Raw genomic sequence first — 57,137 nt, 5'->3', positions numbered from 1 at the left:
AAGCAGGAATGCCTTCCCCTGTGCAGCGGCGGCCAGGCGGCTGCGCAGCACGTCAACCTCGCCAGCGAAGACGAGCGGCGGAAGGGTGGAAAGCTCCTTGACGGAGGCCGAATACACGCTGCTGTCCTGCCAGGAGGGCTGCTGCGAGATTGGCAACTCGCGCCAGTGGTCGAGCATGGGGTCGGCCTGCTGGCTGCTCTGCCCGGCTGAGGGAACGGTGGAATCGGTGGGTGCGAGGATATCAGTCACCAGTTAAGCGTAATGGTTCAGGCAACCCGAGGTAGCCAGGGCCGTCACGCAGCCAGGCGGCGTTGTCATATTGTGCCGCCCGTTACTCGGCCCGCCGTATGCGGTGAGGACTGCGGAGGGACGGGCTCCCCCGGGCGGCAGAGTAGTGCGGGCCGGGCTACAGCGGGGGCACCAACTGCAGGTTAACGGAAGGCACCGGAGCGCTACCGGCTGCGGGTCAGCCAGGACGGTAGCTTGATGCTGGCGAGTCTGCCGCGAACCGAGTGCTTGTCAGTCCCGGAAGCCTCAGCCGTGGCCATCCCGGTTCCAGCCTTGTCGGTTCCAGGCTTGTCGGTCGAGCCCTTCACAGTTCCAGCCTTCTCAGAATCCTTCTTCTCCGTGGCCTTCTTCTCTGACACCTTCGCTGCGGCAAGCTTTTCTTTGACGCTGCTCGCGTACACGTCCACGTACTCCTGGCCGGAGAGCCTCATGAGTTCGTACATGATTTCATCGGTCACTGACCGCTGGACAAAACGGTCCTCCGCCAGCCCCTTATAGCGGGAGAAGTCCAGGGGTTCGCCAACAATGATGCCGATCCGACGGATATTGGGGATGCGCCTACCGATGGGCTGCACTTTGTCGGTGCCGATCATCGCCACCGGAATCACTGGGACACCCGTGGCCAGGACCAGCTTGGCAACGCCCGTCTTTCCGCGGTACAGCCGCCCATCCGGGCTGCGGGTTCCCTCGGGGTAGATGCCCAGGATGCCGCCGCCATTGAGCACCGCTTCCCCGGCGCTCAATGATGAGGACGAGGCAGCACCTCCCGAACGGTCCATCGGGAGCTGGTTGGAGAGGCGAAAGAACAGCGCGGTGAGTTTGCCTTTCATCCCCTTCCCCGTGAAGTACTCGGATTTAGCCAGAAAGATCACCGGACGGGGCACAGCGATGGGAAGAAAAATGGAATCGGAGAAGGAGAGGTGGTTGCTGACCAGTACGGCCGGGCCGTCCGCCGGGACATTGTCCATTCCCTTCACCCACGGGCGGAAAATCAGACCCAGAATCGGACCCACAATGATCCGTTTCATGAACCAATAAAACACGCTGACAGCCTTCCTAGACCCGGACGGGACCACACGGGAATCCCCCACTGATGATCGCGCTTTTCCTTGAGAGACTACTCTAAGGGGCGCATCCGCTGGTAAGGCATCGACAGCAGGTGGCACGATGGGGCTATGACATCCAGTGCCGGCCCAGTCGCCTTCTCCAACGACGGTTTCGGGGAGAACTCCCGCATCGGAGTGGTGATGAGCCACGGCTTTACCGGATCCCCGGTCAGCCTGCTGGAATGGGCGCAGTATCTGGCCGACCAGGGGTACGCCGTGAGGCTACCGCTGCTTGCCGGGCACGGAACTACCTGGCAGGAGCTTGCCCGTACGCCCTGGCAGCGCTGGTACGCCAGCTATGAGGCCAGCTACCGGGAACTGGAACAGTCGACCGACGTGATCGTCGCCGCAGGACTCTCCATGGGCGGGGCCCTCGCCCTACGGCTGGCCGCACTGCAGCCAGTGGCCGGCGTCGTCGTCGTCAATCCCGGCCTGACCATCGCCGACCCGCGGGCGCGCTACGCGGGGCTGCTGAAGTATGTGATGCGGTCGGTGCCCGCGATCGCCAACAACATCAAGAAGGAAGGGCTGGACGAGGGTGCCTACGCGCGGACCCCCGTCGCCGCCGTCGGGCAGCTCTCGAGACTTTTCCGGGAGACGGTGGCACAGCTGCCCACCATCACCGCCCCGACCCTGGTTTTTCGTTCATCAGTCGACCCGGTGGTGCCGGAGAGCAGCATAGAGGTATTGCAACAGCGGATTGGGAGTGCTGAACTGGAGATTGTCCGTTTGGAGAACAGCTATCATGTTGCGACCATGGACCATGACGCGCAGTCGATTTTTGAACGCTCAGCGCAATTCATCCAGCACGTGACGGCAGGTAGCACCGCATGACACCCCGAGGTCAGGAACCCAACGAGTCCACCGACGATGCCGTCTGGCAGGATCTGGTGGCGCGGCTGGAGCAGACTCCCAGTGCGCCGGACAGAGCGGGCGGAGAAGCCCCCGAACCGGCGCGCGAACGGAACGCGGGAGTAGGGATGTCCGATCAGGAGCGGGTGCGCGCGCTATTCGAGAATCAGCCCCGCCGCTCCCCCGGGGGTCCACGGGACTACACCCCGCAGGAGCCCGACGACGACGAAGACGAGGGGTATCACCCGCCGGAGCCGCCAGCTCTGGGCAGCGGAGAACCGCTTTTGGTGCTCGCCTGGTTCGGTGCCGTCGGTGGACCAATCGCCCTGCTGCTGCTTGCCATGTTCTGGCGAGCAGCTCCGCTCATGATGATGTTGGGAGTCTTGGCCATCTTCCTGGTCTCGGTGGCGTTCCTCATTTTCCGGCTGCCCAAGACCCGGGATTTTGACGATAACGGCGCAGAGGTCTAGCTGCATTGCCCTGAGAAGCTATTGCTCCGGTAGCCCTTTGGCTTCGGTCACCCGGGAACGTGCAGCGTCTCGGCCTGCGGAGCAGATGAATGGTGATCGCGCCGGCCTCCTCGCTGCGCGGCAGCGCCGGCCAGCACCACCAGGGCAATCCCGATAATCTGCAGGGCTCCCAGCTGCTGCTGAAGAATGATCAGGCCCAGCAGCACCCCGAACGCCGGCTCCAGCGCCATCAGGGTTCCGAAAGCTGCCGGGGTCATCCGGCGCAGTGCGAGCATTTCCAGGGCGAAGGGCAGCACCGGCAGCAGGATCGCCAGTCCCAACGCCGCGACGAGGATACCCGGAGTAATCTCCCCGACAGCCTGGGGAATGCCAATGGTCGCCGCAGCGAGTGCCGCGATCGGTACGGTGAGTGACAGGGAGCCGATCCCTGTGAACCGGTCACCGATGCGCTGTGTCAGTAGAATGTAGACCGCCCACCCCACGGCGGCCATTGCCGCGAACCCCACCCCGGTGGGGTCGAACTCTCCCCGCCAGGGCTGGGTCAGCAGGACCACACCGAGCAGAGCGAGCGCTGGCCACACCAGCGCGCTTCGTCGGTGGCTGCGGATCGCTGCGACGGTCAGCGGTCCAAGGAACTCGATCGCCACCGCGGTTCCCAGATCGATGTGCTCCAGTGCGGCAAGGAACCCGACGGTCATGACCCCGGTTGCCAGTCCGAGGCCAAGGATGGTCGGAACGTCCTGCCGGCGGATCGTGCGGATCGGCGGACGGACCAGGAGGATCAGGATGATCGCGCCCATGCTCAGCCGCAGCCAGGCTGTTCCAGCGGGTCCGACGGTTCCAATCATGTCGACAGATAGGGCGGAGCCAAGCTGGACCGAAAGCATCGCGGTGACCGCCAGGCCCCATGGCGGGACGAGTTGTGTCCTGGTCATGGCCGCTCCCGAGGGGCCTCGATGAGCCGTCTGGCTACCTGCACCTCGGTGCCGAGCCGCTCCAGCTGGGTGCACAGTTCAGCGGCGGCTTGGCCGAGCGCATCCTCCGACACAGGCGCCAGTGCGTCAAGAATGAACAGCGCACGTGTGGTGTGGTCATGGAGTTGCGTTCGCCGTCCCTGGCGCCAGTTCCAGCGCCGGCAGGTGACTCCCGCGTCGTCGCACCACACCACCTCTCCTGCCTCCGGGTGCTCCACCGTCGCTTCTCCCCCGGTTGCGGTATCGAATGGTTCGGTTCCGCTGGCGCGGATCAGTCGTGGCGCGCCAACGTAGCCCGCCAGGTCCTCACCGCCCAGGGGGATCTGGTGCAGGACCGAGATCGCGTTGTACACATCCGTGAGACGGTTCACCCGGGGCAACCCGGTTGCCGTCCGACGCATCAGGGCCTCCAGGCTGTTTCTGGTGCGCTGGGGTTTGGCGCCGAAGGCAAGGTAGGCATCGCGCCACGCCGCCACGTGCGGCAACTCCTCCACTGGTCCCGCGGCCAAAAGCTGGCCCGCGAACGTTTCAGCTGACTGCAGGAGTGCTTCGCTGACGTTGTCACTGGGACCGGGCTCCAGGCCATCGACGGCAATAAGTACGGCCCGGTAGTCCGGGCGCAGGGCGAACACCTCGGCATTCACCTGGCTGGAGTCCAGCAGTTGCTGGAGCGCGCGTTGGCTATTCATTGCTTGCCTCCACTCGAATGTCCCAGCCCGACGCCGGGCTCGAAAACAGCCATAGTGAACCGTGTGGGTTCGGCGCCGTCGTTCCGATAGGAGTGGTCAACATCGCCGGGGAAGGACAGAGCGTCTCCCGGTCCGAGCACGATTGGCCGGTCGTCGACCACTACCGTCAGCGACCCTTCCTGCACCTGAAGTAATTCCTTGGTCCCCTCAGAGTGGGGCTCGCTCGGATGGTGGTCTCCGGGCACCATGACCCAGTCCCAGAGTTCCACGACGTCCGGTGATTCGGTGCCCGCTACGAGACTGCCGCGGCCGCCGGCTTCCGAAGTCCAGAGGGCGGCTCCTTCGCCACTCCTGGTGACGGTGACGGGTTTCGGCGTAGGCGACTCGACCAGCGCCGGAAGACCAACCCCCAGGGCGTCGCTGATCCGTAAAAGCGTGCCGACACTTGGGTTCACGGCGCCCTGTTCTACATTGATCACCATTCGTCGGCTAACTCCTGCGGCCTCGGCCAGCTGCCCGAGCGTTAGAGAGCGGGACTGTCGCTCCTGTTTGACCCGTCCACCGATTGCCGCTGCCAGCGCGGTAGTAGTTGCATCCACGAGTGCAGCATACTGCACTATTAGTGCAGTATGCGTTTCGGTGGCCCCTCTATGAAGATGCGCATTCCGAATGATTCCTGTCAGCGTGTCAGCAGCCAACTCCGGAGGGGTTCTCAAGGCAGGTCTCAGCGACGCTGTGCCGCTCACTGCGCCAGATACTCATCAGGTGTGGTTCCGATGAGACCCGGGCGAGACCTGCGATCGGGAGCCACGGGCCACCATCAACTGAGTAGTCTCCAGCGAATAGCGTGTCCAGCTGCACGAAGTAGTCGCCGGTTTCCGTATACCTATGACTCGTGGGGGTCTCGGTATCAAACCCATCGCCCGGCACCGCACTTCCGGGGTTGGCGGTGGTCAGGCTTGTCCCGTCGCCGTAGGACCATTCGTAGGAGACTGGCCACGCACGCAGGTCGATCTGGGCGTTTTGAAACTCGAAAGTGAAGTCCTGGTCATCGGCGACGGCGTAGAGGTTGCTGTGCGCGTTCCTCAACCCGAACTGGTCAGGCTGTGAGAAGACACCCGCGGCCACCATCGGCTGACTCTCGAACTCAGTCAGCGTGATAATGATCGGCGCTTCCTCAAGGGTTTCTGCAGTCGGTGGCACCGGTGGTTGCCCCGGGTAGAGGCACCCACTCCGTCCCGTAGCAGTCTCTGTGGGTGGGCTGGTGTTCCGGTTCACCTCAATCCACTGCACCAACATTCCGTCGGCCCGTGCATCACACTGGGCGTTCAATTGCACACAGTATCCGGGATCCATGAAGTCTTGGGATCCAGCGGTGCAGACCCGCTCGTAGGTGTAATCAATCCCGTCATCAGTGGGAAGGTAGGCGTTAGTAGCTCCAGAGGACTCCCGCTCCGCCGAACCGCCGGAACCACCTTTGGCAGTCATAGAGTAATTGGTGACCTGAACTGTATTACCAGCAGCATGTGCGGACGGTGGTGGTGGATCCTTGGCGGCGGCTGGGTCAATGACAAATGAAGCAGCGGCCACTAGGCCCATGGCAATTAGAAACCGTCCGGCGTTGTTCCGAGAATTCATGTCAGGTTCCTTCCGGCTTACCATAATCCAGAATTTTCCATGCCCCATCTGAATAGTCGGCAAACATCACATCAATCACCGGAGTTGGAGACGGATCGGTTCGGATCTCCGATCCATCCGATTCGAAATAGGTGATGTCGTCCTGGCGGTTCTCGACGAAGGATTGAAAGGACCCCGAGGTGTTCTTTTCAAATTCGCTAGCGAAGTTGAGCACTTCAAACTCTCCGCCCCCTAGCCATCGTCCTTGGTCGTAAATTCCTTGGACTACTTGTTTGATATTCGAGCAACTTGCACACGCCGAATCAGTGATCGAATCGAACTCATCCCAGTCGTTGGTGATGTATCCGTAGCTGAAAAGCTCGAACCAGTACTCGGTGAACGCCTCCAAGCCCTCCACCGAGTTCTCGTCGGCAAGTGCGGGTTTTTCTGGGACCGGGATGTTGGCAGCTGGACCGTCTGACGAGGCGGCGGTCGGCTCGGGCGTGGTGGGTTCCGGCGGTGTAGTCATCGGCGGAGGTGAAGTGCTGGTGGTCTGCTCCGGAGCCGAGGCCGAGGTCACCGTCGCGCTGGGGCCGGGCGGCGATGCATCGCCCTCGCAGCCCGTCATGAGATACCCGAGAACGACGGCCATGACAACGGCCGAGCCTCGCTGCAGCCCGGTTCCGCGACTCACCGGAATCTCCCGAAACGCGGGCGAACACAACCGCAGGGCTGAATTACGCTGAAGGACTGGATCAAACTGCAGGGCCGAATCAAGCTACAGGGCTGGATCGAACCGCCGGGCTGGAGCATGCTACGAGGCTGTGACACTGTGACTCCCGGGGATTTGGGGCCGAGTCGAAGCAATCGAAAGACAACAGAATAGCGGAATCCAAGAATTTGCAAACGGTTATCCACAAACCAAAAATGGTCAGATCCTGGAAGTACGCGTACCCCTCAGTCGCGGACTCAGCCGGGACAGATCCGCCGCCCCTACCAGCCCCGCATAGGGTCCCAACGCTGCGGCTTCCACCCGGGCGGCGGGACGGAACCCACGGCCCGTCAGGTTCCGCGCGAAAGCCCGGCGGGCCGGTTCCAGCAGCAGGTCGCCCGCTGCCCCCAGTCCGCCGCCCACCACAAACGTCCCGGGGTCCAGCGCCGCTGCCAGGTTGGCAAGTCCAAGCCCAAGCCACTGCCCGACGTCGTCGAGGAGTTCACGGCAGGCAGGATCCCCTTCAAGCGCCAGCTTGGTCACCACAGCCCCGGTAATCAGCTGGGGATCGCCGTCGACCTCGCGCAATAGGGCCTGTGCCACCGGGGAATTCGCCGTCGCCAGCTCGCGGGCTTCGCGCCCGAGGGCGTTGCCTGACGCGTACTGTTCCCAGCACCCACGGTTTCCGCACTCGCACCTATGCCCCTGCGGCACGATGATCTGGTGCCCAAACTCTCCGGCCACGCCAAAGCGCCCACGTTCCAACGCGCCGTCCATGATCATCGCCCCGCCAATGCCTGTGCCGAGGGTGACGCAGACGAGTCGGCTCTCCCCCTGCCCGGCGCCGAAGCGCCACTCAGCCCACGCGGCGGCGTCGGCGTCGTTGACTACAGTGATCCGGCGGCGAAGGATCTGCTCGAGATTCTGGCGCAATGGTTCGTTCCGCCAGGCTAAGTGGGGGCTGAACAACACGGTCCCGTTGGTCAGATCCATCCAGCCGGCCGCACCGATCCCGACAGACCGGATGCGGTATCCCGCTGAGAGCTCGGCCACCAGTTCGGCAATGACAGCCTCCACATGCCGTGGGTCATGACCAGGGGTGTCCCGACGTGCCTGGGCCAGGATATTTCCGCGGATGTCGACCACACCGGCGGCGACCTTGGTCCCGCCAATATCGATGCCAATCGCCAGTCCCCTCCGGAGGAAGTTCCGCGAGTCAACTGGACCAACTGCCACCCCTGGGCGACGTCTACCCTGCCTGCCACCCGGTCCGGGAACGCGCGGCTGGCCCCGCGTCCGGGGCGGTGCTGCGGCATCCGTCTGCCTGATCATGGGTGGTCCTCTTCCTGCGTCTGCTGTTGGCGTTGCGTGACCGTTACCGATTCGTACATTACTGGAGAGTATTTACGCCCGTGGAACCTATAGGCTAATGAAATCCCGCAGGTTTTGGAGATATCAAAGGAGATAGTCGTGCGCGAATACAGCGTCCCCGTTCTGGTGGACACCCCCCGTGACAGCAATATCACGGAGTTGGTGGTCACCCAGGCTTCGAAGCCTTCCAATCCCGCGCTGTTCTCGAAGAAGGACAGCGCCGGAGAATGGCAGGACATCCGGGCGACTGAATTCCTCGCTGACGTCCAGCTGCTGGCCAAGGGGCTGATGGCCAGCGGTGTGCAGGCCGGCGACCGCGTCGCCATCATGGCGCGCACCCGTTACGAATGGTCACTGGTTGACTTCTCGATCTGGTTCGCTGGGGCCATCTCGGTTCCGGTCTACGAGACCTCTTCTCCCTCCCAGGTGGGCTGGATCCTCGAGGATTCGGGTGCTGTCGCGGCGTTCGTCGAATCGGCGCGGCACGAGAACGTGGTCCGCCAGGCTTCGGCCGCAGCCAACATCCCAGGCGCCCAGCACGTGTGGCAGCTCGACGGCAACGGGCTCGATGCCCTGCGCAGCGCCGGCACCGGTATCGACGACGACGCCCTCGACGCCCGACGCCGGACGGCCGGCCTCGACGACGTCGCCACGATCATCTACACGTCCGGCACCACCGGCAAACCCAAGGGCTGTGAACTGACCCACGGAAACTTCGTCGAGCTCTCGGTCAACGCGGGTGCAGCGCTTCCCGAGGTTGCGCACGAAGGCGCGCAGACCATCATGTTCCTCCCCCTGGCCCACGTGTTCGCCAGGTTCATCTCGGTCCTCTGCGTCGCGGTCGGAGCCACGGTGGCACACACCCCCGACGTGAAGAATCTGCTCCCGGACCTGCAAAGCTACAAGCCCTCCTTCATCCTCGCGGTCCCCCGGGTCTTCGAGAAGGTCTACAACAATTCGATGCTCAAGGCCGAGGACGGCGGCAAGGGCAAGATCTTCCACGCCGGCGCCAAGGTGGCCATCGAATGGTCCAAGGCAGATCAGGCCGGCAAGGTCCCGCTGATGCTGAAGGTGAAACACGCCGTTTTTGACCGGATCCTGTTCAGCAAGATCCGCGAGGCAATGGGCGGGCGCGTGGAGCACGCCGTCTCCGGCGGCGCGCCGCTCGGCGACCGGCTGGGCCACTTCTTCCACGGCATCGGCCTGATGGTTCTCGAGGGTTACGGACTTACTGAGACCACCGCCCCGATCACCGTGAGCACCCCAAAGAAGATCAAGATTGGCACCGTGGGCGCCCCGCTTCCCGGCAACGCCGTGAAAATTGCCGACGACGGCGAGATCCTCGCCAAGGGTGTCTGCGTGATGCGCGGCTACTACAAGCGTGATGACCTGTCCGAGGAAGCGTTCGCCGACGGCTGGTTCCGCACCGGCGACATCGGCGAACTCGATGACGAAGGATTCCTGAAGATCACCGGCCGCAAGAAGGAAATCATTGTCACGGCCGGCGGCAAGAACGTGATCCCGGCGCAGCTGGAAGACACCATCCGCTCCAACGCCCTGGTGTCTCAGTGCGTGGTCGTCGGGGATCACCGGGCATTCATTTCCGCCCTGATCACCCTCGACGAGGAGGCCCTCCCGGGCTGGCTGGACCGCCACCAGCTGCCCAAGGGCACCACCGTCGCCCAGGCTGCCGAGCACCCGCTCGTCACGGCTGAGGTGCAGCAGCTGGTGGATCAGGCCAACGCGAACGTGTCGCAGGCGGAGTCAATCAAGGCCTTCCGCATCGTGGCCACCGACTTCACCGAAACCAGCGGCCACCTGACACCGTCGCTGAAGATCAAGCGGGCCCAGGTCCTGAAGGACTACTCCTCGGTGGTCGAAGGGATCTACTCGACGCCACGCTCGTAGCGGATTTACCCGGCCTTCAGGGACAGGAGCGCGTTCTCGACGACCTCCGTGAGGGCCGGGTGAACCCAGTACTGGCCGCTGGCCATGGTCTGGGCGTCCAGGCCGAAGGACATCGCCTGGATCAGTGGCTGGATAATCATTGACGCTTCGTGCCCCATAATGTGGGCACCCAGCAGGTGACCGGTGCGTTGGTCGGCGATGAGCTTCACGAAACCGGTGGTGTCCTCCATGGCCCAGCCGTAGGCGGTTGAGCCGTACTGTTGCACGGCAACGGTGACCTCGAACCCTTCGGCCTCCGCCTTCGCCAGCGCCTCAGCTTCCGTCAGCCCGACGACGGCAATCTGCGGGTGGGTGAAAACGGCCGCGGGAACGAACCGGTGGTCGCTACTGCGCAGATCATCGGGGTGGGCAACGTTGTGCGCGACAATCCGCGCCTCATGGTTGGCGACGTGTTTGAGCTGGAACCTGTTGCTGACGTCCCCCAGCGCCCACACCCCATCCACGGGCACGCCATCCCGGAGCACCCGCTGGTGTGAGTCGACCACGAGGCGGCCATCGGCTTCCAGGTCAAGCCCGATGTCGGCCGCCCCCAGGCGGCCGGTGTTGGGTTCCCTGCCCGCGGCAACCAGGACGACGTCGACGTCGAGCACGCGGTCGTCGTCGCCGCCCGCGAGCACCGCGCGGACCGAGCCGTCGTCGTTGGCGGTGAGCGAGGCGACCGTATGGTTGAGCACCACGTCCCACTGGCGGGATGCTTCGGCGGTGAACGCCTCGGACACACTGTCATCGAGTGACCGCAGCAGGCTCCCGGAGCGGTTGACCACCGTGACAGCCGACCCGAACGCCCCAAAGATGTGCGCGAACTCCGCGGCAACGTAGCCTCCGCCGAGGATCAGGATCCGCGCCGGCAGCTCCTCCAGCCGCATGATGGTGTCGGATGTGTGGACCTGCGGCAGGGTGATCCCCGGGATGTCAGGCAGGACCGCGCGCGAACCGGTGGCGATGACCACCTGGTCGGCGTGGATCTCTTCGCCCGCGTCAGTGACGAACGACTTGTCGCCGGTGAACCGGACGTAATTTTCGTAGAGGGTGACATTCTCCAGCTCCTCCGCCCGGTAGTTTCGCCCGGCCTGGGAGATGGCGTCGATGCGGGTGAAGATCCGGTCGCGGATGGCCCGCCAGTGCACGTCGCGTAGTTCCAGGTCGACGCCCAGGCGGGAGGCCTCGCGCGCGTCGGTGGCCTGTTCGGCCGGGTAGACGAACATTTTCGTGGGGATGCACCCTACGTTGAGGCAGGTTCCGCCGAAGGTTCCCCCGTCGATGATGGCCACCTTGCGGTCGTCCCAGTCCGGGGTGATCAGGCTGTTCCCGGATCCGGATCCGACAATGACCAGGTCGTAGTGGGTCATCGACGGCCGCCGTTAGCGGAGCGTTCTTGCAGGGACATGGTTCCTCACAGGGTCAGCGGGGCGCAGCGAAGGGGCGCCTGGTCTCCAGCAAAACACTAGCGCACCCTCCCCCGCTATGAGGCAACGGCTAGGCCGGCTCCACCACGATCAGCAGGTCGCCACCCTGGACTTGTGAGACCTTTTCGACGGCGATGCGTTTGACGGTGCCGGCGACTGGTGTGGTGATGCCGGCTTCCATTTTCATGGCCTCGATGGAGGCGATCGTGGCGCCTTGTTCGATGGTGTCTCCCTCGGCGACCGTGATGGTGACGGCCCCGGCGAAGGGTGCCGCGATTTGGCCGGGGTTGGACTTGTCGGCTTTCTCGGCTGCCTTGACGTCGCTGTGGATGCTGCGGTCCCTGACGACGACGGGGCGCATCTGACCATTGAGCGTGCACATGACGGTGCGCATGCCCTTCTCGTCTGCCTCGGACACGGCGCTGAGGGTGGCGATGAGCCGGACGCCCTTCTCGAGGGCGATGACGTGCTCGCTGCCCTGTTGCAGGCCGTAGAGGTAGTCCCGGGTGTCCAGGACGGAGACGTCGCCGTAGGTTTCGCGGGTGGCCAGGAAATCCTTGGTGGGCCCGGCGAACAGCAACCGGTTCAAGGTGGCGCGCCGCAGCGTCGATTCACCGATCAGCGCTGCCTGATCTTCGCTGCTGAGTTCGGTGTCGCGGACCTTGACCTCGCGGCCCTGCAGCGCTTTGGTGCGGAAGGGTTCGGGCCAGCCGCCGGGAGGATCGCCGAGTTCACCGCTGAGGAAGCCGATCACGGAGTCGGGGATGTCGTAGTTCTGCGGGTTCTCCTCGAAGTCCGCGGGGTCCACGTTGGTGCCCACGAGCTGCAGCGCAAGGTCCCCGACCACTTTCGACGACGGCGTGACCTTCACCAGGCGTCCGAGCATCCGGTCCGCTTCGGTGTACATGTCCTCGATGGCCTCGAACCGTTCCCCGAGGCCCAACGCGATGGCTTGCTGCCGCAGGTTCGAGAGCTGACCTCCCGGAATTTCGTGACGGTAGACCCGGCCGGTGGGACCGGGGAGCCCGGACTCGAAGGGCGCGTAGACCCGGCGGACCGCTTCCCAATAGGGTTCCAGCGAACAGACGTCCGCCAACGAGATACCGGTGTCGCGTTCGGTGTTGGCCAGGGCCGCGACCAGGGCCGACGCCGAGGGCTGGCTGGTGGTCCCGGCCAGGGAGGCGCTGGCGACGTCGACGGCGTCGACGCCCGCGTCGACCGCGGCCAGCAGGGTAGCGAGCTGTCCGCCGGCCGTGTCGTGGGTGTGCAGGTGGACCGGCAGGTCAAAGCGTTCCCGCAGGGCAGTGACCAGCTGCGCGGCCGCGGCGGGGCGCAGCAGTCCGGCCATGTCCTTGATCGCCAGGATGTGGGCGCCGGCGTCGACCATCCGCTGCGCCAACTCCAGGTAATACTCCAGCGTGTAGAGCTTCTCCTCAGGGTCGAGCATGTTCGAGGTGTAGCACAGGGCCACTTCCGCGACCGCGGTTCCGGTGGCGCGGACCGCGCGGATGGCCGGTTCCATCTGTGAGACGTCGTTCAGGGCATCGAAGATCCTGAAAATGTCGATCCCGGTCTCCGCCGCTTCCTTCACGAAGGCCTCGGTAACTTCCTCGGGGTACGGGGTGTAACCGACCGTGTTGCGTCCCCGGAGGAGCATCTGCAGGCAGATGTTGGGCAGTTCCTTCCGCAGAGCCGCCAGACGCTCCCACGGTTCCTCGCCGAGGAACCGCAGCGCAACGTCGTAGGTGGCCCCACCCCACGCTTCCACCGAGAGCAATTGCGGCATCCGCCGGGACACGGCATCGCCGGCAGCCACCAGATCCCGGGTACGCACCCGGGTGGCGAGCAGCGATTGGTGCGCGTCGCGGAACGTGGTGTCCGTGACAGCCACGGCGGTCTGCGCGCGAAGCTCCGCGGCGAACTTCTCAGGTCCGAGCTCCTGTAGCCGCTGCCGCGATCCGGGGCCCGGGGCGGCATCGTCCTCGCCAGCGACGGGGAGCTTCTCGGCCGGGTCGATCTCGACGAGCCGTTCGCCGTGGGGCTTGTTCACAGTCACGTCGGCAAGCCAGGTGAGCAGTTTCGTGCCTCGGTCCGCGGACACCCTGGCCGTCAGCAGCTCGGGGCGTTCATCGATGAAGTTCGTGGCGACGTCCCCGGCGATAAAGTCCGGATCATCAAGGACGGCCTGCAGGAACGAAATGTTCGTCGACACCCCGCGCACCCGGAACTCGGCCAGGGCACGCCGGGCGCGGGTCACCGCGGACTTGTGGTCCCGGCCACGACAGGTCAACTTCACCAACATGGAATCAAAATGGGGGCTGATCTCGGCGCCCGCATACACGGTACCGCCGTCGAGCCGCACCCCCGCACCGCCAGCAGACCGGTACGCGGTGATCTGCCCGACGTCGGGCCGGAAACCATTCGCGGGATCCTCGGTGGTAATACGGCTCTGCAGGGCGGCGCCGCGCACCTGGACACTGTCCTGGCTCAGACCCAGATCGGCCAGGGACTCACCGGCGGCGATGCGCAGCTGCGCCTGCACCAGGTCAACATCGGTGATCTCCTCGGTGACCGTGTGCTCCACCTGGATACGCGGATTCATCTCAATGAACACGTGCTGGCCAGCCCGCTCCCCCACCGTGTCCACAAGAAACTCGACCGTACCCGCGTTCACGTAACCCAACGCCTTCGCGAACGCGACAGCATCCCGGTGCAAAGCCTGCCGGATACCCTCGTCAAGGTTAGGGGCCGGGGCAATCTCAATAACCTTCTGGTGGCGGCGCTGGATAGAACAATCACGCTCAAACAAGTGCATCACGTTGCCCTGGGCATCAGCCAGGATCTGCACCTCGATGTGACGGGGCCGCAACACCGCCTGCTCCAGGAACATGGTCGGATCACCGAACGCCGAATCGGCCTCCCGCATCGCCGCTTCGAGCGCTTCCCGAAGCCCCTCCCGCTTGTCCACCCGGCGCATCCCGCGCCCACCACCGCCAGCGACCGCCTTGGCGAAGATCGGGAACCCGATCTCGTCCGCGGCCGCAATGAGCTCATCCAGATCGGCGCTCGGCTGGGAAGACTTCAGCACCGGGATACCGGCCTTACGGGCAGCCTCCAAAGCATGGACCTTGTTACCGGCAAGTTCCAGCACATCCGCCGGCGGCCCAACAAAGGTAATACCCGCCTCCTCAGCCGCCCGGGCCAGCCCAGGGTTCTCGGACAGGAACCCGTACCCCGGATAAATCGCGTCGCAACCAGATTCCTTGGCAACCCGAACGATTTCCTCCACGTCCAGGTAAGCACGCACCGGGTGGCCCTCCTCCCCAATGAGGTAAGCCTCGTCAGCCTTCTGACGATGGATCGAGCCACGATCCTCGTAAGGAAAAACTGCAACTGTCTTCGCGCCGACTTCAAAGCCAGCACGGAAGGCACGGATGGCGATCTCGCCACGATTTGCTACCAGAATCTTCGAAAACATCGCTCTCCTGCGGACGTGCATCTCACCAGTGGATACCTGCGACCGTGTGCTACATCACGGCACTGCTCACCCTACCGCGCTGTGGGGTTCCACCCTTAACCCTTCGCAACATCGTGTTCTGGAGGCGGCGCTTGCTGGCTTCATAGCGGCACCTGGTCAACCTATGATGGGAGTGTAGATCGACGAGATGTTAGGTGTTGGGTTAATAAGTGCAAGTAGTGAGCATCAGCAGCCTCAAGGGCGGTGTCGGTAAGACCTCGGTCACCCTGGGACTGGCATCAGCAGCGCTGGCAGCCGGCATTCCGACCCTGGTGGTGGATCTGGACCCCCATGCTGACGCCACCACCGGCCTTGGCGTGAAGCCAGCCGACCGGATCGACATCGGGCGGTTGCTGGGGAACGCCCGCCGCGGCGACCTTCCGGGCAATGTGGCGCCGAGCGGCTGGGTAGCCTCCGCACGGCAACACAACCGGTCGACGTCGGGCGCGAAGACTGTCCTGGACGTAGCAGTGGGCTCCGCCTACTCGGGAATCTATGACCGGCCAGATCTCGGAAGGCGGGACCTGCGCCGCCTGAGCACCCTGCTGTCCCGGGTGGAGGGGTACGGCCTGGTCCTGATCGATTGCCCCCCGTCCCTGAACGGCCTGACCCGGATGGCGTGGACCGCCAGCAACCGGGTGCTGCTGGTCGCAGAGCCGGCCCTGTTCTCCGTGGCCGGCACTGAACGGACCATGCGGGCCATCGAGTTGTTCAAGCGCGAGTTCGCGCCGAACCTGTCCACCGCCGGGATTGTCGCCAACCGGGTCCGCCCGAATTCGAACGAACATACCTTCCGGCTCGCTGAGATGCGGCAGATGTTCGGTGACCTTCTGTTGAGCCCGATCATCACCGATCAGGAGAACTGGCAGCAGATCCAGGGTGCCGCCCACTCGGTACACCACTGGCCAGGGGAATTGGCACGCCAGACTTCCGGGTACTTTGATGAACTGCTCAGAAATGTGGTCGACTCGGGGCGGCTACGGAGCCGGGTGGCGCGTCGCGCCTGATGGCTTGACGGGCCCGGTGATGATGGGTCTGCCCCAAGAAAAGGGGGGCCTAGCTGCTGTGAAGCGGGAAGCTAGCTGATTTTGCGGGTGGCCCGGCGTTTGCTGAGCTCGTCGTCCGGGAAATCCTGATCGGCGGCGTGTTCGCTGGGAAGTGCCGCAAGGCTGCCTTCCACTTCTCGCCAGACCTTACCGACGGCGATGCCGAAGACTCCCTGCCCGCCCTGGACCAGGTCGATGACTTCCTCGGCGGAGGTGCACTCGTAGACGCTGGCGCCGTCGCTCATCAGGGTGATCTGGGCCAGGTCTTCGACGCCACGTTCGCGGAGGTGTTCGATCGCTGTTCGGATCTGCTGCAGGGAGACGCCGGTGTCGAGGAGGCGCTTGACCACCTTGAGCACCAGGATGTCACGGAAGCCGTACAGGCGCTGGGTGCCGGATCCGGAGGCGCCCCGCACCGCAGGTTCAACCAGCCCGGTGCGGGCCCAGTAGTCGAGCTGCCGGTAGGTAATGCCAGCGGCCTTGCAGGCGGTGGGGCCGCGATAGCCGGCATCCTCGTCGAGGATGGGGAGGTCTTCGGTGAAGAGGAGGCCCTGTGCGCTGGTAGGGATGCCAGTTCCGGCCGCAACCGCGTTGGAACCCGTACCGGCGTCGCCTTTGGGACTCACGTGCTGCCTCCTCGTTCTGTTCACCGTTGGAATACTAGGCACGGCAGCATCCGACATACACCAGAATTCTCAGGGTTTGCTCTCAAGTTTGCCCTGAGTTCATTGGTAGTGCAATGGAACCGTATGATTCGACGTTAGATTGCCGGGCACCCCAGGTCAAAGATGCAGGCCCTAAAGAGTTTGGCGTGTCGGGCCGTCAGCGCTCGAAATCCTCCGGCTCGACGTCTGCAAGGAACTCGCGGAACTGACGCAGTTCTCGTTCGGCGTTCACCGGTGGGGTGGCGGGGGTCTCGTCGTCGTCGTCCTCGGTTGCCTCGGTGATCTCGACGCCGGCCTCGTCCATGACCGAGGATGCGCAGTAGATGGGGCAGGGAACGCGGAGCGCCACGGCGATGGCGTCGGAGGCCCGGGAGCTCACCGTGGTGCCGTCGTCGAACACCAACTCGGCGTGGAAGACCGTGTCTTCCACAGAGGTGAGCTGCACCTGCCGGACGGACCGGCCGAGGGCGTTGACCACGCTGACCAACAGATCGTGGGTCATGGGGCGCGGCGGGACGATGCCCTGCTGGACGAACGCGATGGCGCTGGCTTCGGGCGCGCCGATCCAGATCGGAATGTGGCGCTCCCCCTGGGTCTCCTTGAGAAGGACCAGCGGTTGGTTGGAGGGCAGTTCGATCCGTACTCCGACAACTTCTACTTCAAGCATTGTGGGCCGCCTCAGCTATCCATGCGGGAAATTTGTCCCTGAACCAGCGCCGTGTGCAGGTTCAGGCACAGCTCGCTGATCTCACGGGCCATTTCGGCGGCGCGGGCCTTCGAGGCGACGTCACGCCGGGAGGCGACGGGTGCAACCACCCGCTCGACGAGGCCCAGTTCGCGGTCAGCGGCCGCGCGGAACGGGCGGAGGTGACGGGGTTCGATTCCGTGACCTTCGAGCAGCACGCACGCCCGCGTGATCCGCAGAGCGTGCTCGTCGAATCGCCCATCGACGGGGGCGATCAGCCCGAAGCCCACCAGGTCGAGGACGAGAGCATGCCTGGCCCCTGCCTCTGCCGTCAGGGTTTCAAGCGTGAGTGAACGCGTATAGGAGTGCAGGTCGCGGGACAGCTGCTCGGAGACCATCCGGGGCGAAAGGGTCATCCCGCCGGGGAGCGATTCGGGCTGCTCGCCGCGGTCGATCGCGTCGACGTAGTCCTTGATGACTTTCAGCGGCAGGTACTGGTCGCGTTGGAGCGCAAGCACGAACCGGAGGCGCTCAACATCGTGCGGTGCATATTTGCGGTACCCGGCGCGGGTGCGCTGGGGCGAAATCAGCCCCTTCTCTTCAAGGAACCTGATTTTGGACGCGGTGATTTGCGGGAAGTCCTCGGACAGTTCCGTCAGGACCTCGCCGATGTTGAGCACGTTGCCGTGGACTCGCTCGGGAGCGATGCCTACGGTGCGCCGTGCTGACTGGGGTGAGGGCATGCAGCGGGACCTATTCCTGTCCGAGTGGCTGGACTGGTGGCTGCTGCGCTGCTGCGGTCTGGGCGCTGTAGAAGGTCAAACGGAACTTGCCGATCTGAATCTCGTTGCCGTTGCGCAGCAACACGCTGTCCACCCGATCATTGCTGACGTAGGTGCCGTTGAGGCTACGGGTGTCGCTGACCGTGAACCCGCCGTCGACCCGCTCAAACTCGGCGTGCTTGCGCGATACCGTGACGTCGTCGAGGAAAATGTCGGCGTTGGGGTGTCGACCGGCGGTGGTCAGATCCTGGTCGAGGAGGAATCGCGCACCGGAGTTGGGACCACTGTGAGCGATGAGCAAGGCCGAGCTGCTGGGCAGCGCAGTAACCGCTGCCTGCTCTTCGGCGGAAAGCTTGGGGTCCACGACGGCTGGAGGAGCCAGTGCAGGGATTCCGATGGTGGTGGTCTCCGGCGACGGCGCCTGCTGCTCTGATCCGCCATTCGTGGCTGCGTTCTCGTTGCCAACCATTGGTGTTCCCTCCCCAAAATATGTAGCCAACCGGTCGAAAGACCGATTGGCCACCGTGTCCTTGCAACGGTGATTTTGCCTAGCTGTGCCGGACGTGCCCGGTCCCTCTAGCCTACCTGCTGTGAGTACTCCGTTGAACTCAGGAGTTCATCCACAACCGAGGGATCGGTGACCTTTATTTCGAGGAGCCATCCTTCGCCGTACGGATCGGAGTTGATGAGCGCCGGGTTGTCCTCGAGGGCTTCGTTGCGTGCCACCACTTCACCGGTGACGGGGGCGTAAATGTCGCTGACGCTCTTGGTGGATTCGACCTCACCCACCACATCGGCAGCGGTGACCGGTGAGCCGGCTTCCGGCATCTGGACGTAGACCACGTCTCCGAGGGCATCCTGCGCGAAATCGGTGATCCCCACGCGGACCACACCGTCGTTGCTTGGCGTGGTCACCCACTCGTGGTCGGAGGTGTACTGAAGATTCTCTGGAACGTTGCTCATGGGCAGCCTTTCGTCATACTCCGGTCCGACTGGGCGCGACGTCCTGGGGATGCCACTGATCGAGTATAGGCATAACGCCTGGTCGATGGGCAGGTTCGCCCTACCCACGGACCGCTGAGTGAGGAAAGATCAGTGAATGACCGATCTACCCTTCCCCCTCCAGCCCATGCTCGCGAAAGCCGTCAGCGAGGTGCCCGCACCCGACAGCGTGACCGGCGGCCTGTTGTACGAACCGAAGTGGGACGGTTTCCGGGCCATCATCCACCGCGACGGCGACACCGTGGACATCGGTAGCCGCGGGTCCAAGATGCTCACCCGGTACTTTCCCGAACTTGTTGAGGCACTGAAGGTCTCCCTCCCCGAGCGCTGCGTGGTGGATGGCGAGATTGTGGTGCGCACCGGGTCCCCGGGCAATGAGCGCCTGGACTGGGAGGCCCTGTCCCAGCGCATCCATCCCGCCGAGAGCCGGGTCCGCCTGCTCGCGGAGGAGACCCCCGCGTCGTTTATCGCGTTTGACCTCCTGGCGGACGGCTCCGGAAACCTTCTCGACTCCCCCTTCGCCGAACGCCGCGCCGCCCTGGAACGGATAGCGGACGGGTTCAGCGCACCCGTCCACCTGTCACAGACCACCCATGACGTGGACCTCGCCCGCCGCTGGCTGGTCGAGTTCGAAGGCGCGGGGCTCGACGGTGTGGTCGCCAAGCCGCTCGACGCCGGGTACGAGCCCGGAAAGCGCCGCATGCTCAAGATCAAGCACCACCGCAGTGCCGACGTCGTCGTCCTCGGCTACCGGGTGCACACCAGTGGTGCCGGTGTCGGCTCCCTGTTGCTCGGACTGTACGACGACGGCGAGCTGCGCAATGTCGGTGGCGCCTCAGCGTTCACCAACAAACGGCGGCTGGAGCTGGTGGAGGAGCTGGAGCCCGACGTCGTGCGGGACGCCGACGGCGGCGCGGTGCGTGGTGAAACCGACCGCAGCAGGTTCAGCGGGAGCAAGGATGTGTCGTTTGTGCGCCTGCACCCCCGGCGGGTGATGGAGGTCAGGTATGACCAGATGGAGGGCTCACGGTTCCGGCACACCGCCCAGTTCTCCCGGTGGCGGCCGGACCGCGACCCGGAGTCGTGTACGTTCGAGCAATTGGAGGTCCCCGTGGCGTACGACCTAAGCGAGGTTCTGGCCTAGGTGTACTGACGCCCTATTTGCCCTATTTGTCCTATTTGCCCTACTTGTCCTTCTTGGCACGGCTGGGCTGGACGCGGGACGGCTCCCCCGGCATTTTGGGATAGTCGGGCGGGAACGGGAGTTCGCCGAGGCCCGAGTCGAGGTCGCGCTGCCACCAGCTCAGCAGCTCATCAATGGAGCCCGGCTTGTCGTGGAAACGTGCCCACGGGTCGCCGATGGTTTTGAGCCGTTCCGGCACGGTGAGGACGGTGTAGTTACGGGGGTCGGCGTTCTCCAGCTCATCCCACTCGATTGGGCATGACACCGGGGCATGGGCGAGGGCCCGAGGGCTGTAGGCACCGGCGATGGTGCGGTCGCGGTTGGCCTGGTTGAAGTCGACGAACACTTTTTCGCCGCGTTCTTCCTTCCACCACGCCGTCGTGACGGCGTCGGGCATCCGGCGTTCCAGCTCACGGGCCGCGGCAATCACCGCGTGGCGGACGTCCAGGAACTCCCGGACCGGTTCGATCGGGGCGAAGACGTGCAGCCCACGGTTGCCTGAGGTTTTGATGAACGCCTCGAGACCGGCTTCCTGCAGCACCTTCCGTAGCTCGATCGCGGCAGGGATGGCGTCGTCGAAATCAGTGCCCGGTTGCGGGTCCAGATCAATCCGCAGCTGGTCCGGATTGTCCGAATTGTCGGCCCGCGACGGCCAGGGGTGAAAGACGATCGTGTTCATCTGGGCGGCCCAGACGGCGGCGGCAGGCTCGTCGATGACGAGCTGCGGGTGAGACCTGGCGCTGGGATAGATGACCATCACCGACCGGATGTACTCGGGGGCACCCTTGGGTGGATTCTTGGAGAAGAACTGCTCGCCGCCGATTCCGTCCTTGAACCGCTGCAGGGCCAGGGGACGGTCACCATTGGCAGCGACGAAGGACTCCCCCACCTCGACCAGGTACTTGGCCAGGTCCAGCTTGGTAATCCCGAGGTCAAGCCATAGCACCCGGCTGGGACTGGAGATCCGCACATCCCGGGAGCCATGGGGGCCGTCAACGGTCAGGACTGTCGCCTCAGATGCCATAGCTACAACATACTCCCGGACGGGCCTCCCACCACCTATTTCTGGCACTGGCCTAGCTTTGTAAGCGTGTTCGACCAGCCCCTTCCCGGCTCGACCCCGGAGCCTCCCGCGGATCCAACTCAACGGATTGTTTGCGCCTTGACGGTGTGTCACGAGGCCCCTACCTTTGGGCGAAGGGGACGTCCGTCGACAGCTGGAAGGTTGCACATGTGCGGATCTGATGCGGAAGACCCCACGTATCCTTCCCAACCTTCGCCACCATTTGCAGCCCACCGGGATGCCGTCCCGCCGACAACTGCTCATCAAGCGATCCCGCAAGTGCTCGCCAGCGCGATCGGCACTATCCAGTTGCTGACATCGCGTCGACTTCATCATCCACGGCGAAATGTCGGGCGGACAATCCACTTCGCTGACGGCAGTTCCGCTTGGGTCTATCGGGAGACCCGGGTCGATACCGGATCTGCAAAAACCCCCACGGTACTGGTGGTCGGATTCGTCCTCAGAGGGATTCGCGGCCCAGCACACCTGGCTTTCCGTCTGGAAAGCTGGCTGAATCTTCCGATGTTTGTCGGGTTCCCTGGATTCACCTCGAAGCTGTGGATGACTAACGACCAGCATGGTTGTTACCGCGGAGTCTATGAATGGGACGGAGCCGAGCGTGCGTTGGCGTATGTTCGTGCTCTCAGCTGGGTACTCGGACTGGTCAGTGTCCCGGGGACGATCAGGGCGCATCTTGTGCCCGGGGTGCACAGGGACGACGCCCTCAGCCGGCCAGAACTGCTTGGCGCACCTGGGGCAAAACCTGATCAGTGGTGGCAGCCGGCGTCACACCACGAGGGCGGAAGCGGTCGCGAGGTAGATCGTCACCGTCAGAATGTCCTGGATCACCGTCGCCAGGGGGCCGGACCCAAACGCTGGGTCCTTCCCGAACCTACTGATAATCCAGGGCAGCACCAAGGCAATGATCGTCGCGATTGACGCGGCGGCAAGGAGGGAGACCGCAACCGATACGGCCACCTGCCAGTCCTGCCAGATCAATCCGACGACAATCAGGGACACCCCGCCGAGGAGTACGCCAAGGATCACTCCGGTGGCAATTTCCCGTCCTGCGATCCTGCGGATTCCCACGCCGAGGGACAGACCTCGGATCACCAGCGCCTCGGTCTGCGTACCGATCGCGTCGGCGAGGTAGACCACCCCGGGGACGAAAAAGGCGATCAGGACGTGCTCCGCGAGATCCGCTTCGAAATTACCGACCACTCCCGCTGCAATCAGGGCTCCGATGAGCCCCACGATGAGCCAGGGAAGGCGGTGCCACAACCGAAGCAGCACGGGTTCCACTGTCGTCGTCCGGGCAACCGAGGTGGACCGAAGAAAACCGCCGAGGCGGGCCAGGTCTTCTTCGTGCTCGGTCAGCAGGACTTCCAGGAGGGCGGTGGCAGGTACGAGGCCGACGAATCGACCGTCGTCGACGACGGCGAGGGTGGGTTCGTTGTGTTGGACTGCCTTCCACGCCGCCCGTTCCTAAACCGTTGTGGAAGCGACAATTGGTGGCTGGGAGTCCATGAGCTGGCTCACCACAGCAGTCGTCGGGGCGGCCAACAACCGCTCGATGGTGACCAGACCGAGGAGTTGGTCCCCCGTCAGCACGGCGATCACCGCGGCACAATCGTAGTGCTGCCCGCGCATGTCATCCAGTGCCTCGCCGACTGATTCATCGGGGTGTGCAGTGGGCACCCGGCGTGTGGTGTGTTGAGCCGCCGTCCGGAATTGAGTTGAATCGCCAGGATTAAGAACCGTCATCGGAAACCCTTCTCCACTTCGTAGAGCCGCTACCCAGGTGAACCAAAGGATAGGGGATCAGCGAGACTGCCGCTGGCACAAAGGTCGCCGGCCAAGTCGCCTGTTGACGGACCCGAGTTGAGGTTACACACCGGTTCGTCGGGCGACGCGCACCGGTGATGCAACGCTCCATCAGTCCAGCAGCGCCTCCACCGAGACGAAGCCGTAGCCTCGCGCTCGCAACCCTTCGATGATGCAGGGCAGGGCGGCGGCGTCGAGGGTGGTGCCGTCGTTCGGGTTGGAACCCACGTGCATCAGAACAATCTGGCCGGGCCGAGCCGTGTTCAGGACCCGCTGGCACACAATCGAGGCGGTGATGCCGCCGGATGTCCCCTGCCAGCCCAGCGTGTCCACCGTCCAACGGAACGGGACGTAACCGAAGCCGTTGACGACGTCGATGTCGAGTGGAGTCCGATCGCCGTAGGGGAACCGGAAGTAGGGCATGGTCGTCTTGCCGGTGAGCGGCCAGATGGCGGCCTCCGCTCGCGCCAGTTCGAGCCGGATGGCCTCGTTGGTGAGCTGCGGGAAGTACGGGTGGGTGTTGGAGTGGTTGCCGACGGGGTATCCCTCAGCTGCCATGGCACGCACGCTGGCAGGATATGCACGCGCGAACTGGCCGGTCACGAAGAAGGACGCCGTGGCGTCATACCGATCGAGAGTGTTGAGGATGGAGGTCACCCCCGCATTGGAGGCACCGCCGTCGAAGGTGAGGGCCACGACGGGGCGCGTCGTGTGGAAGGTCTCCCAGTCGGTGTCATCCCATTTAGCGGGGACGGATGGCCATGGCTTGAATGCGGCGTTGGGCCCGCTGTACTTCGCGGGATAGGCATACAGGGCGCCGTCCGTCCGCACCGCCCAGATCGTCTGGGCACGAGGATCGAGCTGAGTGGCGAAGATCTTCGGGAAGGCGGACCACCCCGTTCCGATCTGTGTCATGGGGAACGATGTGCCGCTGGATGAGGCGGCATAGAGGCGCAATCTGGCCTCGCTGTCCACAACGAGCAGGTCAGAGCGGCCGTTCTTGTCCCAGTCGCCCGCTCCCACGACCTGGCGCATGGGGAGCCAGCCTCCACCCAGTCTGATACGGGGAAGGAAGCCACCGGTGCCGTTGGTCGGGTAGACGTGCATAATGCCGGCCGTGTCGGTGGCCATGACAGCGGGAAATCCATTGACGGACTGCTGGACCGGCGTCCACGTCCGCAAGGCCAGCCAACCATGGCCGATCTGGCGCGCAGCGAGGAATCCACCCGAGCCGTTGCCCGGGTACAGCATCAACCGCCCGTCTTTGAAACGTGCGATCAGGTCGAGCGCACCGTCACGATTCCAGTCCACGCCACCCTGGACGCTCTCGGCGACCAGCCAGCCGTTCCCAATCTGGCGGGGGGAGGCGAAACCCTCGCGAGCGTTGGCCGCGTAGTAGAAGAGGCGGCCATCGGTCGCGATCAGCATGAGATCGCTGAAGCCGTTGCCGTCCCAGTCACCGACCGAGATCGTGCGTGAGGCTGTCCATCCATACCCAATCCGGTATGGCGACGAAAAGCGGATGGAGGGGTTGGACGGCAGAGTCTGCGCCGGCAGTGCGGCAGGTGACTCTTCGACGGTCGTCTCTGAAGCGATGTGATGCGGTGCTACGACCGCGCTCCCCGGTGAAACCACACCGGTGAGGACGAGCCCTGACACGAGACCGCCTACGAGGACGCTCCGCTTCGCAGCCGCGGCACCCCCTCGCAATCCTGCAATGATGCTCCCGCTCATCTTGTGCCCCTTCCTCTCAAGTCGCCAGTAGAGGGGCTTTCCTACCCAGCTCCTACCTAACTCCCGTTGGCCCCGGTTAGATAGAGTCTTTGGTCCGTGATCCGCTCACCTCGCCTGTAGCGCCGCTCTACTTCCCCCCAACATCTTCTCCACCACATCTGAGGGTGCGGTTCGAAGACATCGACGCGTCGACCTGGACCCAAGTTCGTTGCCCGATAGATACCTTGCTCCATCACTTGGGTCCTGGGCCGGTCACCGTTCGAGTGGTTGAGCAGTGACGGCGGATAACGGGGAATACCCACGTTGCGGGGCTGGTTATGCGGGGTATGAGACTTCTTCCCACGCAGCCCGTACCTGAACTTGACCTGGCCTTGGTCCGCGGAGGAACTACCGGTGATCTCAGCCTCGGGACCGGAGCTGGCGGCCGTTTTACCATGGTGGTGTTTTACCGTGGACTGCACTGTCCGATCTGTCGTCAGCAGCTGACCGAACTCGACCGGCGCCTTGGTGATCTCAAGGCGGCTGGCATCGGACGCGTTCTGGCTGTCAGCATGGAGACGCAAGAGCGCAGCGATCAGGTGGTGGACCAATGGCACCTTAACAGTGTTCCTGTCGCATATGGGCTCACCGAAGCAGCCGCCCGTGATTGGGGCCTGAACCTATCCCAAGCAATAAACGACGGCGAGCCGGCGCTTTTCAACGAGCCAGGAGTCTATATCCTCGACCAGGACCGGACCCTGTTTTGGGCAAGCACCGCCACCATGCCTTTTGGTCGCCCTGCCATCGACGAGATCATCACCGGCGTCCGTTACGCTCAGGAACATAACTATCCGGCGCGTGGAGCCGCCTGACAACGCCCGCTTAGTTATCCTGCAGGCCTTCCCAGGCAAACCTTGTGCCGCATCTGAATGTGGCCGTTGCAAAGCCGGTCCCAGCACCTGCTACGGATGAACCGCACAGGGCTCCCAAGCCCCCACCGACTAGACCACCCTCACCGCATGACCCCTCAAAAGAACCCGTACGGGGGTCCTAAGCACAGGTTCCTTTACATTTCCGTGCGTGGGCCTACCTGCTATCACAAAGGAGAAAAACACCATGGCAAAGATTCTGATGGTCGTTTCGGCCGCTGATTCCCTGACGATGAAGGACGGTAGTCAGCACCCTACCGGGGTGTGGGCCGAGGAACTGGTGGTTTCCCACCGGACCCTCCTCGGCGCCGGACACACGGTCCACATCGCCTCCCCTGGCGGGGTAAAGCCGACGTTCGACCAGGTCAGCCTCGCCCCGGAAATGGCCGGAGGGCAGGAGAAAGTCGATGAGTTCCGGGAGTACATCACCTCCATCGACGATGAACTATCCGCAACGCTGGTCCTCGCCGAAGTGGACGCCGCGATTTACGACGCCGTGGTCCTGCCAGGCGGGCACGGCCCGATGGCTGACCTGTTTCAGAACGAGGACCTTGGCCGCATCCTGATCGCCGCCAACGACAGCGGGCGAATCATCGCTCCTTTCTGCCACGGTCCTGCCGGATTGCTCAGTGCAGTGGACGGAAACGGAAGGTTCGCCTTCGAGGGCCGGCGGATGACCGTGTTCACCAACAAAGAGGAGCTATCCGGGGGAACCGGGGAGAACACCCCGTGGTTCGTGGAGACCGCATTGCAGGAGCAGGGCGCCGTAGTGGAGCTGGGCCCTGACTGGTCATCCTTCGTGGTGCGCGACGGCAACCTGATTAGCGGCCAGAACCCCCAATCCAGCCACGACGTCGCCGTCGCCGTCATCAACGCCCTAGCCGAATAAGCCAATCACCGCAGGCGGCGGATAGGGCGCCGTCTGCGGCAAACACCCTCCCAGGTACCCGCCACCGCTATTCCGCCAAGGTCGGCCTCGCCCTAGCCTGGGAACGATCCCGGTGCACCCCCGCGCTGGCCCTGGTGGGCTGGCGGGGGGAGCACTGGACCAGCCACGGATCACGGAGTTTCCCAACACCACCGGGTGGGCCGTCATCCAGCAACAGCCAAGCCCATGATCTCGTCCCCTGATGCCCACTGTGTCCTAGATTGCAGAACTCTCAGTGCTGGCTTGTCTATCATCGTTGGATACCACGGATAGGAAGGCAAGGACATGAGTTCACCACATAGCGAGACGCGGGCGAAAAGATCCGCAACTGACCCCGGCCCCTCAATTGGAACCCGTGTCCTGGCCGGGGCCGTCGGCGGTCTTGCCGGCGGGATCGTATTCGGGTTCCTGATGGCCACGATGGGCATGCTGGGCATGATTGCCTCACTGGTCGGCTCAAACTCGGCGATCGTCGGCTTCCTGGTCCACCTGACGATTTCAATATTGATCGGCCTCACCCTGACGGTACCCGGTGCTGGACTCCTGAAAAAGGGCTTGCTCATCAGCGCCGTCGTGGGCATTGTCTATGGCATGCTGTGGTGGGTTCTTGGCCCACTGCTGATCATGCCCACCATGATGGGTATGCCCCTTTTCACCCTCGACGCGGGATCCGGTGCCTCGCTGATGGGGCACGCGGTTTATGGCCTTATTCTGGGACTGGTGGCAACCCTCATTATCCGGCGCGGCCGGTGACCACGCCGAACCTGTTGGCAGCCTGCTCCACCACCATTGTGTCCGCAGCCAGCAAACCTGCGACGCCTTGGGCGCCACATGAACGGGAGAGAGAACCCTTGACCGAAACCGGGGAGCCCTTCAGCTGCCTCAACGCTGTGGAGCTCTTCGCTGACCTCACAGCCGAGGACATGGATGCTCTCGACAGGGTGTCTCCGCCTCGGCTCTTTCACAGTGGTGAACTCGTCTTCAGCCAGAGTCAGCCCATCAAAGCCCTGTTCATCCTCAAAGCAGGGCGGATCCGAATTTTCCGGGTAGCCGAGGATGGGAAAACTCTCACCATCGCAATCCTTGAACCCGGCGCGGTGTTCGGTGAGATGGTGCTGATAGGCATGCAAATGTACGACAACTATGCCGAAGCGCTCGAAGAATCAACCGTGTGCCAGCTCAGCGCAGCAGATGTCGAAAACCACTTCCTCTCAAACCCCAAACTGGCGGTGAAAATCTCCCGCCTACTCGGCGAACAAGTCGCCAGGTTGGAAGAACGTCTCACCGACATGGCCCTGCGCCCCCTTTCAGCCCGCACCGCAGCGACCCTGCTCAAACTCGCCGACGCGGCTCCCCGCAGCAGGTTCACGCACTCGGTAGCCGTGAAACTCACCCACGAACAACTTGCTGGACTGCTCGGAGCAACCCGCGAAGCCACCAGCAAAACCATGTCCGACTTCGCTGCCAAAAAACTGCTCCGGCAAGGCCGCGGCCGGATTATCATCGAAGACGCCCAAGGACTGCGCCGAATCTCCCGCACCACCTCGTAACCCCTCGGGCGGTGGCACATCAGCCTCACAAACCCATGTAGACCCTGCCGTCCGTTCGCGGCAGGGTCTACATGTCCTCCAACGGTGCTGGGAGATGGCTACTGCTGTCGACTTCTGGTCATTGGTGCCGGGATGCTAAACCCGGAGACCTCTTTGTCATTGGCCGGGGCTATCCTCGTGTCCATGGCGCATAAGTTTCACGGTGACAGCTGGGGCATGGCTCCCGGTGCCCGCAACTGGCGGCGGCCCCTGCAGGTGCATGCACCTGACCCGGCGGACGTGCATACCACCGAGGCAACGATCCCGCTGTGGACCGACCTTACCTACGCTGACGGCGGCACAGCCACGGTCAAGGCCTTCGCCCTCGGGTGGACCGACGCGGCCGTCCGCATCCAATGGGTTGAGAAGAGCCTCGCCCGGTACGCCTGGGTGGATGCCAGTAAGGTGCGTCGGCGGGTTCTGGAGCGAAGATAGTCCCGGGAGCGGTTTCAGAGAGATTTGATCACAGCACAATCGGACAAACCATTCAATATCAGGGCATAGGGCAAACCGCCTCCGGGCAAAGAAAAACCCCGCCGATCCGGGCTGCAAAGCCTAGATCGGCAGGGTTTTCGCTGTCGGGATGACAGGATTTGAACCTGCGACCCCTTGACCCCCAGTCAAGTGCGCTACCAAGCTGCGCCACATCCCGATTGGCCAGCCGATACCGGCTGAACCACCTGAAGAATCCTATCGCATACCGGTGCCCTTGAACGAACCGGGTAGCACGTGGATCTCCATTCCGCCATGGTGTGCACCTTTCCCCAGGTACTGGCACCGTCGACGTCGAGCAGTCGGCGTGTTCGCCGCGACACGCGGTCGTGGGTCGGGTACCCGGGGAAAGTTGGACGGAAGCGGACTACTTCTTCTTGCCGCGCTTCTCACGAACCCGCATGCTGACCTCAATCGGCGTTCCTTCGAAGCCGAAGGTCTCCCGCAGGCGACGCTGGATGAAGCGGCGGTAGCCCGGGTCCAGGAACCCGGTGGTGAACAGCACGAACTTCGGCGGACGCGAGGAGGCCTGCGTGCCGAAGAGGATACGTGGCTGCTTTCCTCCACGGACCGGGTGCGGGTGGGCCGCAACCAGCTCGCCGAGGAACGCGTTGAGGCGTCCGGTTGGAATGCGGGTGTCCCACGACTCCAGCGCGCGGTCCAGGGCCGGGGTCAGCCGGTCCTTATGCCAGCCCGTCAGCGCTGAGATGTTCACCCGGGGCGCCCACTCCACGTGCGCCAGATCCTGTTCGATCTCGCGCTCCAGGTAGCGGCGCCGCTCGTCATCCATCAGGTCCCACTTGTTGAACGCCAGCACCAGGGCCCGGCCGGATTCCATGGCGAGGTTGAGGATACGGATGTCCTGCTCGCTGAGCACCTCGTCAACGGCCAGCAGCACGACGGCGACCTCGGCCTTTTCCAGCGCCGACTGGGTACGCAGCGACGCGTAGAAGTCGGCGCCCTGCGCCATGTGCACGCGGCGGCGGATGCCGGCGGTGTCCACGAAGCGCCAGACGCGGCCATCGAGCTCGATCATCTCGTCGACGGGGTCACGGGTGGTGCCCGCCAGCGGATCCACCACTACCCGGTCGCTGCCAGCCAGCTTGTTCAGCAGCGAGGACTTGCCAACGTTGGGACGGCCGATCAACGCCACGCGTCGGGGTCCGCCGGAACGTTCCAGTCCACCGTGGGCCGAGAACTTCGGCAGCACCTCGAGTGCCTGGTCCAGCATGTCGCCGGTACCGCGGCCGTGGAGGGCCGAGACGGGCCACGGCTGACCGAAGCCCAGACCCCACAGGGTGGCGGCGTCGGCTTCGTTCTGGATGTCGTCCACCTTGTTGGCGACCAGGATGACCGGCTTCTTCTTCTTGCGCAGCATCTGCACGATGGCTTCGTCGGTGGCAGTGGCGCCAACCGTCGCGTCGACCACCAGAAGGACGGCGTCGGCCATGTCGACGGCGATCTCGGCCTGGTCGGCGACCCGGGCGTGGATGCCCCGGGCGTCGTGCTCCCAGCCGCCGGTGTCCACGAGCGTGAATCCACGGCCGTTCCAGGTCGCCGAGTACATGACCCGGTCACGGGTGACGCCGGGGGTGTCCTCGACGACTGCTTCGCGGCGACCGAGGATGCGGTTCACCAGGGTGGACTTGCCCACGTTGGGCCGACCCACGATGGCGAGGACCGGGTCGAGGCGCAACGGCGCGTCGGCGTCGTAGTCCTCGGGCTGCAGGGAAAGCAGCGCCGCGTCCTCTTCGTCGAGCTCATAGTCGTCGAGTCCTGCCCGGAGGGATCGGGCGCGGACCTCCGCTTCGTCGTCGTCGATTCCGGCCAGGCGCTCCGCAATCGAGTCCTCGCCGGTCGGCTCAAACTCTTCTGCCCCTTCAGTGTCAGGGCGGGCCTGGTTGTCAGTCATGAGTGCATTCCTTTGTGTCAGTGTGCAACGGTTCGAACGACGTCGAGCACGGCCGTGATGGTCTGCTCAAAATCGAGTTCCGATGAATCTACGGTAACCACGCCATCTGCGGCCTGGTGAAAATTAACTACTGTCGAGTCCTTGGTGTCCCTGCCCAGGACCTGGTCGTGCAGCTGAGCGTCGGTCTGCGTGCCGCCGAGCTGGTCGCCGCGGCGGCGCAGGCGTGCTGCCTCGCTCGCGGTCAGCAGGATGCGCACTTCCGCGTCGGGCGCGACGACGGTGGTGATGTCCCTGCCCTCGGCGACGATCCGGTGACCCGAGTCGGCAATGATCTGGCGTTGCCGACGGATCAGTTCGCTGCGGGCGCCCATGGTGGTGGCGACGGCCGAGACGGCGTCGGACACCCGGGGCTCCCGGATCGCGTCGGTGACATCAGTGCCGCCGACCGTCACGGACTCGTGATCCGGCTTGGTGCTGATGCCCAACTCGATGGTGCGGGCGGCGTGCTCGACAGCGGCGCCGTCGTCCAGGTCCACCCCTTCGGCCAGGCAGTGCCAGGTGACCGCCCGGTACATGGCACCGGTGTCGAGGTAGGCGGCGTGCAGCTGACGCGCGGCCTCCCGGCTGACGCTGGACTTGCCGGAGCCCGAGGGCCCGTCGATGGCAACGACGAGTGACTTGCCGATGCGGAACAAGGAATGGGGGGTGTTCACTGGACCACTTTCCAACCATTGGCGGTGAGGAACTCGAGAAGGTCATGCCGTTTGCCGGGCACCACGGATATTTCGGCCATGCCGACCTGACGTCCGGGCGAGTGTTCCAGCCGAAGATCCTCAAGGTTGATCCCGGCGTCGCCAATCTCGGTGAGCAGGCGCGCGATCTGTCCGGGGACGTCGTCGACCAGGACCGTCATGCGGGCGAACGCCTCGGGTGGAGTACCGTGCTTGCCGGGGATGCGGGCCTGGCCCACGTTGCCCTCGGAAATCAGTTGCGCCATGTCGAGGCGGGAGCCCGCGCCGGTGGGGTTCTCGAGGGTGCCGATCAGCCGGTTCAGGTCCTCGCGCACCCCGTACAGGATCTCGACCAGCCGTTCGGCGTTGGCGGAGAGAATCTGGACCCAGAGCCGCGGGTCGCTGGCGGCAATCCGGGTGACGTCGCGCAGCCCGTTGCCGGCCAGGGCGAGGGCGTGCGGCGGTGAATCCTGCAACCGGCTGGCCACCAATGAGGACAGCACCTGCGGCAGGTGGGAGATCAGCGCGACCGACTGGTCGTGCTCCTCGGCGCTCATGCGCGCGACGACGGCGCCAAGGTCAATCGCCAGCGCCTCGGCGGTCCTGACTGCGGCGGCGGTGCTCTGTGTGCCCGCACATACCACCCACGGCATGCTCGTGAAGAGTTCGGCGCTGGCGGCGACCGGTCCCGACTTCTCGCGACCCGCCATGGGGTGGGTCCCCACGTACCGGCTGAGCGCCGTTTCGTCGACAGCGGTTTCCAGCTCGTCAAGCACCGACGCTTTCACACTGGCGATGTCGACGACGACGGCGTTCGGGTAGTCGGAGAGGGCCTTGATCCCCAGGTCCGCAGTGACATCGGGTGGTGCAGCGATGACAACAAGCTCCGGGTCGAGGGACTCGGCCGGGGTGAGGGAGCGTCCCGCGCCGATATCCTCGGCCACCGCCTGGGTGGACGGTGAGATGTCGGTGAGGACGACGTCGATCCCCCGCGCCCGCAGCCCCAGCCCTATGCTGGCGCCCAAAAGCCCCGTGCCCACAATGAGCACGGGACCGGACAGGTGGGTGCCGCCGTTGTTAGCGCCAGGCATGTATTAGAGTCCCACCGCTGCCAGCAGGTGTCCGACTTCCTGGTTACCGAGGACCCGGATGCTGCCCTGGCGCTGGTCGTTGACCCGGATGGGGCCCACCTGGGTGCGGACGAGACGCTCAACGGGGTGGCCGACAGCTTCGAACAGGCGGCGGACCACGCGGTTGCGGCCGGAGTGGAGGACTACCTCCACCAGAATGTGTCCCGGGGTGGAGTCGACCAGGCGGAACGAGTCGACGCTGGCAATGCCGTCCTCGAGTTCGATGCCTTCACGCATCTGCGCACCGATACCGTGGGCCATCGGTCCCCGCACCTGCACCAGGTAGGTCTTGGGAACCTCATAGGACGGGTGGGTGAGGCGGTTGGTGAGTTCGCCGTCGTTCGTCAGGAGCAGCAGCCCCTCGGTGTTGACGTCGAGACGGCCCACGTGGAAGAGCCGCTCGTTTTCGTTCTTGTTCTTCAGGTAGTCACTGATGCAGGGACGACCCTCGGGGTCCTCCATGGTGCAGACGACGCCCTTGGGCTTGTTGAAGACGTAATACACCAGGTGGTCATTGAGCTGCAGCCGGATGCCGTCCACGTGGATGGCCACCTTCGCGGGATCGACGCGGACGCCAAGATCGGTGACGATGGTGCCGTCAACCTCGACGCGGCCGTCCTCGATCATTTCCTCACAGACGCGGCGCGAGGCCACTCCCGCCGAGGCCATGATCTTCTGCAGGCGCACGCCGTCGGGGTTGTGGACGTCGAGCCGGTCCACGGGCAGCGCCTTGGGACCCTGGGCCTTGGGGCGGCGGACCGGTCCGAGGCTCTTGCCGAAACGTTCACGGCCGAAGGCCTTGGGCCCGGCAGGCTTCTGCCGGTTGCCGGCCTTCTTGGCCCCGGCGGGCTTGGGCGTGCGGTTAGCGAACGGGCGGCCCTCGCCGGAACCTTCAGCCGAACCGCGGTAGCCGCCACCGGTTGGCCGTTCGCCGCGGGGTGCACCGTCGCGAGCTGGTTTCCCGCGCGCAGCGCTGCCCCGGGCGGGACCCTGACGCTTGGCGCCTTCACGTGCTGGGCCGCGACGTTCGCCAACGCGCTCCGCACCGAAACGATCCGAACCGGCACGGTCGGAACCGGCGCGGTCCGAACCGGCGCCGCGGCCAGCGCCATCGCGTGACGAGCCTGGGCGGGAGTCGCCGTCGCGCCCGGCGCCTGCGGCCGAACCGCGGCCAAAGGCGTCACGTGCCGAACGGCCGCGCGCTGACCCCGAACCGGCGCGGGGGGCACCGCCGCGTGCAGACCCGCCGCGGGGCGCGCCCTCGCGGGGACCGCCTTCGTCGCGTTTGGGGTTGTTGCGGCCGGAGCCGGAACGTGGCGCCTGTGTCATTGAATATCCTTTTAGCTAGCGTATTTAGTAAGTGGTGTCATCAAAGTCACCGAGGTTTTCCAACCCGGGTAGATGTGGTGAAAGCTGCGGCAGGTCGGCAACGCTGCCTATCCCTAATCTTTCCAGAAAGTACTGGGTTGTTCCGTACAGGATTGCGCCTGTTTCAGGATCGGTTGCCGCTTCGGCGATCAAACCGCGCAGCGCCAGGGTGCGTACCACCGAATCCACGTTCACTCCGCGGATTCCCGAAACTCTTGCCCGAGACACCGGTTGCCGATAGGCGATGACGGCGAGGGTTTCCAAAGCTGCCTGTGACAGGCGGGCGCTTTGTCCTTCGAGCACGAACTTCGCCACTACCGGCGCAAACGTGCTGCGCGAGAAAATCCGCCATCCTCCGGCGACGCTGCGTAGCTCGAAGCCACGCGGCTGTGAAGACGCCGGTTCGGTGGTGTGCCCTTCCGGGCCCTGACCAGTATAGCCGTCATACTCCTGCTGCAGTTCCACCAGCAGCTCGCGCACCTCGTCGACCGGCACCAGCAGGGCGGTGGCAAGCTGCGTTGCAGTGACCGGTTCGTCGACCACCATCAGCACCGCCTCGAGGGCGGCTTTGAGGCCACCCGGCTCGCCCGAGGCGTCAAAAAGGGGTTCATCGACGTCTGGCTGGTGGTCTTTCAACTCGGTCCTTCCAGTGCGGGTGGGGTGGGGGCTGGCTGGTCGTATTCCTCACTGATCGACGCCGGTGACCAGTTCTCGACGTCGGCGGACCACCGCACGGTCAGGTTCCCCAGCGGTGCGCCCTGATCAAAGGAGATCACGGCATCGCGGAACATTTCCAGCAACGCCAGGAACCTGACCACCACCGTGAGCATGTCCTCCGCGTCCTGGGTGAGCTGGCGGAAGGAGAGCGGGTGCCCCCGCCGCAGCCGGATCCCCAACAGCTCGGCCTGTTCACGGACGCTGACCGTTGAGCCGTGCAGGTGGGCGATACCCACCTCAGTGGGAGCAGGCTCACGGGGCTCCAGCGCCTTGGCCGCGAGTCTCGCGAACTGTTGCGGGGTGGTGCGCCAGGTCAGTTCAGGCAGCATCGACGCGAAGGCGGGCTCAAGGCTCACCTGCCGTGGGAACTGTTTGCCTTCCTCGGCCAGTCGCTCCCCCAGCTGTCGGGCGATCTCCTTGAAAGCCTTGTACTGCAGCAGCCGGGCGAACAGCAGATCCCGCGCTTCGAGCAGCGCGACGTCCTCGTCGTCCTCCACCTCGCCGGCCGGTAGGAGCCGGGCGGCCTTCAAATCCAGCAGTGTGGCAGCAATCACCAGGAATTCGCTGGCTTCATCGAGCGAAAAATCCGCGTCGGTTCCCTGAAACGCCCTGATGTAGCCGATGAACTCGTCGGTGACCGTCGCCAGGGCTATCTCGGTGATGTCCAGCTCATGCTTGGAGATGAGCCCCAGCAACAGGTCGAACGGCCCGTTGAAGTTCTCCAGCCGGACCGTGAAACCGGTTGGCTCCGCCGCGTCGGGACGGACGTCATGCATGAGAGGTGGGCTGCGCAGCGCGCTGCATCGTTAGGGGGCGCCGCCGCGCGAGATCAGTTCCTTCGCCAGTCGGCGATAGGAGTCGGCTCCCGAGTGGTTCGCCGCGTAGGACGTGATGGGTTCGGCCGCGACCGTGGCGTCAGCGAACTTGATGGTGCGCTTAATGACCGTCTCGAACACCTTGTCTCCGAACGCCTCTACCAGCCGTGCGATGACTTCGCGGCTGTGCAGGGTCCGAGCGTCGTACATGGTGGCCAGAACGCCATCCACCTGAAGGCGGGGGTTCAACCGGTCCTGGACCTTCTCGATCGTTTCGACCAGCAGGGCGACCGCACGCAGTGCAAAGAATTCGCAGATCAGCGGGATGATCACGCCGTGCGCTGCGGTGAGCGCATTGACCGTCAGGAGCCCCAGAGAGGGCTGGCAGTCAATCAGGATGACGTCATAGTCGTCCGACACCTTCCGGAGGGCACGATCCAGTACCTGTTCACGGGCCACCTCGTTGACCAGCTGCACCTCAGCGGCCGACAGGTCGATGTTGGCGGGCAACAGGTCGACATTTTCGAACGCGGTGGTCTGGATCGCGTCCTGGATCTGCACCTTGCGGTCCATCAGTACGTTGTAGACGGTCACATCGAGCTCGTGAGGGTTGGTGCCCAGACCCGCTGAGAGTGCGCCCTGCGGGTCGAAATCGACCAGGAGTACCCGGCGTCCGGCTTCGGCGAGCGCTGCGCCCAGGTTGATGGTGGAAGTGGTCTTGCCGACACCACCCTTCTGGTTCACCATCGCAATCACACGGGCCGGCCCGTGTGAGGACAGGACCGGTGGTTCGGGAAACACTGTGACCGGGCGGCCCGTCGGCCCGATCTCGACGTCCTTCAGAGTTGTGGAACCCTGTTCGCTACTCACGTATGTATCCACGCTTCCGTTTATTCGCGTTATTGAAAGTTTTGCCTCTTACCTGCCCTCAACGTTACAACCGGTGCCGCATCCGCGCGGGGAAATCCGTTGCACCTGACCGCGAGCCTTTAGTTTCAACCTGAGGTCTAACCTTCTGGACTCGTGGGGGCGGAGGGGGCCGCGTCTGGCCGGAGGATCGGCTCCATGGCATCAAGCACACTCTGGTCCTCGATGGTGGAGGGCACCACGTAATCCTCCCCGGAGGCCATCTGCCGCATGGTCTTGCGAAGAATTTTCCCGGAGCGCGTTTTCGGTAACCCGTCCACCACCATGGCCTGCTTGAAGTCGGCGACCGGCCCGATCTGGGTCCGCACCAGGGCAACCAGTTCCTGTTCCAGCGCGGCGGGATCAATGTGCACCCCCGCTTTCAGCACCACGTAGCCGCTGGCGCGCTGGCCCTTCAGCGGATCCGCCAGGCCAATCACCGCGCACTCGGCGACGGCAGGGTGCTGCGCCAGCACCTGTTCGATGGCGCCGGTGGACAGCCGGTGCCCGGCCACGTTGATGATGTCGTCGGTGCGGCCCATCACGAAGACGTAGCCATCGTCGTCGACGTAGCCGGAATCACCGGTGACATAAAAGCCGTCAAACGCGCTGAGATACGAGCTGATGTAGCGTTCGTCACTTCCCCAGAGCGTGGGGAGCGTTCCCGGCGGAAGTGGGAGCCGCAACGCGATGTTGCCTTCCGTCCCGACGGGCACTTCCTGCCCGCCGGCGTCGAGAATCACCAGGTTGTATCCCGGCTGCGGCAGGGTCGGTGACCCCGGTTTCAGGGGAAGTTCCTGGATGCCCCGCGGATTGGCGCAGATGGGCCAGCCGGTCTCGGTCTGCCACCAGTTGTCGATCACGGGGACACCGAGCGTCTTGCCTGCCCAGCGGTAGGTGTCAATGTCGAGCCGCTCCCCCGCGCAGAACAGCAACCGGAGGCTGGAGATGTCATAGCCCGAGAGCAGGGCCGCGTCCGGATCCACCTTCCGGACCGCACGCAGTGCGGTGGGCGCTGTGAACAGGACGTTGATGCGGTGGTCGTTGATCAACCTCCAGAACGCACCCGCATCGGGGGTGCCCACCGGTTTCCCCTCGTACAGCACAGTGGTGGCACCCGCGAGCAGCGGGGCGTAGACGATGTAGGAGTGGCCCACCACCCACCCGACGTCGGACGCCGTCAGCATCACATCTCCCGGGCCGATGCCGAAGATGTTCCTGATCGACCAGGTCAGAGCCACGGCGTGGCCGCCGTTGTCCCGCACCACGCCCTTGGGCGACCCTGTGGTGCCCGACGTGTACAGGATGTAGAGCGGGTCGGTCGCGAGGACAGGCACCGGATCGGCGGGCTCGGCGGTGGCAAGTTCGGTGTCCCAGTCCAGCCATGCTGTGTCCGATCCACGCGTGTCCGATCCGAGTGTGTCCGATCCATGGGCGTCCGACGCCGAACCGTATTCGGACACCTGGTGGACAAACCCCTTCCGGGACTTCACGATCACTGCACCCACCCGGTGATCGCCCAGACTCAGTGCCTCGTCGACGGCTGGCAGGTACTCAATCGGCCCGCGCGGCTCCAGACCACCCGACGCCGTCACCACCACCGTGGGGCGTGCGTCCTGGATCCGGGAGGCGAGTTCCTTCGCGGCAAACCCACCGAAAACCACTGAGTGGATTGCGCCAAGCCGGGCGGTGGCCAGCATCGCGATGAGCGCCTCGGGCACCATGGGCAGGTAGATCACTACCCGGTCCCCCTTTGCCACTCCCTGGGCGCGCAGCACTCCGGCGAAGCACGCTACCTCATCGCGGAGCTCCGAATAGGTGTACTGCCGCACCAGACCAAGCATCGCCGAATCGTAGATCAGGGCGGTACTGTCGCCACGACCCGCTTCCACGTGGCGGTCCAGCGCATTGTAGGACGTGTTGAGTTCGCCGTCGGGAAACCAGCGGTGGAGCGGCGCCGCGCTGCTGTCCAACGCAGTGGAGGGCTCCTGGACCCAGTCAACGGCGCGCGCCGCGTCAAGCCAGAACACGTCCGGAGCCTCAAGGCTTTGGCGATGCAGCGTGCGATAGTCCTGGCTCATCCGGTGTCCTCCACGTCGATGTGTTGTGCTGTCATCCTACTGAGGCCCGCCACCCCTGACCCGAACCGTGAGCTCGGATGATCCAGGGCCCTCAAAATCTTCAGAACTCACCACTCGGCGGACGATTGGCATGTATACACAGCTATCATTTACTCACCGCGAAAGGCCGCTTATCTTGCACTTCAGAGCCCCTGTGTATACATTTGCTAGACAGAGTAGCAGTTTCCAGGGTCACGTCAACGACGACAGGAGGATCAGTGCGAGCCAGCGACAGAGCGTATGCTGCGCTGAAATCCGACATTGTCGAGTGGCGGCTGGTCCCCGGCACCGTGCTCGCCGAGGTGGAGCAATCGGCCCGGCTTGGCGTCTCCCGGACACCCCTGCGGGAGGCACTCGCCCGGCTGGGTGCAGAGGGGCTCACCGCGGCGCAGACCGGCCGTGGCGTCGTTGTCACCGATATCTCGCTGGAGAAGATGACCCAGCTTTTCGACGTCCGGCTGGCACTGGATTGCAAGGCCGCCGAGCTGGCCGCGAACCGCCGCGATCCGGGAGTGTTCACCGCGCTCGCTGACCGCTTCGAAACCGCAGGAAACCTCATCACCGGGGAGGACCCGGATCAACGCGACTACTACGCCCTGGTTTCCGACCTGGATGACGCCGTCGACGACGCCGCCGACAACCAGTTCCTCCGCCAGGCCCAGAACCAGCTGCGTGCCCAACTGGTTCGGATCAGGAGGCTCGCGAAAGACAACAGCGACCGGTTGCTGGCTTCCGCCGCCGAACACGCCCAGATTGCCCGGTCCATCGCCAGCGGCAACCCCGACCGGGCCGCCGCGGCCACCACCATCCACCTCCACAACAGTCTTGACCATCTACTGGCCTCGAAACACAGCTTCGACGCCGGCACCGTCCCACCCCGAAAGGCTCACCTCAATGGTTGAACATCATCTGGTCCGTACCCACCGCAGCGACGAAAACCTGGTCCGCGAGGGGCAGCTCGCCTACCGGTTGGCACTGGTCGCCGCCGACCAGGTGGAGGTGGATGCCGACGTCGCCGACATGGTCATCAACCGCATCATCGACAACGCCTCGGTGGCGGTTGCCTCCTTCAACCGTGCCCCGGTGGTAGCTGCGCGTGCGCAGGCCACCAGCCACCCGTCGTCGTCCCACGGTGCGGGCGCCACCATCTTCGGGATCCAGGAAAAGTCCTCCCCGGAGTGGGCCGCCTGGGCCAACGGCGTCGCCGTCCGCGAACTGGATTACCATGACACGTTCCTGGCCGCAGACTATTCGCACCCGGGCGACAACATCCCGCCGATCCTCGCCGTCGCCCAGCACGCCGGCCGGTCCGGACGGGACCTGCTGCGCGCCATCACCACCGGCTACGAGATCCAGGTGGACCTGGTCAAAGCCATCTGCCTCCACAAGCACAAGATCGACCACGTAGCGCACCTCGGCCCGTCCGCCGTCGCCGGCATCGGCACCCTGCTGGATCTCGACGTCGAGACCATCTTCCAGTCCATCGGTCAGGCCGTGCACACCACCACCGCCACCCGGCAGTCCCGGAAGGGCGAGATCTCCACCTGGAAGGCCCACGCCCCAGCATTCGCCGGAAAGATGGCGGTCGAGGCGGCGGACCGGGCGATGCGCGGCCAGACCTCCCCCACCCCCATCTACGAGGGTGAAGACGGCTTCATCGCGTGGCTGCTGGACGGCCCCGACGGCCGCTACGAGGTGCCACTGCCCGCCGCAGGCGAACCGAAGCGTGCCATCCTCGACACCTATACCAAGGAGCACTCCGCCGAGTACCAGGCGCAGGCCCTGATCGACCTCGCCCGCAAACTTAACGCAGCGCACCCCGGGGCCACCGACCCGGAGCTGGTGCAGTCGATCGTCATCCACACCTCACACCACACCCACAACGTCATCGGATCCGGGGCGAACGACCCGCAGAAATACGATCCCACCGCTTCCCGCGAAACCCTCGACCACTCGATCCCCTATATCTTCACGGTGGCCCTGCAGGACGGCTCCTGGCACCACGTCGACTCCTACACCCCCGAGCGGGCTGGCCGGAGCGACACCGTGGCACTCTGGCACAAGGTCACCACCCTCGAGGACCCGGAGTGGACCCGGCGCTACCACTCCCTGGACATCAGCGAGAAAGCCTTCGGCGGCCGGGTGGAGATCACCCTGACCGATGGAACGGTCATCACCGATGAGCTGGCCGTCGCCGACGCCCACCCCCTGGGTGCCCGCCCGTTCGCCCGGGAGCAATACATCAACAAGCTCCGCACCCTGGCCGCCGGCCAGGACGGGCACCGGATTGTCGACGAAGCCGAGATCGACAGGTTCCTCGCCGTCGTCGAGCGTCTCCCCGAGCTGGTTGCCGGCGAACTGGACCAGCTCAACCTGGTCGCCGCCCCCGGCGTGATCAACCCCGCCACCGCCCCGAAGGGACTGTTCTAAATGTTGTACTCATCGACTACCCCCGAGCAGAAGCGCATCGCCTTCCGGGAGGGGCTCGCCTCAGGACGCATCCAGCAGTTCCCCGGTGCGTTCAATCCACTGTCGGCGCGGCTGATCGAGGACAAGGGGTTCGACGGCGTCTACATCTCCGGCGCGGTCCTCGCCAATGATCTGGGCCTGCCCGATATCGGCCTGACAACCCTGACCGAGGTGGCCACCCGTGCCGGGCAGATCGCCCGGATGACCGATCTGCCGTCAATTGTCGACGCCGACACCGGCTTCGGCGAGCCCATGAATGTTGCACGCAGCATTCAGGAACTGGAAAACGCCGGGCTCGCGGGGTGCCACATCGAAGACCAGTTCAACCCCAAACGGTGCGGCCACCTGGACGGCAAGAATGTGGTGGACCTGGACACGGCGACCAAGCGCATCCGGGCCGCAGCCGACGCACGCCGGGATCCGAACTTCCTCATCATGGCCCGCACCGACATCCGCGGCACCGACAGCCTCGACGCAGCCAAAGACCGGGCGAAGGCCCTGGTCGACGCCGGCGCCGACGCAATCTTCCCCGAGGCAATGCGGGACCTGACCGAATTCCAAGCCATCCGCGAGGCCGTCGACGTCCCCATCCTCGCCAACATGACCGAGTTCGGGAAGAGCGAGCTGTTCACCCTGGACCAGCTCGCCTCGGCCGGCGTCAACATGGTCATCTATCCGGTGACCTTGCTGCGTAGTGCAATGGGCGCGGCGGAGCGTACGCTGGAAATCATCAAGGCCGACGGCACCCAGCAGGGCGCCGTCGGTGCCATGCAGACCCGGGCCCGGCTATACGAGCTCGTGGACTACGAGGCTTACAACCGTTTTGACACCTCGGTTTTCAATTTTCAGGTGCCCGGTTCACCGGAGCACACGACGCAGCAGGCCCCTTCCGCCGTTGAACAGGAGTCACCATGACAGAAACGACAGAAACGCAGATCTACAAAGGGCTAGCCGGAGTCACGGTCGACACCACAGCTATCTCAATGGTCAACTCCGACACCAACTCCCTGCTGTACCGCGGGTACCCGGTGCAGGAACTCGCTGCCAACTGCAGCTTCGAGGAAGTCGCCTACCTGATGTGGCACGGCGAACTGCCAACGAAGGACCAGCTCGCCGAGTTCACCGCATTCGAGCGCAGCCACCGCGCGCTGGCCGACAACGTCAAGGCCGCGATCGACCTGCTGTCCACCACCTGCCACCCGATGGACGTTGCCCGTACCGCCGTGTCGGTACTCGGAGCAAACCATCCCAAGGCATCGGATTCCTCCCCCGAGGCCAACCTCGAAAAGGCGATGGAACTGTTCGCGGCGTTCCCTGCCGTGGTCGCCTACGACCAGCGCCGTCGCCATGGTGACGACATTGTGGCCCCACGGGACGATCTCGACTATTCAGCCAACTTCCTCTGGATGACCTTCGGCGAGGAGGCAGCGCCCGAGGTGGTCAACGCGTTCAACGTGTCGATGGTGCTTTATGCGGAGCACTCGTTCAACGCGTCGACCTTCACCGCCCGGGTCATCACGTCCACCCTGGCTGACCTCCACTCGGCGGTGACGGGTGCCATCGGTGCCCTGAAGGGACCGCTGCACGGCGGGGCGAACGAGGCCGTCATGCACACGTTCGAGGAGATCGGCATCCGCACCGACGAGTCCCGCGAGGAGGCTGCCGCCCGCGCGAAGGCGTGGATGGAGGATGCCCTCGCCCAGAAGAAGAAGGTGATGGGCTTCGGCCACCGGGTCTACAAGAACGGTGACTCGAGGGTTCCCACGATGAAGTCCGCGCTGGACTCAATGGTCGAGCACTTTGGTCGGCCGGAGCTGCTCGGTTTGTACAGCGGGCTGGAAACCGCGATGGACGAGGCGAAGAGCATCAAGCCCAACCTTGACTACCCGGCCGGCCCCACCTATCACCTGATGGGTTTCGACACCGAGATGTTCACGCCCCTGTTCATCGCCGCACGGATCACGGGGTGGACCGCCCACATCATGGAGCAGACCGCTTCAAACTCCCTGATCCGCCCGCTCAGTGCCTACAACGGCCCGGAGCAGCGCCAGGTCCCCTAGCCCCGGTTTCAGATCGGGTCCCCTGGATGGGGGACCCGATCGGGTAACCCTGGTCTATCCGATGAACCAGGCGGGTCAGGCGAAGACTGCGCTGCTCACGGTTTCGTTGTCCTGGTTGAGGGTGACGAGGACGTCCAGCGTTGTGCCGTCGATGACCGACCCCAGCCAGTGTTGCGCGTCCTCCCACATCCCCTCCCACGGCAAATCGTTGACCGGGTACCAGGCGGGCTCCACCTCGGCAGTGGGCTCGGGAGTGCCGGACCACTCGACGGCGGTGAAGATTTCCGCATCCATGTCGGCTGCTGGCTGGGAGGGGAAGCGCCAGCGTACCCGGCCCAGCTGGGTCAGGTTGACCACATCGACGACGACGCCCGACTCTTCGGCGACCTCGCGCACCGCCGCCTGGGCTGCCGTTTCCCCAGGTTCCACGCCACCGCCCAGGGTCACGATCCTGCCGGCTCCAAACCCGGACTTCTTCAGCCCGAGCAGCACTTCGCTCCCTGCCTCGGTGGTCCGGAACAGGAAGCACAGTGCGACGTGGCGGGGTTTCATCAGGCCCCAGTGTAGCCTCCCGATCCCCTACCGAACCGAGTGCCCGGCAGGGGTGTGAGGATGGATCGGCTAGTCGGTAATGACGATCGAGTCCGCGATGGCTGCGAGGGCGTCGAATTCCGCTGACCCGGCGTATGCCTCGGCGTCGGCCAGGGATGCGAAGACCCTACCCGACCCGGAGGGCGAGAGCTGGAAGTTATTTGTCAGGGAAAGTAAGCCCACCTCGCCGTTGGAGATGACGTTGTAGAGCATGCATCCTTCGCCGGAGGTCGGGTCGTCCGCCAGCACCAATGCGGTGGTCCCCACCAAACGTTCACCGGTGAATACGCGGAGCACGAACTTGGCGTCGACTGGCCCGGCGGCCGTATCGATAGAGACCGGAATCGAACGGACCTCTTGCCAGGGTACGGCGGGCTCCTGGCAGGCACCGCCGATTCCACCCTCGGCCGAGCGTTGCAGGTTCGACACCACTTCCCCGCTGGGGCTCAGAATGTCCAGCCCCTGGGCGCCCTCAACAATCTCCCAGTCGGCGGGCACCACCACTGATATTCCCATTTCGGCGGCCAGGTACGGTTCCGGTGCGGGGTCTGGGGAGGGTTTCTCGAAAGCCGATGGGGGAACCTGTGACACGATCCACTGGCTGTCCGATTCACACGATTCGGGGGTGTAATAGCCGTCGGTTCCATCAACGGGGATGGAACCGGAAGAGCCACCGCCCCCCAGCGCGATCTCCTGCCCCAGTGCATAGTCAGTGCCGAAGAAGGACAACATCCCGTCGGCAAAGGAGGTGTCCGTGTTCGGGAAGTAGGGCAGGACCCTCGGGGAACCAGGAGCCTCGATGTAGAGGCAGCCATCGTCGAGAACCAGCCTTCCGGTCAGCAGCGCAGCGTCCGAGCCCTCTCCAGCAGGTGTGTAGGTTGCGAGCGGCGACCCGGCGGCTACCGTTGTCGTGGGGGTGGGCTCGCCCGACGGTGTAGCCGATGGAGTGCCTAAGCCGGTCGCTATCGGCTCCGGTTCATCCGCCGGGAGAGGCGAGCTGGCGCCGAAATTTCCCCCGATGACGACGGCGGCTGCCACTGCCGCGGCAGCCGCCGCGGCTCCTGCAACTACCGTCCACCGGCGTCGCCGCTTCATAGACACCACCGTTGAGCCACGCTCGTCCTGGTCATCGCTGAAGACCCGTGAAGCAGCACCCTGTACCGGGTCAGTGCCTGGGTCTGAAACAGTCCCAGCCTCAGGGTGGGCCCTGCCCTCTGCGCGCACCGGGTCGAGTCCCCGGATCAGGTTTTCGATATGGTCCATGTCAGGCAGCCCCTTCAGCCATCAGTGCGGAGGGTAGCTGGGCGGCGAACGCCTTGCGGGCCCGGTGCAGGCGGACTTTCGCAGTGGACGGACTGCAGGCGAGAACCTGGGCAATATCCGCCACGGGCAGATCATCCCAGTACGCCAGGAGCAGGATCTCCCGTTCCTTGTCCCGCAACCCCAGCAGGGCGTCAGCCACCGTCTGCTGCTGGGCACCCTGTTCGGTGCGCGATTCCAGCACTGCGGTGGCACGGATCCGCTGCATGAGCATCTCGGAGCGCTCCCGGCGTCGGTACTCATTACCGACCAGATGGTGGGCCACGGCCAGGAGCCAGGCGATGGTCACTTCCGCGGGATCCGGGTTGCGTTGCCAGGCGACGCGGAAGACATCGTTGGTCAGCTCTTCAGCCGCTTCGCGACTGTTGATCCGGCGGTTGATGTAGTTGAAAACGCGCGGGCGATGCTCCCTATGCAGTGCGGCAAAAACGCCTTCGTCATGCTGCAACACTTGGCCCCCCAAGATGAGTAACCTGTTCATGCACCCTTAGTTTCCAGCAAACCCGCCAAGGTTACGAAAGTGGCCCGGTTACACTGCCGCCTGTTCAGAGTGCGCGTGGATGCGCAGCAGCATACACCTCGCGAAGTGTATCCGCAGTGACCAGCGTGTACACCTGGGTGGTAGTGACCGAGGCGTGTCCCAGCAACTCCTGGACCACGCGCACGTCGGCGCCGCCCTCCAAGAGGTGTGTGGCGAACGAGTGCCGCAGGGTGTGTGGCGACACCTCCCCGGTAACTCCCGCCTTCTCGGCCGCCGACTTCAGGATGGTCCACGCACTCTGCCGGCTGAGCCGCCCGCCCCGCAGGTTCAGGAACAGCGCCGGGTTCCCCCTGCCGTTTGCCGAGAGCGCCGGCCGGGCCCGCACCAGGTACGAGTCGATGGCCTTCGCCGCATACGATCCCAGCGGGACCATCCGCTCCTTGGACCCCTTGCCGAACAGTCGCACGACGGCGGGACCCTCCAGCGCCTCATCGACCGATACGTCGTCGACGTCGAGACCCACCGCCTCGCTGATCCGGGACCCGGTCGAGTACAGAAATTCCAGTAGCGCCCGGTCCCGCTGGCCGCCTGGAGTATCGGTATTGACCGCCTCGAGGATCCGGGTCACCTCGTCCACCGAGATGGCCTTGGGGAGCCGTTTCCCGGCGATGGGCGGGTGCACATCGTGGGCGGGGTCGGCCGCGCAGATCCCTTCGAGCGCCCAGAACCGGTGGAGGCCACGGACGGCGACGACGGTACGCGCAGCCGAGCGTGGACTCAGCGGGGCGAGGCCATCCGATCCCGTGGAGATGGCCTGGGCGAACGCCGAAATGTCGTGCCGGGTGATCCGCTGCACCTCGCTGATGTCACGGGCCACGAGGAACCGGTGGTACCGCAGCAGGTCACGCCGGTACGCGGCGAGCGTGTTCACCGACAGGCCACGCTCCACGGCCATGTGCTGGAGGTATTCGCTCATCAGCCGTCCGGGGCCGGTCTCCCGCAGCTCATCGACAGCGGTGCGCGTTGCAGGGGCCGTCATGATCGGCTCTTCAGGACCGATCCGTTGGGCCAGGTGTGGTGCTGGCTGGCATGTTCCGGCCACGGTTCATCGGCAGGCCGCAACCGGTCGTATCCGGTGCTGCGGGCCGCCGCCGCGGCGAGGACAGCCGCGATGGCCGACGGGCTGTGGATCCGGCCTGCCAGGACACCGTCGACGGCGTCGTCCAGGTCCACCCACACCATTTCAATCTCGGCTTCCTCATGGGTCCGTTCGTGCCGTGCGTCGGGGTGGATGTCGGTGACGCCCCGGGCCAAATAGATGCGCAGCGCCTCGCTGGACGAGCCGGGTGACAGGAACAGGTCGGTGAGGACGTTCCACTGCTCCGCACCCAGATCGGCTTCCTCAGCGAGTTCCCGGGCCGCAGCGGCCACGAAGTCCTCGCCGGGAACGTCCAGTAGCCCGGCCGGGATCTCCCACAGGGTCATCCGCACCGGGTGCCGGTACTGGTTGATCAGGAGCACCTGGCCCGCGTCGTTCATCGCGAGCACGGCGACGGCGCCGGGATGCTCGATGTAGTCGCGAACCAGCTGTTCGTGATCCTCGTCGTCGACCAGGGAGAACGTGTCACTGACGACGTTCCAGATCCGTCCTTCATAGACCACCGACGAGTCCAGCAGCCGCCGGGGGCTTTGCTGGTCGGCGAGGGGCCGGGTCGACGGATCGCCCATGGTCAGGCCTTGACTCCGCGGCGGAGCAGCGCGGCCTTGACCAGACCGGCGAACAGCGGGTGCGGCCGGGTGGGCCGTGAGCTGAGCTCCGGGTGGGCCTGGGTGGAAACGTAGTACGGGTGGGTTTCCTTGGGGAGTTCAACAAACTCGACCAGGTTGCCATCGGGAGAGGTCCCGGAGAACACCATTCCTGCGGCGGCGATCTTGTCCCGGAAGTCGTTGTTGACCTCGTAGCGATGACGGTGCCGTTCGCTGACGGTGGTCTTGCCGTAGGTGCGGGCCACGACCGAGCCTTCGTCGAGCTTCGCTTCCCACAGGCCGAGGCGCATGGTGCCGCCCATGTCGCCGTCGCCGTCGACGATGTGCAGCTGTTCTGCCATCGTGGCGATGACCGGGTACTCGGTGTCAGGATCGAACTCGCTGGAGGACGCGCCTTCGAGGCCCACCACGTTGCGGGCGTACTCGATGACCATGCACTGCAGGCCGAGGCAGAGCCCCAGGGTGGGAACCAAGTTTTCGCGGGCGTATTTCAGGGCGCCCAGCTTGCCTTCCAGGCCTCGGATGCCGAAGCCTCCCGGCACGCAGATCGCGTCGGCGCCGTCGAGGGCCTTTGCGGCACCTTCCGGGGTGTCGCAGTCGTCGGAGGGCACCCAGCGGATGATGACCTTGGACTTGTTGGCGAAACCGCCGGCACGCAGCGCCTCGGTCACCGACAGGTAGGCATCGGGGAGATCGATGTACTTACCCACCAGTGCGATCTCAACCGTGTGCTTGGGGTGGTGCACCGCGTCGAGCAGTTTGTTCCACTTCGTCCAGTTGACGTCCTTGAACTTCAGGTCCAGGGCCTGGACGATGTACGCGTCGAGTCCCTGGGCGTGAAGGGTCTTGGGAATGTCGTAGATGCTGGCGGCGTCGGCGGCGTTCACGACGGCGTCAATATCGACGTCGCACATCCGGCCGATCTTTTCCCGCATCGCATCCGGGACCTCCCGGTCCGACCTGATGACGATCGCGTCCGGCTGGATACCGATGGATCGCAGCATGGCCACGGAGTGCTGGGTGGGCTTGGTTTTCAGTTCCTGGGACGGGCCGATGTACGGCACCAGGGAGACGTGCAGAAAGAACACGTTGTTGCGGCCAATGTCCTGGCGCACCTGCCGTGCGGCCTCAAGGAAGGGCTGTGATTCGATGTCGCCGACGGTGCCACCGATCTCGGTGATGATGACGTCGGGGGCCTTCTTCGCCTCAACGGGCTCGGAGGGCAGCCGCATCCGACGTTTGATCTCGTCGGTGATGTGGGGAATGACCTGCACCGTGTCGCCGAGGTACTCGCCGCGGCGCTCCTTGGCAATGACCGTGGAGTAGATCTGGCCGGTGGTGACGTTCGCTGACCCGTCGAGGCTCTCGTCGAGGAAGCGCTCGTAGTGGCCGATGTCGAGGTCCGTCTCGGCGCCGTCGTCGGTCACGAAGACCTCGCCGTGCTGGAAGGGATTCATGGTGCCCGGGTCCACATTGAGGTACGGGTCAAGCTTCTGCATTGTGACGGAGAGGCCACGCGCACGGAGAAGATGACCGAGGCTTGAAGCCGTCAGTCCCTTCCCGAGGGAGGATGCTACGCCGCCCGTCACGAAGACGTGCTTGGTAGTCTTGGCGGACTTCTGGAACCGGGAATTTGTTGATTGCACCACGGAGTTCGAGCCTAGCACTTCGACGCTGTCCGCGCTGCGTCTGCGAGCAGTTCTTCGGCGTGTGCCTGTGCGGTGGCCGACTCTTCCTGGCCCGCGAGCATCCGTGCCAGTTCACGGACCCGCTCGGCTTCGGGCAGTACTTCGACGTCACTGGCGGTGACTCCGTCCCCCGCGGCGGTCGCCGACACGTTTTTCGTCACCCGGATGTGCTGGGATGCGAACGCCGCCACCTGGGGCAGGTGGGTGACCACAATCACCTGCACATGTTCGGCGAGCATAGCCAGCCGCCGGCCGATTTCGACCGCTGCCTTGCCGCCCACTCCCGCATCCACTTCGTCGAAGACGAACGTGGGAACCGGGTCGACGGCGGCGAGCACCACTTCGATGGCGAGCATCACGCGTGAGAGTTCACCGCCTGAGGCACCCTTGCCCAGCGGTCGGGCCGGCGAGCCGGGGTGCGGCTGCAGGAGGAAGGCAAGTGAATCGGCGCCGAACAGGCTCCGCTCACCGGGCGTCACCTCGATGACCAGGCTGGCGGCGGCCATCGCGAGGGCTGACAGTTCGTCGGTGACCCGTTCAGCAAGGGTGGCTGCCGCACTGGTGCGCAGAACGGTGAGCTCCGCGGCCTGCCCCGCAACCTTCTCCTCGAGGATGTCGATCTCCGCGGTGAGGGCTTCGATGCGGGTGGAATCGTCCCCGAGTTCGCCGAGCCGGAGCTGCCCAGCCTCGGCCCACTCCAGAACCTCATCGATGCTGGGGGCGTATTTGCGGACCAGGACGGCCAGTTCAGCCCGCCGGGATTCGACCTCGGCGAGCCGACCCGGCCCGTCGCTGTCGAGGGACGCACTGTATCCGGAGAGTTCAGTGGAAATGTCGGTGAGGATGTAGCCCACCTCGGCGAGCCGGCCGGCCAGTGCGGCCAGCGCCGGGTCATGGTCCCCCGCCGATTCGAGTTGGCGTTTGGCGGCGTCAACTAGCACCGTGGCGTCCTGGTCGTCGGCGAATTCCCCCGACACGAGTGCCTGGTGGGCCTTGTACGCCGCAGTGCGGAGCTCCTCGACGTTTCCCAGCCGCATGGACTCCGCCTTGAGGTTCTCGTCCTCACCGGGTTGGGGCGCCAGGGCTTCGATCTCTTCGAGTGCTGCCTGCAGCGACTCGGCCTCGCGGAGCCGCTCCCGCGAGTCGGTGCGCAGCCGGTCCAGCTCGGCAACCGCCTCCTGAAGGCGACGGTAGCTTTCCTGGTACCGGGTCAGCGCCGTGGAGAGAGCTGGCCCGGCGAACTTGTCGAGTGCTTCGCGCTGGGCGGTCGCGGTCTTGAGGCGCAGCTGGTCCGACTGGCCGTGCACCACCACGAGGGCGGCACCGAGTTCCGCGAGGACCCCCGCGGGGGCGGACCTGCCGCCGACGTAGGCGCGGCTGCGCCCCTCGCCGTTGACCGTCCGCGCGACGATGAGTTCGGCTGACCCGTCTGATTCCTCCAGTTCGCCGCCGGCTTCCGCAGCCCGCAGCGCAGCGGTGCTCTGCGGGGCAATCCTGAGGACCGCCTCGGCTGACGCTGCCTTCGCCCCGAGGCGCACTGCGCCGGCGTCGGCGCGGGCACCGAGCAGCAGGCCCAGGGCGGTGACCACCATGGTTTTGCCGGCACCGGTTTCGCCGGTCACCACGGTGAACCCACCGGAGAGGTGGAGGGTGGCATCGGTGATGACGCCCAGGTCGCGGATACGGATTTCTTCGATCATCTAGCTCGTGCCTCCTGCGTGGCTGGCAGGGCCTCGCCAGCCCTGCGTGGGGAGCGAAAACTTATTGACCAGGCGTTCGGAAAACGGGGACAGCAGGGTCCGTGCCAGCCGGACCGGGGTGCCGCAGCGGCGGACCTCCACCCGCGCTCCTGGCGGCAGATTGACCGTACGCCGGCCGTCGCACCACAGGACACCGGCAGCGTCGGTGCGGGTCAGGATTTCCACTGCCAGCACCGAGGTCGGGGCGATGACCAGCGGCTTGGTGAACAGCGCGTGGGCGCTGATCGGCACCATCAGGAGGGCCTCCAGCTCGGGCCAGACCACCGGACCACCGGATGAGAACGCGTACGCCGTGGACCCGGTGGGGGTTGCCATGACCACCCCGTCACAGCCGAACGAGCTGACGGGACGGCCATCGACCTCCATCACCACCTCGATCATCCGTTCACGGCTGGCCTTCTCGACCGCCGCCTCGTTGAGCGCCCACGTCTGGGAGACGAGGACGTCGCCCTGCCAGACCTGGACGTCGATCGTCATGCGCTCTTCGACGGTGTAATCCCGGTCGACGACGCGCCGCACGGTCTCCGTCAGGTCGGCCCGCTCGCTTTCGGCGAGGAACCCGACATGGCCCAGGTTGACCCCCAGCAGTGGGACTTCGGATCCGCGGACCAGCTCCGCGGCGCGCAGGATAGTGCCGTCACCGCCGAGCACCATCCCCAGCTCGATGCCCTCCAGCCCGACGTCGACCCCCAGCGTCTCGGTCGGGGCGGCCAGCACCCCGTACTCGTCCTGGATGTCCTTGAGTTCCTCGACCCGCATGACGGGGATCAGCCCGGCATGGTGCAGCTGCGTGCAGGCCTCCTGAGCAGCAGTCATTGCGTCCCGTCGCCCGGTGTGGGCGAGAACCAGTATCCGTCGTGTCATTGAGGCTCCGTCGTATCCAGTGCGCCGTGTGGCGTGCCGGTAACTAGCCGGGCATCGGTCAATCCAGTGCTGGAGTCCAGCACCTGCAAGGTCAGGAGATCTTGCTCCTCCTCGATCCTAGGCACCAACGGTCCCGTGGGCACGGTTATCCACACAAAGAACTCAACATTTCCGTCCTGGCCCGGCAGCGGACTGCGAATCAGACCCGCAACGGTGAGCCCCAGCCCCAACGCGTGGCGGACGACCAGGCCAACTGCCCGCCGCCGCTCCTCCTCGGAGGCGACCACGCCCGAGGAGTTGAGCTTCCCCTTGCCCACCTCGAACTGGGGTTTGATGAGCAGGACCATGTCCCCACCCGGCCGCGTGGCACGTGCCAGTGGCAAGAGCACCAGGGTGAGGGAGATGAAGGACAGGTCGGCCACCGTCAGCTCGGCGCGCCCTCCGATGGCCTCGGGCTCCAGCTGGCGCACGTTGAGACCTTCGACCACTTTGACCCGAGGGTCCCGGCGTAGCTCGTCGACCAGCTGCCCGTGCCCGACGTCGACGGCGGCAACGCGCGCCGCCCCCGCGCGCAGGAGCACCTCGGTGAACCCTCCGGTCGAGGCGCCCGCGTCCAGGCACTGCTTCCCCTCCACCTGGATCGAGCTGAACGCGCGCAGGGCGCCGTCGAGCTTCACCCCGGCCCGGCTGACGAAGTCGGGGGCCCCGCCGGTGTCGACGGTCAGGTGCTCGGTCTCCGCGACTTTGGCGGCTGCCTTCGCCTGGACGACGCCGTCGCGGCGGACCCGCCCGGCAGCGATCAGCTGGGAGGCCTGAGACCGGGAACGGGCGAGACCCCGCACCACGAGGGCCTGGTCAAGGCGTGTCATGGTCCTCGGCGGGATCGGCGTTGAGCTCGCCCAGCAGATCGTTGTGCAGGCCTGTGTAGAGCGCGTTGTGTTCGTCGACCGGAAGATCGTGGAGGGCGGTCAGCCGACCGGTCAGGGCATCAACGCTACTGTCACCGGTGGGATCCGGCGCGGGTGGGAACACCGGGGCATCGTCGTCGTTCATCGATGGGTATCTTCGGCGAGCACCCGGGGACCGTCGGACATCACGAGTTCGGGCTGCGCGGCGGTGGTGATGTCCGGGTTGGCACTCCACCAGGCGCTGCAGGCCGCCCGCCACGTCTCAAGGCTCTCGCTTTGCCCCCTCAAGTGGAGCACCCCGCGCTCCACCCAGGCTGACGCCGTGCCGCAGCTGTGCACCCCGTCAACCACGGTAATGTCCGGGTACGGTTCGTAAAGGTCAGCCAGGCTGGCCAGGAGGAACCGGGGGCGTTCGTCGGTGACCGCGGCCAACGCCGTCCTCGGGGTGTCGACGCCGGTGAGCACCAACGCGGTGTCCATGCGGGCCCGGTTGCCGCCCAGGATGTCGGTGTCGAGGCGGTCTCCCACCACCAGCGGCCGGCTCACCCCAAGGTGCTTCGCCGCAGTGGTGAACAGCGGCGCTTCGGGCTTGCCTGCCACGACGGGAGTCTCGCCGGTCGCGGCGGTGACTGCCGCGACGAGCGACCCGTTTCCGGGGGCGATGCCGCGGGCCTGCGGGATGGACAGATCGGTGTTAGTGGCTACCCAGACCGCACCGCCAGCCACCGCGTAGGCGGTTTCGGCGAGATCCTTCCAGGCAAGCCCCGGGTCGAAGCCCTGGATCACTGCCGCGGGGGTGGGCTCAGCCGAGGTCACCGGGACCATTCCCTGGGCAGCAACCTGATCAATGAGGGTCTGGCTGCCGGTCACCAGGACTGTCGATCCCTCGGGTACCAGCGTGGCCAGCAGCTCGGCCCCGGCAAGGGCGGACCCGAACACCTGGCCTGCGGTCGCCGGGGCCCCGAGCTCACGCAGGTGAGCGGCCACCTGCTCAGACGAGCGGGACGCGTTGTTGGTGATGTACGCCAGGGCGACGCCGGCACCCGCCAGACGTTCCAACGACTCCACCGCTCCAGGAATGGCGTGGGGACCCGCGTACACCACACCATCCAGGTCGGCCAGCAGCGCGTCGTAGGAAGAGATCAGTGAAGCCTCAGTCATGGTTCCCTTCGGTGTCCTGCTCGTCGTCGTCAGCGGGAGCCGTGGCTGAATCACCGGCAGGGACCACTGCATCGTCTCCCGTGGTGGAATGCTGCTCGACCTCGGTGGGTTGGGTCCGTGCCCGAACCGGGGCCGGCCTGTTCAGCGATCGCCAGGTGACCGGTGCGCGTGGCGCGTCCTCACCCGGTGTCTCTTCGGCGCCCTCTCCCCCGCCCGGTGCGGGCTCTGAGCCTTCCGCCGGCATGTCGTCATCGCTGGAGACCACTGTGGGCAGCTCGTTTGAATCAGCTGCATCATCCGGGTCATCGTCAGAGTCAGTGTCGTAATCCACTGCCTGCCCGGCCTGCCGTTCTGTCAGCGGCGCGTTGCCGGGACTGCTGGCCGGCGCGGAGGCAACCCGCCGTTTGGCCGCGGAGGCGTCAGGAATCTCTTCGTCGTCGCCAGCAAGGTCGAAGATGTCCGGTTCGGCGAAGTCTCCGAGGCCCAGGGCACTGTCGGCAATGCCTGCCTGACGACGCCACTGATCGGCCTCGGCAGTCCGTCCGACGGCAGCCAGCGCTTCGGCGTAGGCGCGGAAGAGACGGGGGCTGTAGCTGAAGGCACGGTTGCGGTCGAGCTGACTGATTTCGAGCGCTCCGACGGCAGCGTCGAACTGCCCAAGGTCAGTGCGCGCCCCGGATACCACCATGGCGAGCTCCGCCTTGCCAGCCGAGCTGAGCCCCTCGGCTTCTTCAGAGCGCGCCAGATCCAATGCACGGTCGGGCCGTCCGAGGCCGCGTTCGCAGTCGGCCATGACGGGCAGGTGATCGTTGGAGCCGCTGATGCGGCGGTAAGTACGGAACTCGCGGAGAGCTTCCCCATAGTGTCCCGCGGCATAGGCAGTCAGCCCCACTGCCTCGCGGACGACGGCGAGCCGGCCTCCGCGACGGCTGGCGGCAAGTGCATGCTGGAAGGCCAGTTCGGGTTCGTCCTCCAGGAGGCGGCCGGCCATCACCAGGTGGCGTGCCACCCATTCCGCGCTTTTCTCTTCAAGGTTGCGGATCTGCGCCCGGGTGACCCGGTCAAGTTCGGCACCGGTGACATCCTCGTCAATGTTCGGGGACCGCTCACGGTCAGGCCGGTTGGCGCTGCGCAGGTCCCGGGCATTGAACGAACGTTTCCCGGTTTCGGTGCGTTCGGATCCGCCCCTGTTTTCGTCGCGGGGGCCGCGCGTCGCGCCCGCACCGCGTCCCGCAGAGAACCCGCCGGCGCTTCTGCCGCCGGTCGAGGATCCGCCGCGTTGGCCATCGCGCTGACTATCCCGTGGCACGCCTGTTCCACCGGTGGTGGGACGGGCGCCTCGATACCCTGCGGACCGGTCATCGCGGGACCCGGACCCTCGGGGAGCATCGCTCTGCTTGCCAAACGACCGGCCACCCTGCGTACCTGTTCGATCGGGCCGGCGATCTGCCCGGTCCGCCCCCTGATTGCGGTCTTGGTCGGCCATGGCTACGCGGTTCCTCTCATATCAAACAAACCTGCAGATCTGCAGCGTCCGTTCGGTCTCTCTATGAATCTATATCTGGTGGCGGGCTTCGCTGAGCGAAGCCGATTACTTTCCTACCCATTGTAGGGGCAGCGGGCTAAGTGGGCTCTCCGTGGTTCGTGGTGAAAGTCGGGTTCGTGTCGTAAGCGCATAAGGGCTCGTGGCCCTGCTGGGATGGATGTTCTTGACGCATTCATCACTGACAGGAACCACGAGCCTTGATCGAGCCTACTGCTCAGCGCCCTGACGCTGCCACTACTGTTTTCAACCTTCCCGGTTACCGGGTAACTAGCGCGGAGGTCCTTGCCTGCGGGCGGCGCAGAATCCGGGTCGAGTCAGTCCTGGAAGCTGGCTGCCGGGCCTGCGGGGTGATCAGTGCCCGCCGGCACTCGCGCCGGTTCCAGCGGATTCGTGACATCCGGATCGCCGGCCCGGTGGAGGTCATCTGGTCCAAACGCCGGTTCTTCTGCGACGAGACCGAATGCGCCCGGAAGACCTTCGCTGAAACGACCCCGCAGGTGCCTGCATACTCGCGGTCCACGGCGAGGCTGCGGGAGGCCCTGACCGATGCGGTGATCGGGTCCGGGCGTGCCGCGTCGGAGACCGCCACTGCGTTCGGTGTGTCCTGGTGGCTGGTCCAGCGGGCCCTGGATTCCGCGGTGGTGAAATTACCTGACGTGGACACCATGGCACCGGTCAGGCTCGGTATTGATGAGCACCGGTTCCGGTCCGTGCGGTTCTTCCAGGACCCCGCCACGAAAGCCTGGACCCGGTACGAACCGTGGATGTCCACCCTCGTCGATTTGGACACCGGGCAGGTCCTGGGCGTCGTCGACGGACGCGACAGCACCGGTGTTGGGGATTGGCTCAAGGCCCGCCCACTGGGTTGGCGGCTCGGCGTCCAGGTCGTTGCCATTGACCCGTCAGCGGCGTTCCGCAAAGCGCTACGGATGTGGTTGCCCCGCACCGCTGTCAGCGTCGACGCGTTCCACCTGGGCATGCTCGCGAACGCCATGGTCACCGAGGTCCGCCAACGCCTCTGCCAGGAAGCCAAGGGCCGACGCGGGCGCGCTACCGACCCGGTGTGGGCAAACAGGAGACTGCTGCTGAAGGGCGCGGAACGGCTCTCGGACCGGGCCCGGAACCGTCTCGAGGTGGTCTTCTGCGTTGATGATCCCACCGGCGGTCTGCAGGCCGTCTGGGAGGTGAAGGAACAGCTCCGGACACTGCTGCACACTGGGTCGATCGCTGAGGCCACCGCGGCGAAGACCGAGCTCGCAAGACTGGTCGACCGGGCAGGCCAGCCCGAGGCCAGAAGGCTCTACCGCACGGTCTGCCGGTGGTGGAACGAGATCGAAGTCCTCATCGTCACCGGCGCCACCACCGCGAAAGTCGAGGCCAACAACACCGCGATCAAGAACATCAAAAGGACCGGACGGGGATTCGTGAACAACTCCAACTACAAAACCCGTATCCTATTGAGAAGCGCCGCTAGAACAGCGGCCTGAACATCTCCTCAGCAGCGGAATTCACCACGAAACGCGAAGAGCCGCTAAGTGCCGGCTGAGTGCTTGTGGCGGGTGGGGGTGGTTAAGTGCGGAAGGCCCCACCGTGGGGTGGGGCCTTTCGTCTAATGGTTGTCCGGCGGCGTCCTACTCTCCCACACTCTCTCGGGTGCAGTACCATCGGCGCTGTGGGTCTTAGCTTCCGGGTTCGGAATGGGACCGGGCGTTTCCCCCACGCTGTGACCGCCGTAACCCTTTTACCCGTTCCCCCTGGTGTGGTTGGTCCTGGTGTGGACTACACCTTTTGGGGGTGGGAAGTTTGTGGTTACAACTGTGAACAAACTTGTTTGTTTATGTAGTTGTGGTTGGTTCCGTTGTTGGTTGGGAACCGCATAGTGGACGAAAGCAGCATATCTTTTACACCATCCGGGGTGTGAACGTCTTTTGATGCCGTTCACGGGTGGTGTG

The 57,137-nt window shown here is 65.0% G+C and carries 54 protein-coding genes, 1 tRNA gene and 1 rRNA gene (1 of these 56 running past the window's edge); 15 read left to right on the top strand and 41 right to left on the bottom strand.

Translation table 11 applies throughout. The annotated features are described in order from the left end of the window. On the bottom strand, positions 1-240 hold the 5' end (the start) of the coding sequence (locus tag IWX64_RS13945) for a class II 3-deoxy-7-phosphoheptulonate synthase (protein WP_334683317.1). Its footprint begins 1,143 nt before the window's first position; the window shows 240 of its 1,383 coding nt (coding positions 1-240); it begins with the start codon at positions 238-240; the stop codon falls past the left edge of the window. Positions 241-452: 212 nt separating this feature from the next. After that, positions 453-1,331, bottom strand: a complete 879-nt coding sequence (locus tag IWX64_RS13940; protein WP_196867730.1) for a lysophospholipid acyltransferase family protein — start codon at positions 1,329-1,331, stop codon at positions 453-455. A gap of 132 nt (positions 1,332-1,463) precedes the next feature. On the opposite strand from IWX64_RS13940, the gene IWX64_RS13935 reads away from it, so the two are divergent. Both IWX64_RS13935 and IWX64_RS13930 read left to right on the top strand, forming a co-directional pair. Further along, positions 1,464-2,228 (top strand): alpha/beta hydrolase, encoded by a 765-nt coding sequence (locus IWX64_RS13935; protein ID WP_196867729.1) that lies wholly within the window; start codon positions 1,464-1,466, stop codon positions 2,226-2,228. Continuing rightward, entirely contained in the window at positions 2,225-2,716 is a 492-nt protein-coding gene (locus IWX64_RS13930; RefSeq protein ID WP_196867728.1) for a hypothetical protein, read from the top strand. Before IWX64_RS13935 ends, IWX64_RS13930 begins: the two co-directional genes overlap by 4 nt. Positions 2,717-2,763: 47 nt before the next feature. Here the strand turns inward: IWX64_RS13930 and IWX64_RS13925 are convergent, their stop codons facing one another. From IWX64_RS13925 to IWX64_RS13900, 6 genes are all read right to left on the bottom strand, one after another. Beyond that, positions 2,764-3,651, bottom strand: coding sequence for an EamA family transporter (locus tag IWX64_RS13925; RefSeq protein ID WP_334683315.1), 888 nt, complete (start codon positions 3,649-3,651; stop codon positions 2,764-2,766). Then, complete coding sequence (locus tag IWX64_RS13920; RefSeq protein WP_196867727.1) at positions 3,648-4,379, bottom strand: B3/B4 domain-containing protein; 732 nt, start codon at positions 4,377-4,379, stop codon at positions 3,648-3,650. The genes IWX64_RS13925 and IWX64_RS13920 overlap by 4 nt, the downstream gene beginning before the upstream one ends. Then, on the bottom strand, positions 4,376-4,978 hold the full coding sequence (locus IWX64_RS13915; RefSeq protein WP_196867726.1) for a helix-turn-helix domain-containing protein: 603 nt from the start codon (positions 4,976-4,978) through the stop codon (positions 4,376-4,378). Before IWX64_RS13915 ends, IWX64_RS13920 begins: the two co-directional genes overlap by 4 nt. Before the next feature lie 88 nt (positions 4,979-5,066). Further along, positions 5,067-5,867, bottom strand: a complete 801-nt coding sequence (locus tag IWX64_RS13910) for a PKD domain-containing protein (RefSeq protein ID WP_196867725.1) — start codon at positions 5,865-5,867, stop codon at positions 5,067-5,069. A 151-nt stretch (positions 5,868-6,018) separates the two neighbouring features. After that, complete coding sequence (locus IWX64_RS13905; protein WP_196867724.1) at positions 6,019-6,648, bottom strand: DUF6318 family protein; 630 nt, start codon at positions 6,646-6,648, stop codon at positions 6,019-6,021. Between the two features lie 279 nt (positions 6,649-6,927). Then, positions 6,928-8,040, bottom strand: coding sequence for an ROK family glucokinase (locus tag IWX64_RS13900; RefSeq protein WP_334683314.1), 1,113 nt, complete (start codon positions 8,038-8,040; stop codon positions 6,928-6,930). A 138-nt stretch (positions 8,041-8,178) separates the two neighbouring features. On the opposite strand from IWX64_RS13900, the gene IWX64_RS13895 reads away from it, so the two are divergent. Continuing rightward, on the top strand, positions 8,179-9,987 hold the full coding sequence (locus tag IWX64_RS13895; protein WP_196867723.1) for an AMP-dependent synthetase/ligase: 1,809 nt from the start codon (positions 8,179-8,181) through the stop codon (positions 9,985-9,987). Positions 9,988-9,992: 5 nt separating this feature from the next. Here the strand turns inward: IWX64_RS13895 and IWX64_RS13890 are convergent, their stop codons facing one another. Together IWX64_RS13890 and IWX64_RS13885 are read right to left on the bottom strand one after the other, a co-directional pair. Then, positions 9,993-11,396, bottom strand: a complete 1,404-nt coding sequence (locus IWX64_RS13890; protein ID WP_196867722.1) for a mycothione reductase — start codon at positions 11,394-11,396, stop codon at positions 9,993-9,995. Positions 11,397-11,523: 127 nt separating this feature from the next. Continuing rightward, positions 11,524-14,931 carry a pyruvate carboxylase gene (locus tag IWX64_RS13885; RefSeq protein WP_196867721.1) on the bottom strand — a complete coding sequence of 1,136 codons (3,408 nt, stop codon included), beginning with the start codon at positions 14,929-14,931 and terminating at the stop codon, positions 11,524-11,526. A gap of 209 nt (positions 14,932-15,140) precedes the next feature. Between IWX64_RS13885 and IWX64_RS13880 the strand changes: the two genes are divergently transcribed. Next, entirely contained in the window at positions 15,141-15,977 is an 837-nt protein-coding gene (locus IWX64_RS13880; RefSeq protein WP_196867720.1) for a ParA family protein, read from the top strand. A 71-nt stretch (positions 15,978-16,048) separates the two neighbouring features. Here the strand turns inward: IWX64_RS13880 and IWX64_RS13875 are convergent, their stop codons facing one another. The 5 genes from IWX64_RS13875 to gcvH form a co-directional block, all read right to left on the bottom strand. Beyond that, positions 16,049-16,642, bottom strand: a complete 594-nt coding sequence (locus IWX64_RS13875) for a MerR family transcriptional regulator (protein ID WP_196867719.1) — start codon at positions 16,640-16,642, stop codon at positions 16,049-16,051. A 196-nt stretch (positions 16,643-16,838) separates the two neighbouring features. Beyond that, positions 16,839-17,348 (bottom strand): bifunctional nuclease family protein, encoded by a 510-nt coding sequence (locus tag IWX64_RS13870; protein ID WP_196867718.1) that lies wholly within the window; start codon positions 17,346-17,348, stop codon positions 16,839-16,841. Positions 17,349-17,359: 11 nt separating this feature from the next. Then, positions 17,360-18,109 (bottom strand): transcriptional regulator FtsR, encoded by a 750-nt coding sequence (gene ftsR / locus IWX64_RS13865; protein ID WP_245345690.1) that lies wholly within the window; start codon positions 18,107-18,109, stop codon positions 17,360-17,362. 10 nt (positions 18,110-18,119) lie between these two features. Next, entirely contained in the window at positions 18,120-18,617 is a 498-nt protein-coding gene (locus IWX64_RS13860; protein WP_196867717.1) for an FHA domain-containing protein, read from the bottom strand. A 107-nt stretch (positions 18,618-18,724) separates the two neighbouring features. Next, complete coding sequence (gcvH, locus tag IWX64_RS13855) at positions 18,725-19,111, bottom strand: glycine cleavage system protein GcvH (protein ID WP_196867716.1); 387 nt, start codon at positions 19,109-19,111, stop codon at positions 18,725-18,727. Between the two features lie 136 nt (positions 19,112-19,247). On the opposite strand from gcvH, the gene IWX64_RS13850 reads away from it, so the two are divergent. Next, positions 19,248-20,294: an ATP-dependent DNA ligase gene (locus IWX64_RS13850; protein WP_196867715.1), complete on the top strand. Its 1,047-nt coding sequence runs from the start codon at positions 19,248-19,250 to the stop codon at positions 20,292-20,294. Between the two features lie 40 nt (positions 20,295-20,334). Here IWX64_RS13850 and ligD read toward each other — a convergent pair whose 3' ends face one another. From ligD to IWX64_RS13830, 4 genes are all read right to left on the bottom strand, one after another. Further along, positions 20,335-21,357 carry a non-homologous end-joining DNA ligase gene (gene ligD, locus IWX64_RS13845; RefSeq protein WP_196867714.1) on the bottom strand — a complete coding sequence of 341 codons (1,023 nt, stop codon included), beginning with the start codon at positions 21,355-21,357 and terminating at the stop codon, positions 20,335-20,337. Between the two features lie 825 nt (positions 21,358-22,182). Next, positions 22,183-22,689, bottom strand: coding sequence for a magnesium transporter (locus IWX64_RS13840; RefSeq protein WP_196867713.1), 507 nt, complete (start codon positions 22,687-22,689; stop codon positions 22,183-22,185). Between the two features lie 192 nt (positions 22,690-22,881). Further along, positions 22,882-23,046 carry a hypothetical protein gene (locus IWX64_RS17335; RefSeq protein ID WP_442859062.1) on the bottom strand — a complete coding sequence of 55 codons (165 nt, stop codon included), beginning with the start codon at positions 23,044-23,046 and terminating at the stop codon, positions 22,882-22,884. Positions 23,047-23,331: 285 nt separating this feature from the next. Beyond that, positions 23,332-24,954, bottom strand: coding sequence for a polysaccharide deacetylase family protein (locus IWX64_RS13830; RefSeq protein ID WP_196867711.1), 1,623 nt, complete (start codon positions 24,952-24,954; stop codon positions 23,332-23,334). Between the two features lie 317 nt (positions 24,955-25,271). On the opposite strand from IWX64_RS13830, the gene IWX64_RS13825 reads away from it, so the two are divergent. The 5 genes from IWX64_RS13825 to IWX64_RS13805 all read left to right on the top strand — a co-directional run bounded on the left by IWX64_RS13825 (position 25,272) and on the right by IWX64_RS13805 (position 28,814). After that, complete coding sequence (locus IWX64_RS13825; RefSeq protein ID WP_334683313.1) at positions 25,272-25,805, top strand: redoxin domain-containing protein; 534 nt, start codon at positions 25,272-25,274, stop codon at positions 25,803-25,805. A 244-nt stretch (positions 25,806-26,049) separates the two neighbouring features. Further along, positions 26,050-26,751 carry a type 1 glutamine amidotransferase domain-containing protein gene (locus tag IWX64_RS13820; RefSeq protein WP_196867709.1) on the top strand — a complete coding sequence of 234 codons (702 nt, stop codon included), beginning with the start codon at positions 26,050-26,052 and terminating at the stop codon, positions 26,749-26,751. Positions 26,752-27,075: 324 nt separating this feature from the next. Then, positions 27,076-27,543: a hypothetical protein gene (locus IWX64_RS13815; RefSeq protein WP_334683312.1), complete on the top strand. Its 468-nt coding sequence runs from the start codon at positions 27,076-27,078 to the stop codon at positions 27,541-27,543. Positions 27,544-27,641: 98 nt separating this feature from the next. After that, positions 27,642-28,340, top strand: coding sequence for a Crp/Fnr family transcriptional regulator (locus IWX64_RS13810; RefSeq protein WP_334683311.1), 699 nt, complete (start codon positions 27,642-27,644; stop codon positions 28,338-28,340). Between the two features lie 183 nt (positions 28,341-28,523). Beyond that, the gene (locus tag IWX64_RS13805) at positions 28,524-28,814 is read left to right on the top strand and encodes a hypothetical protein (protein WP_196867707.1); all 291 of its coding nucleotides are present in this window, start codon (positions 28,524-28,526) and stop codon (positions 28,812-28,814) included. A gap of 143 nt (positions 28,815-28,957) precedes the next feature. Here IWX64_RS13805 and IWX64_RS13800 read toward each other — a convergent pair. The 9 genes from IWX64_RS13800 to IWX64_RS13760 form a co-directional block, all read right to left on the bottom strand. Beyond that, positions 28,958-29,031: transfer RNA gene (locus tag IWX64_RS13800), tRNA-Pro, on the bottom strand. Between the two features lie 207 nt (positions 29,032-29,238). Further along, positions 29,239-30,783, bottom strand: coding sequence for a ribosome biogenesis GTPase Der (gene der, locus IWX64_RS13795; protein WP_196867706.1), 1,545 nt, complete (start codon positions 30,781-30,783; stop codon positions 29,239-29,241). Positions 30,784-30,800: 17 nt separating this feature from the next. Then, positions 30,801-31,496: a (d)CMP kinase gene (cmk, locus tag IWX64_RS13790; RefSeq protein ID WP_196867705.1), complete on the bottom strand. Its 696-nt coding sequence runs from the start codon at positions 31,494-31,496 to the stop codon at positions 30,801-30,803. Further along, on the bottom strand, positions 31,493-32,605 hold the full coding sequence (locus tag IWX64_RS13785) for a prephenate dehydrogenase (RefSeq protein ID WP_196867704.1): 1,113 nt from the start codon (positions 32,603-32,605) through the stop codon (positions 31,493-31,495). Before IWX64_RS13785 ends, cmk begins: the two co-directional genes overlap by 4 nt. 3 nt (positions 32,606-32,608) lie before the next feature. Continuing rightward, the gene (locus IWX64_RS13780; protein ID WP_196867703.1) at positions 32,609-33,973 is read right to left on the bottom strand and encodes a pseudouridine synthase; all 1,365 of its coding nucleotides are present in this window, start codon (positions 33,971-33,973) and stop codon (positions 32,609-32,611) included. A gap of 24 nt (positions 33,974-33,997) precedes the next feature. Continuing rightward, positions 33,998-34,648 (bottom strand): SMC-Scp complex subunit ScpB, encoded by a 651-nt coding sequence (gene scpB, locus IWX64_RS13775; RefSeq protein WP_196867702.1) that lies wholly within the window; start codon positions 34,646-34,648, stop codon positions 33,998-34,000. After that, complete coding sequence (locus IWX64_RS13770) at positions 34,645-35,505, bottom strand: segregation and condensation protein A (RefSeq protein ID WP_196867701.1); 861 nt, start codon at positions 35,503-35,505, stop codon at positions 34,645-34,647. Before IWX64_RS13770 ends, scpB begins: the two co-directional genes overlap by 4 nt. A gap of 30 nt (positions 35,506-35,535) precedes the next feature. Next, complete coding sequence (locus IWX64_RS13765; protein WP_171585444.1) at positions 35,536-36,414, bottom strand: ParA family protein; 879 nt, start codon at positions 36,412-36,414, stop codon at positions 35,536-35,538. A 137-nt stretch (positions 36,415-36,551) separates the two neighbouring features. Then, the gene (locus tag IWX64_RS13760; protein WP_196867700.1) at positions 36,552-38,531 is read right to left on the bottom strand and encodes an AMP-binding protein; all 1,980 of its coding nucleotides are present in this window, start codon (positions 38,529-38,531) and stop codon (positions 36,552-36,554) included. A gap of 257 nt (positions 38,532-38,788) precedes the next feature. On the opposite strand from IWX64_RS13760, the gene IWX64_RS13755 reads away from it, so the two are divergent. Genes IWX64_RS13755 through IWX64_RS13740 form a run of 4 tightly spaced genes read left to right on the top strand, consistent with a single transcriptional unit; the run spans position 38,789 to position 43,099 of the window. Then, a complete protein-coding gene (locus IWX64_RS13755) occupies positions 38,789-39,472 on the top strand; it encodes a GntR family transcriptional regulator (RefSeq protein WP_196867699.1) in 684 nt (227 codons plus the stop codon). Beyond that, positions 39,465-41,000, top strand: a complete 1,536-nt coding sequence (locus IWX64_RS13750; protein ID WP_196867698.1) for an MmgE/PrpD family protein — start codon at positions 39,465-39,467, stop codon at positions 40,998-41,000. The genes IWX64_RS13755 and IWX64_RS13750 overlap by 8 nt, the downstream gene beginning before the upstream one ends. Beyond that, complete coding sequence (gene prpB / locus IWX64_RS13745; RefSeq protein WP_196867697.1) at positions 41,001-41,954, top strand: methylisocitrate lyase; 954 nt, start codon at positions 41,001-41,003, stop codon at positions 41,952-41,954. Next, a complete protein-coding gene (locus tag IWX64_RS13740; protein WP_196867696.1) occupies positions 41,951-43,099 on the top strand; it encodes a bifunctional 2-methylcitrate synthase/citrate synthase in 1,149 nt (382 codons plus the stop codon). Before prpB ends, IWX64_RS13740 begins: the two co-directional genes overlap by 4 nt. Before the next feature lie 75 nt (positions 43,100-43,174). On the opposite strand, the gene IWX64_RS13735 is transcribed toward IWX64_RS13740, so the two are convergent. From IWX64_RS13735 to IWX64_RS17105, 12 genes are all read right to left on the bottom strand, one after another. Next, positions 43,175-43,651: an 8-oxo-dGTP diphosphatase gene (locus IWX64_RS13735; protein WP_196867695.1), complete on the bottom strand. Its 477-nt coding sequence runs from the start codon at positions 43,649-43,651 to the stop codon at positions 43,175-43,177. A 69-nt stretch (positions 43,652-43,720) separates the two neighbouring features. After that, positions 43,721-44,953: a hypothetical protein gene (locus IWX64_RS13730; protein WP_196867694.1), complete on the bottom strand. Its 1,233-nt coding sequence runs from the start codon at positions 44,951-44,953 to the stop codon at positions 43,721-43,723. Between the two features lies 1 nt (position 44,954). Continuing rightward, complete coding sequence (locus IWX64_RS13725) at positions 44,955-45,461, bottom strand: RNA polymerase sigma factor (protein ID WP_334683310.1); 507 nt, start codon at positions 45,459-45,461, stop codon at positions 44,955-44,957. A gap of 94 nt (positions 45,462-45,555) precedes the next feature. After that, positions 45,556-46,530 (bottom strand): site-specific tyrosine recombinase XerD, encoded by a 975-nt coding sequence (gene xerD / locus IWX64_RS13720; protein WP_196867692.1) that lies wholly within the window; start codon positions 46,528-46,530, stop codon positions 45,556-45,558. Next, positions 46,527-47,219 (bottom strand): NUDIX domain-containing protein, encoded by a 693-nt coding sequence (locus tag IWX64_RS13715; RefSeq protein ID WP_196867691.1) that lies wholly within the window; start codon positions 47,217-47,219, stop codon positions 46,527-46,529. Before IWX64_RS13715 ends, xerD begins: the two co-directional genes overlap by 4 nt. A 2-nt stretch (positions 47,220-47,221) precedes the next feature. Next, positions 47,222-48,925 (bottom strand): CTP synthase, encoded by a 1,704-nt coding sequence (locus IWX64_RS13710; protein ID WP_334683309.1) that lies wholly within the window; start codon positions 48,923-48,925, stop codon positions 47,222-47,224. Next, entirely contained in the window at positions 48,919-50,646 is a 1,728-nt protein-coding gene (gene recN, locus IWX64_RS13705; protein ID WP_196867689.1) for a DNA repair protein RecN, read from the bottom strand. The genes IWX64_RS13710 and recN overlap by 7 nt, the downstream gene beginning before the upstream one ends. After that, positions 50,647-51,570 carry an NAD kinase gene (locus tag IWX64_RS13700; protein ID WP_196867688.1) on the bottom strand — a complete coding sequence of 308 codons (924 nt, stop codon included), beginning with the start codon at positions 51,568-51,570 and terminating at the stop codon, positions 50,647-50,649. Beyond that, positions 51,567-52,439, bottom strand: a complete 873-nt coding sequence (locus tag IWX64_RS13695; RefSeq protein WP_196867687.1) for a TlyA family RNA methyltransferase — start codon at positions 52,437-52,439, stop codon at positions 51,567-51,569. Before IWX64_RS13695 ends, IWX64_RS13700 begins: the two co-directional genes overlap by 4 nt. Then, entirely contained in the window at positions 52,426-52,623 is a 198-nt protein-coding gene (locus tag IWX64_RS13690; protein WP_196867686.1) for a hypothetical protein, read from the bottom strand. The genes IWX64_RS13695 and IWX64_RS13690 overlap by 14 nt, the downstream gene beginning before the upstream one ends. Next, the gene (locus tag IWX64_RS13685) at positions 52,620-53,639 is read right to left on the bottom strand and encodes an HAD-IIA family hydrolase (protein ID WP_196867685.1); all 1,020 of its coding nucleotides are present in this window, start codon (positions 53,637-53,639) and stop codon (positions 52,620-52,622) included. Before IWX64_RS13685 ends, IWX64_RS13690 begins: the two co-directional genes overlap by 4 nt. After that, positions 53,632-54,948 carry a tetratricopeptide repeat protein gene (locus IWX64_RS17105; protein ID WP_334683308.1) on the bottom strand — a complete coding sequence of 439 codons (1,317 nt, stop codon included), beginning with the start codon at positions 54,946-54,948 and terminating at the stop codon, positions 53,632-53,634. Before IWX64_RS17105 ends, IWX64_RS13685 begins: the two co-directional genes overlap by 8 nt. Before the next feature lie 434 nt (positions 54,949-55,382). Here IWX64_RS17105 and IWX64_RS13675 point away from each other — a divergent pair, with 434 nt between their 5' ends. After that, positions 55,383-56,672 carry an ISL3 family transposase gene (locus IWX64_RS13675; RefSeq protein WP_196867684.1) on the top strand — a complete coding sequence of 430 codons (1,290 nt, stop codon included), beginning with the start codon at positions 55,383-55,385 and terminating at the stop codon, positions 56,670-56,672. A 131-nt stretch (positions 56,673-56,803) separates the two neighbouring features. Here the strand turns inward: IWX64_RS13675 and rrf are convergent. Then, positions 56,804-56,920: ribosomal RNA gene (gene rrf, locus IWX64_RS13670) — 5S ribosomal RNA — on the bottom strand. Between the last annotated feature and the right edge of the window lie 217 nt (positions 56,921-57,137).

The organism is Arthrobacter sp. CAN_A212 (assembly GCF_015752345.1).
GTDB lineage: Bacteria > Actinomycetota > Actinomycetes > Actinomycetales > Micrococcaceae > Arthrobacter_D.
Note: the sequence above shows the minus strand (reverse complement) of the source record. Positions and strands in the feature narration are given on the sequence as shown.

What these genes read in the sequence shown, in the direction of transcription:
- IWX64_RS13860 (WP_196867717.1), bottom strand. Translation starts at nt 18,617, where the DNA reads ATGGTTGGCAACGAGAACGCAGCCACGAATGGCGGATCAGAGCAGCAG.
- ligD (WP_196867714.1), bottom strand. Translation starts at nt 21,357, where the DNA reads ATGGCATCTGAGGCGACAGTCCTGACCGTTGACGGCCCCCATGGCTCC.
- IWX64_RS13750 (WP_196867698.1), top strand. Translation starts at nt 39,465, where the DNA reads ATGGTTGAACATCATCTGGTCCGTACCCACCGCAGCGACGAAAACCTG.
- IWX64_RS13685 (WP_196867685.1), bottom strand. Translation starts at nt 53,639, where the DNA reads ATGACTGAGGCTTCACTGATCTCTTCCTACGACGCGCTGCTGGCCGAC.
- IWX64_RS13870 (WP_196867718.1), bottom strand. Translation starts at nt 17,348, where the DNA reads ATGCTTGAAGTAGAAGTTGTCGGAGTACGGATCGAACTGCCCTCCAAC.
- IWX64_RS13760 (WP_196867700.1), bottom strand. Translation starts at nt 38,531, where the DNA reads ATGAGCCAGGACTATCGCACGCTGCATCGCCAAAGCCTTGAGGCTCCG.
- IWX64_RS13690 (WP_196867686.1), bottom strand. Translation starts at nt 52,623, where the DNA reads ATGAACGACGACGATGCCCCGGTGTTCCCACCCGCGCCGGATCCCACC.
- IWX64_RS13780 (WP_196867703.1), bottom strand. Translation starts at nt 33,973, where the DNA reads ATGACACAGGCGCCACGTTCCGGCTCCGGCCGCAACAACCCCAAACGC.
- IWX64_RS13825 (WP_334683313.1), top strand. Translation starts at nt 25,272, where the DNA reads ATGCGGGGTATGAGACTTCTTCCCACGCAGCCCGTACCTGAACTTGAC.
- IWX64_RS13930 (WP_196867728.1), top strand. Translation starts at nt 2,225, where the DNA reads ATGACACCCCGAGGTCAGGAACCCAACGAGTCCACCGACGATGCCGTC.
- IWX64_RS13920 (WP_196867727.1), bottom strand. Translation starts at nt 4,379, where the DNA reads ATGAATAGCCAACGCGCGCTCCAGCAACTGCTGGACTCCAGCCAGGTG.
- IWX64_RS13740 (WP_196867696.1), top strand. Translation starts at nt 41,951, where the DNA reads ATGACAGAAACGACAGAAACGCAGATCTACAAAGGGCTAGCCGGAGTC.
- IWX64_RS13730 (WP_196867694.1), bottom strand. Translation starts at nt 44,953, where the DNA reads ATGGACCATATCGAAAACCTGATCCGGGGACTCGACCCGGTGCGCGCA.
- IWX64_RS13925 (WP_334683315.1), bottom strand. Translation starts at nt 3,651, where the DNA reads ATGACCAGGACACAACTCGTCCCGCCATGGGGCCTGGCGGTCACCGCG.
- IWX64_RS17335 (WP_442859062.1), bottom strand. Translation starts at nt 23,046, where the DNA reads ATGCGCGGGCAGCACTACGATTGTGCCGCGGTGATCGCCGTGCTGACG.
- IWX64_RS13910 (WP_196867725.1), bottom strand. Translation starts at nt 5,867, where the DNA reads ATGACTGCCAAAGGTGGTTCCGGCGGTTCGGCGGAGCGGGAGTCCTCT.
- IWX64_RS13785 (WP_196867704.1), bottom strand. Translation starts at nt 32,605, where the DNA reads ATGCCTGGCGCTAACAACGGCGGCACCCACCTGTCCGGTCCCGTGCTC.
- IWX64_RS13900 (WP_334683314.1), bottom strand. Translation starts at nt 8,040, where the DNA reads ATGATCAGGCAGACGGATGCCGCAGCACCGCCCCGGACGCGGGGCCAG.
- IWX64_RS13885 (WP_196867721.1), bottom strand. Translation starts at nt 14,931, where the DNA reads ATGTTTTCGAAGATTCTGGTAGCAAATCGTGGCGAGATCGCCATCCGT.
- IWX64_RS13820 (WP_196867709.1), top strand. Translation starts at nt 26,050, where the DNA reads ATGGCAAAGATTCTGATGGTCGTTTCGGCCGCTGATTCCCTGACGATG.
- IWX64_RS13830 (WP_196867711.1), bottom strand. Translation starts at nt 24,954, where the DNA reads ATGAGCGGGAGCATCATTGCAGGATTGCGAGGGGGTGCCGCGGCTGCG.
- IWX64_RS13890 (WP_196867722.1), bottom strand. Translation starts at nt 11,396, where the DNA reads ATGACCCACTACGACCTGGTCATTGTCGGATCCGGATCCGGGAACAGC.
- xerD (WP_196867692.1), bottom strand. Translation starts at nt 46,530, where the DNA reads ATGACGGCCCCTGCAACGCGCACCGCTGTCGATGAGCTGCGGGAGACC.
- IWX64_RS13695 (WP_196867687.1), bottom strand. Translation starts at nt 52,439, where the DNA reads ATGACACGCCTTGACCAGGCCCTCGTGGTGCGGGGTCTCGCCCGTTCC.
- IWX64_RS13700 (WP_196867688.1), bottom strand. Translation starts at nt 51,570, where the DNA reads ATGACACGACGGATACTGGTTCTCGCCCACACCGGGCGACGGGACGCA.
- IWX64_RS13805 (WP_196867707.1), top strand. Translation starts at nt 28,524, where the DNA reads ATGGCGCATAAGTTTCACGGTGACAGCTGGGGCATGGCTCCCGGTGCC.
- IWX64_RS13850 (WP_196867715.1), top strand. Translation starts at nt 19,248, where the DNA reads ATGACCGATCTACCCTTCCCCCTCCAGCCCATGCTCGCGAAAGCCGTC.
- IWX64_RS13815 (WP_334683312.1), top strand. Translation starts at nt 27,076, where the DNA reads ATGAGTTCACCACATAGCGAGACGCGGGCGAAAAGATCCGCAACTGAC.
- IWX64_RS13935 (WP_196867729.1), top strand. Translation starts at nt 1,464, where the DNA reads ATGACATCCAGTGCCGGCCCAGTCGCCTTCTCCAACGACGGTTTCGGG.
- IWX64_RS13770 (WP_196867701.1), bottom strand. Translation starts at nt 35,505, where the DNA reads ATGCATGACGTCCGTCCCGACGCGGCGGAGCCAACCGGTTTCACGGTC.
- ftsR (WP_245345690.1), bottom strand. Translation starts at nt 18,109, where the DNA reads ATGCCCTCACCCCAGTCAGCACGGCGCACCGTAGGCATCGCTCCCGAG.
- gcvH (WP_196867716.1), bottom strand. Translation starts at nt 19,111, where the DNA reads ATGAGCAACGTTCCAGAGAATCTTCAGTACACCTCCGACCACGAGTGG.
- der (WP_196867706.1), bottom strand. Translation starts at nt 30,783, where the DNA reads ATGACTGACAACCAGGCCCGCCCTGACACTGAAGGGGCAGAAGAGTTT.
- prpB (WP_196867697.1), top strand. Translation starts at nt 41,001, where the DNA reads ATGTTGTACTCATCGACTACCCCCGAGCAGAAGCGCATCGCCTTCCGG.
- IWX64_RS13735 (WP_196867695.1), bottom strand. Translation starts at nt 43,651, where the DNA reads ATGAAACCCCGCCACGTCGCACTGTGCTTCCTGTTCCGGACCACCGAG.
- IWX64_RS13905 (WP_196867724.1), bottom strand. Translation starts at nt 6,648, where the DNA reads ATGGCCGTCGTTCTCGGGTATCTCATGACGGGCTGCGAGGGCGATGCA.
- recN (WP_196867689.1), bottom strand. Translation starts at nt 50,646, where the DNA reads ATGATCGAAGAAATCCGTATCCGCGACCTGGGCGTCATCACCGATGCC.
- IWX64_RS13715 (WP_196867691.1), bottom strand. Translation starts at nt 47,219, where the DNA reads ATGGGCGATCCGTCGACCCGGCCCCTCGCCGACCAGCAAAGCCCCCGG.